The 46,438-nt window shown below is 56.3% G+C and carries 40 protein-coding genes and 2 tRNA genes; 9 read left to right on the forward strand and 33 right to left on the reverse strand.

Annotated elements, in window-relative coordinates; all coding sequences use genetic code 11:
- Positions 1-10 precede the first annotated feature (10 nt).
- From rplU to AAAX59_RS00645, 14 genes are all read right to left on the reverse strand, one after another.
- A complete protein-coding gene (gene rplU, locus AAAX59_RS00580; RefSeq protein WP_035138585.1) occupies positions 11-385 on the reverse strand; it encodes a 50S ribosomal protein L21 in 375 nt (124 codons plus the stop codon).
- A 67-nt stretch (positions 386-452) separates the two neighbouring features.
- The gene (locus tag AAAX59_RS00585) at positions 453-1,265 is read right to left on the reverse strand and encodes a TIGR03936 family radical SAM-associated protein (RefSeq protein ID WP_117745946.1); all 813 of its coding nucleotides are present in this window, start codon (positions 1,263-1,265) and stop codon (positions 453-455) included.
- Positions 1,262-3,139, reverse strand: a complete 1,878-nt coding sequence (locus AAAX59_RS00590; protein WP_349069976.1) for a TIGR03960 family B12-binding radical SAM protein — start codon at positions 3,137-3,139, stop codon at positions 1,262-1,264. The genes AAAX59_RS00585 and AAAX59_RS00590 overlap by 4 nt, the downstream gene beginning before the upstream one ends.
- A gap of 10 nt (positions 3,140-3,149) precedes the next feature.
- A complete protein-coding gene (locus AAAX59_RS00595; RefSeq protein WP_117745944.1) occupies positions 3,150-4,079 on the reverse strand; it encodes a hypothetical protein in 930 nt (309 codons plus the stop codon).
- 18 nt (positions 4,080-4,097) lie between these two features.
- Entirely contained in the window at positions 4,098-5,324 is a 1,227-nt protein-coding gene (locus AAAX59_RS00600) for an FtsW/RodA/SpoVE family cell cycle protein (protein ID WP_022094759.1), read from the reverse strand.
- A 9-nt stretch (positions 5,325-5,333) separates the two neighbouring features.
- Positions 5,334-7,403, reverse strand: coding sequence for a penicillin-binding protein 2 (gene mrdA / locus AAAX59_RS00605; protein ID WP_349069977.1), 2,070 nt, complete (start codon positions 7,401-7,403; stop codon positions 5,334-5,336).
- Between the two features lie 13 nt (positions 7,404-7,416).
- The gene (locus tag AAAX59_RS00610; protein WP_349069979.1) at positions 7,417-7,983 is read right to left on the reverse strand and encodes a hypothetical protein; all 567 of its coding nucleotides are present in this window, start codon (positions 7,981-7,983) and stop codon (positions 7,417-7,419) included.
- Positions 7,984-7,994: 11 nt separating this feature from the next.
- Positions 7,995-8,936 carry a rod shape-determining protein MreC gene (gene mreC, locus AAAX59_RS00615; protein ID WP_117770377.1) on the reverse strand — a complete coding sequence of 314 codons (942 nt, stop codon included), beginning with the start codon at positions 8,934-8,936 and terminating at the stop codon, positions 7,995-7,997.
- Between the two features lie 78 nt (positions 8,937-9,014).
- Entirely contained in the window at positions 9,015-10,046 is a 1,032-nt protein-coding gene (locus AAAX59_RS00620) for a rod shape-determining protein (RefSeq protein ID WP_006236061.1), read from the reverse strand.
- Positions 10,047-10,173: 127 nt separating this feature from the next.
- The gene (locus tag AAAX59_RS00625) at positions 10,174-11,478 is read right to left on the reverse strand and encodes a tetratricopeptide repeat protein (RefSeq protein ID WP_349069982.1); all 1,305 of its coding nucleotides are present in this window, start codon (positions 11,476-11,478) and stop codon (positions 10,174-10,176) included.
- Between the two features lie 11 nt (positions 11,479-11,489).
- Complete coding sequence (locus AAAX59_RS00630) at positions 11,490-12,032, reverse strand: peptidylprolyl isomerase (protein WP_006236059.1); 543 nt, start codon at positions 12,030-12,032, stop codon at positions 11,490-11,492.
- A gap of 107 nt (positions 12,033-12,139) precedes the next feature.
- A complete protein-coding gene (locus tag AAAX59_RS00635) occupies positions 12,140-13,282 on the reverse strand; it encodes a zinc ribbon domain-containing protein (RefSeq protein ID WP_195361296.1) in 1,143 nt (380 codons plus the stop codon).
- Positions 13,283-13,385: 103 nt separating this feature from the next.
- Complete coding sequence (locus AAAX59_RS00640; protein WP_349069984.1) at positions 13,386-16,109, reverse strand: HAD-IC family P-type ATPase; 2,724 nt, start codon at positions 16,107-16,109, stop codon at positions 13,386-13,388.
- A gap of 75 nt (positions 16,110-16,184) precedes the next feature.
- Positions 16,185-16,261 (reverse strand) — tRNA-Arg (locus tag AAAX59_RS00645).
- Positions 16,262-16,464: 203 nt separating this feature from the next.
- Here AAAX59_RS00645 and aroF point away from each other — a divergent pair.
- The 8 genes from aroF (at position 16,465) to aroQ (ending at position 25,020) form a co-directional block, all read left to right on the forward strand.
- Positions 16,465-17,490, forward strand: a complete 1,026-nt coding sequence (gene aroF, locus AAAX59_RS00650; RefSeq protein WP_349069986.1) for a 3-deoxy-7-phosphoheptulonate synthase — start codon at positions 16,465-16,467, stop codon at positions 17,488-17,490.
- A gap of 3 nt (positions 17,491-17,493) precedes the next feature.
- The gene (locus AAAX59_RS00655) at positions 17,494-18,408 is read left to right on the forward strand and encodes a prephenate dehydrogenase/arogenate dehydrogenase family protein (RefSeq protein ID WP_349069988.1); all 915 of its coding nucleotides are present in this window, start codon (positions 17,494-17,496) and stop codon (positions 18,406-18,408) included.
- A gap of 36 nt (positions 18,409-18,444) precedes the next feature.
- On the forward strand, positions 18,445-19,551 hold the full coding sequence (aroB, locus tag AAAX59_RS00660) for a 3-dehydroquinate synthase (protein WP_349069990.1): 1,107 nt from the start codon (positions 18,445-18,447) through the stop codon (positions 19,549-19,551).
- Entirely contained in the window at positions 19,545-20,864 is a 1,320-nt protein-coding gene (aroA, locus tag AAAX59_RS00665) for a 3-phosphoshikimate 1-carboxyvinyltransferase (RefSeq protein WP_349069992.1), read from the forward strand. Before aroB ends, aroA begins: the two co-directional genes overlap by 7 nt.
- Before the next feature lies 1 nt (position 20,865).
- Positions 20,866-21,963 carry a chorismate synthase gene (aroC, locus tag AAAX59_RS00670; RefSeq protein WP_349069995.1) on the forward strand — a complete coding sequence of 366 codons (1,098 nt, stop codon included), beginning with the start codon at positions 20,866-20,868 and terminating at the stop codon, positions 21,961-21,963.
- A gap of 136 nt (positions 21,964-22,099) precedes the next feature.
- A complete protein-coding gene (pheA, locus tag AAAX59_RS00675; protein ID WP_349069996.1) occupies positions 22,100-23,245 on the forward strand; it encodes a prephenate dehydratase in 1,146 nt (381 codons plus the stop codon).
- Entirely contained in the window at positions 23,246-24,496 is a 1,251-nt protein-coding gene (locus AAAX59_RS00680; RefSeq protein WP_349069998.1) for a shikimate kinase, read from the forward strand.
- Between the two features lie 86 nt (positions 24,497-24,582).
- On the forward strand, positions 24,583-25,020 hold the full coding sequence (gene aroQ, locus AAAX59_RS00685; RefSeq protein WP_349070000.1) for a type II 3-dehydroquinate dehydratase: 438 nt from the start codon (positions 24,583-24,585) through the stop codon (positions 25,018-25,020).
- A 104-nt stretch (positions 25,021-25,124) separates the two neighbouring features.
- On the opposite strand, the gene AAAX59_RS00690 is transcribed toward aroQ, so the two are convergent.
- The 3 genes from AAAX59_RS00690 to AAAX59_RS00700 all read right to left on the reverse strand — a co-directional run bounded on the left by AAAX59_RS00690 (position 25,125) and on the right by AAAX59_RS00700 (position 26,880).
- A tRNA-Arg gene (locus AAAX59_RS00690) sits at positions 25,125-25,201 on the reverse strand.
- Positions 25,202-25,255: 54 nt separating this feature from the next.
- The gene (locus AAAX59_RS00695; protein WP_006236046.1) at positions 25,256-26,023 is read right to left on the reverse strand and encodes an ABC transporter ATP-binding protein; all 768 of its coding nucleotides are present in this window, start codon (positions 26,021-26,023) and stop codon (positions 25,256-25,258) included.
- An 11-nt stretch (positions 26,024-26,034) separates the two neighbouring features.
- Positions 26,035-26,880: an ABC transporter permease gene (locus AAAX59_RS00700; protein WP_232219792.1), complete on the reverse strand. Its 846-nt coding sequence runs from the start codon at positions 26,878-26,880 to the stop codon at positions 26,035-26,037.
- Positions 26,881-27,040: 160 nt separating this feature from the next.
- Here AAAX59_RS00700 and AAAX59_RS00705 point away from each other — a divergent pair, with 160 nt between their 5' ends.
- On the forward strand, positions 27,041-28,012 hold the full coding sequence (locus AAAX59_RS00705; RefSeq protein ID WP_271746590.1) for a glycosyltransferase family 2 protein: 972 nt from the start codon (positions 27,041-27,043) through the stop codon (positions 28,010-28,012).
- A 102-nt stretch (positions 28,013-28,114) separates the two neighbouring features.
- Here the strand turns inward: AAAX59_RS00705 and AAAX59_RS00710 are convergent, their stop codons facing one another.
- The 16 genes from AAAX59_RS00710 to AAAX59_RS00785 all read right to left on the reverse strand — a co-directional run bounded on the left by AAAX59_RS00710 (position 28,115) and on the right by AAAX59_RS00785 (position 46,303).
- The gene (locus AAAX59_RS00710) at positions 28,115-29,569 is read right to left on the reverse strand and encodes a sugar nucleotide-binding protein (RefSeq protein ID WP_349070001.1); all 1,455 of its coding nucleotides are present in this window, start codon (positions 29,567-29,569) and stop codon (positions 28,115-28,117) included.
- 121 nt (positions 29,570-29,690) lie between these two features.
- Positions 29,691-30,710: a dTDP-glucose 4,6-dehydratase gene (rfbB, locus tag AAAX59_RS00715; protein ID WP_349070002.1), complete on the reverse strand. Its 1,020-nt coding sequence runs from the start codon at positions 30,708-30,710 to the stop codon at positions 29,691-29,693.
- A gap of 19 nt (positions 30,711-30,729) precedes the next feature.
- Positions 30,730-30,963: a DUF6718 family protein gene (locus AAAX59_RS00720; RefSeq protein WP_156063002.1), complete on the reverse strand. Its 234-nt coding sequence runs from the start codon at positions 30,961-30,963 to the stop codon at positions 30,730-30,732.
- Positions 30,944-31,528 (reverse strand): hypothetical protein, encoded by a 585-nt coding sequence (locus tag AAAX59_RS00725; protein ID WP_199412402.1) that lies wholly within the window; start codon positions 31,526-31,528, stop codon positions 30,944-30,946. The genes AAAX59_RS00720 and AAAX59_RS00725 overlap by 20 nt, the downstream gene beginning before the upstream one ends.
- A gap of 96 nt (positions 31,529-31,624) precedes the next feature.
- Positions 31,625-32,599, reverse strand: coding sequence for a hypothetical protein (locus tag AAAX59_RS00730; protein ID WP_349070004.1), 975 nt, complete (start codon positions 32,597-32,599; stop codon positions 31,625-31,627).
- Between the two features lie 9 nt (positions 32,600-32,608).
- On the reverse strand, positions 32,609-33,046 hold the full coding sequence (locus AAAX59_RS00735; RefSeq protein ID WP_349070006.1) for a DUF4869 domain-containing protein: 438 nt from the start codon (positions 33,044-33,046) through the stop codon (positions 32,609-32,611).
- A gap of 95 nt (positions 33,047-33,141) precedes the next feature.
- Positions 33,142-34,041, reverse strand: a complete 900-nt coding sequence (rfbA, locus tag AAAX59_RS00740; protein WP_349070008.1) for a glucose-1-phosphate thymidylyltransferase RfbA — start codon at positions 34,039-34,041, stop codon at positions 33,142-33,144.
- A 110-nt stretch (positions 34,042-34,151) separates the two neighbouring features.
- Entirely contained in the window at positions 34,152-36,428 is a 2,277-nt protein-coding gene (locus tag AAAX59_RS00745; protein WP_349070011.1) for a glycosyltransferase, read from the reverse strand.
- Between the two features lie 13 nt (positions 36,429-36,441).
- Positions 36,442-37,920 carry a DUF2142 domain-containing protein gene (locus tag AAAX59_RS00750; RefSeq protein ID WP_040360056.1) on the reverse strand — a complete coding sequence of 493 codons (1,479 nt, stop codon included), beginning with the start codon at positions 37,918-37,920 and terminating at the stop codon, positions 36,442-36,444.
- Positions 37,921-37,975: 55 nt separating this feature from the next.
- A complete protein-coding gene (locus AAAX59_RS00755; protein ID WP_349070013.1) occupies positions 37,976-38,770 on the reverse strand; it encodes a glycosyltransferase family A protein in 795 nt (264 codons plus the stop codon).
- A 4-nt stretch (positions 38,771-38,774) separates the two neighbouring features.
- Positions 38,775-39,125, reverse strand: a complete 351-nt coding sequence (locus AAAX59_RS00760; protein ID WP_349070016.1) for a DUF2304 domain-containing protein — start codon at positions 39,123-39,125, stop codon at positions 38,775-38,777.
- An 11-nt stretch (positions 39,126-39,136) separates the two neighbouring features.
- Entirely contained in the window at positions 39,137-39,832 is a 696-nt protein-coding gene (locus AAAX59_RS00765) for a glycosyltransferase family 2 protein (RefSeq protein WP_082222965.1), read from the reverse strand.
- Positions 39,833-39,909: 77 nt separating this feature from the next.
- The gene (locus tag AAAX59_RS00770) at positions 39,910-41,184 is read right to left on the reverse strand and encodes an oligosaccharide flippase family protein (protein WP_138341626.1); all 1,275 of its coding nucleotides are present in this window, start codon (positions 41,182-41,184) and stop codon (positions 39,910-39,912) included.
- 21 nt (positions 41,185-41,205) lie between these two features.
- Positions 41,206-42,132, reverse strand: a complete 927-nt coding sequence (locus tag AAAX59_RS00775) for a glycosyltransferase family 2 protein (protein ID WP_006236225.1) — start codon at positions 42,130-42,132, stop codon at positions 41,206-41,208.
- 4 nt (positions 42,133-42,136) lie between these two features.
- A complete protein-coding gene (locus AAAX59_RS00780; RefSeq protein WP_349070017.1) occupies positions 42,137-43,114 on the reverse strand; it encodes a glycosyltransferase family 8 protein in 978 nt (325 codons plus the stop codon).
- A 216-nt stretch (positions 43,115-43,330) separates the two neighbouring features.
- Complete coding sequence (locus AAAX59_RS00785) at positions 43,331-46,303, reverse strand: hypothetical protein (protein WP_349070019.1); 2,973 nt, start codon at positions 46,301-46,303, stop codon at positions 43,331-43,333.
- Positions 46,304-46,438: the final 135 nt, after the last annotated feature.

The raw sequence follows: 46,438 nt of genomic DNA on the forward strand, positions 1-46,438 counted from the left end.
CGAGTGTAATCTACTCGGCGACGGGAGCCTCGGCAACAGCCTCGGCCTCTGCCTTGACAGCCTTCTTGGCGCGGGACGTAGCCTGGACCTTCACGATCTTCAGCTTGGTGAGCTGCTGACGGTGACCCTTCAGACGACGATAGCGCTTACGCTTGTGGAACTTGAAGACCAGCTGCTTCTCGCCCTTGAACTGCTCAACGATCTGAGCGGTAACCTTGGCCTTGGCCAGCTTGTCGGGATCGGTGACGATCTTCTTACCATCGTTGAGGAAGATAACCGGCAGGGTGACCTTGTCGCCCTCATTGCCCTCGATCTTCTCGACGGTGATGACATCGTCGGTGGCGACCTTGTACTGCTTGCCGCCCGTGTTAACGATTGCGTACATGTTTACTTGCCCTTCATGCATCAGTTAGTGCAACAGCCGAATATAGTAGCAGGCGAAAATACCCCCGTCAACGAGTATGTGGAGCAAATCCACAAGTTCGCACAGGTATGGGGCTGACGAGTCGGCCCTCGTCGTCCTCGCATGCTTGATTCTGACGCTCGACATCGTAGGAGCAGATGGTCACGAGGTCTTGCATACCGGTGGAAACAATAGGTGCATCCACACCCGGGGTCAAGCCCTGCAACAAAACATCAGCAGCAGAAAGCAAAATTTCCGGACGCATAGAGCCCTCGTTGTCGGCATGGGTGTCGAGCATGAGAACCAAATGGTCCGGGCGCTCCCCCGCCGTGAGCTCATAGCCAACGAGCGTGTGATCCAAATCCAAGCGCTTGCTCTTTTTGCCGCGCGCGTAGTCGATGCCATGATCCGCGCGCAGCGTGTCGATCGCACGACGCACCTCGTCGGCGCTTACGGGCGCCTCGGGATCCAGGTGTAAGTCGATGCGATACGACAGGCGCGTGAGCTGCGCCGTCAATGCCGGCGTGCGCACGTCGATGTACGCCGCCTCGATGGGCGCCAGATCGGCCGGAGACGCCGCAGCCAGGCGCTCAAACGCCTCGTCGAGCGCCACGAACTCGGTCATAAACAGGTCATACCACTCGCAGGTCGACGACGTACCAACCGGTAGCGCCGAAGAGAAGCCCACGCGCATGTGCGGAGAGAAGCCCTGCGTGACGGCATAGGGAAGTCCCGCACGGCGCACGATGCGCTCAATGGTATGGATCACTTCGAGATGGCCCAGGTACTTAAGGCGATCGCGCTTGCCATAGCGAACACGAAGTCTAAAGAGCGTGGGGTTGTCGGTCAGGCGCTCACTCATGCGCGATCACCCATCAATACATTCTTGGCGTGGAGCGTGGGGCAGATCCCGCAGCCGGTGCACGACGTACGGGTGCAGTCGGGAGTCGTGACGCCCTCGAGCGAGCGACGGTACTCGCGCTCGAGGAAACCGCGCGTGCAGCCGGGGCTCACATGCTCCCACGGCAGGCGCCAGTCCAACTCGTAGGGCAGGTGCACGAGCTCATTGAGGTCGATGCCGTTTTTGGCAGCAGCCTCCTTCCAGTTATCGAGCGAGAAATGCTCTACCCAGGCGTCAAAGCGAGAGCCCGAGCGCCAAGCATCGATGATGACGGGCGTCATGTCGCGACCGGCGCGGGACAGCGCGGCCTCGATGAGCGAAGTCTCGGCATCGTGGTAATGCACGCGGACGGCACGGTTGCGAACGCTCGTGATAAGCAGCTTCTGGCGACGCTTGACGTCGTCGTAGTCGAGCTGCGGGCACCACTGGAACGGCGTGGCGGCCTTGGGGATAAAGACCGAAACCGAGATGGACACCGAGATCGAGCCGCGACGAGCCTTGGGCACCACGGAACGACCGAGCTCCAGCACGTGATCGGCCAGATTGGCGATGGCCACGATGTCCTCGTCGCGCTCGCCGGGAAGGCCCATCATAAAGTAGAGCTTCATGCGGTTCCAGCCGGCCTCGAAGGCCGCCTTGGCCGCACGGTCCAGGTCCTCCTCGGTCACGTTCTTGTTAATGATGTCGCGCATGCGCTGGCTGCCGGCCTCGGGCGCGAACGTCAGTCCGCCCTTCTTTTCGCCGGCGACCGACTCGGCCATATCCACGCCAAACGAATCCAGGCGCTGCGACGGAATAGACACGCGAATACCCGTATCCTCCAGGCGACGGTTGAGCCTGCCGAGCACGTCGCGAATGCAGGAGTGGTCGGTCGTGGAGAGCGAGGTCAGCGACACCTCGTCATAGCCAGTCTTTTCCAGACCCTGAATCACCGACGAGACAATCTGGTCGGCCGAGCGCTCGCGCACCGGGCGATACGTCATGCCAGCCTGGCAAAAACGACAGCCGCGGGCGCAGCCGCGCAGGATCTCGATAGACAGGCGGTCGTGGACCAGCTGCGCATAGGGCACGCACGACTGCGACAGCGGATTCGTGGCGCCGAAATCCTCGACGACGCGCTTGTAGACCACGGTCGGCGCATCCTTGCCCTCACGCGGCACGGTGTAGCCATGCGGCGAGCAGGGCTCGTCGTGACGAACCTCATAGAGCGACGGCACGTAGTTGCCGGCAATGGATGCAAGCTGCTCGACAATCTGCGCGCGCGGGACCCCTTCGTCACGCAGGCGGCGATGCAGCTGGCAGGTCTCGAGCAGCGATTCCTCGCCCTCACCGATGAGGATGGCATCGAAGAAGGCCGCGTACGGCTCGGGGTTGTACACCGAGGGACCGCCGGCGATGATGATTGGGTCGTCTTCACCTCGGTCGGCCGCTAACAGCGGAATGCCAGCGAGGTCCAAAGCCTCGAGGAAGTTCGTCACCGCCATCTCGTGCGGCACATGCAGACCGACGATATCAAACGAAGCGACCGGCGCTGCACCCTCGAGCGATAGCAGCGGAATACCCGCCTCGCGCATGGCGTCGCCCATATCGGGCCACGGCACATAGCCGCGCTCGCAGGAGATGCCCTCGGCCTGGTTAAGGATGTTGTAGAGGATGGCGATGCCCTGGTTGGGCAGACCGACCTCGTACACATCCGGATAGATCAGGCAGCAACGGTAGTCGGCATCGGCCTTGGAAAGCGTGCCCCACTCGTGATCGATATAGCGGCTCGGCTTCTCGACCTTGGCGAGCAACGGCTCAAATAAATGAAAACAGTCTTGGTATGCAACGCGCAACGGAAAACCCCTAAGCAGCGAGATCGGATGCGTCTTGGTAGGACGCCATAGGACGGGTAGCGCCCGCGACCGTGGTCACCAGATCGCGAACGCGGGAGAACGTGGCAGTGACCACCTCGTTGGCACGGCTGTAGTCGACATCGCGCTCGTAGAGCGAAACAAGCGCACGGCCCATGCCGTAGGTGCCCGCGGCAGCAGTGAGCGCCTTGACGGCAAACCCAATATGCGGCGTCTGTTTGACGAGCGCGCGGGTGACCGCGCGGATCACAAGACCGCCGGCAAGCACGCCCGCGACCTCGTAGCCGCGCTCAGGCTTAATGCCGCGTCCAAAGACGGCAGCGAGCTCAAAGAGCATGCCCACCTGCGCCAGCGCCATAACGGGATAATCGGCGCCTGGCAAAAACACCAGTGCACCGGTCGCCATATTGGTGAGCGCGCACGAGGTGATGATACGATTGGCCGCCGCGATGCGCATGAAGGCAAAGTTCGCCGCAAAAGCCGTTTCCTTGTCGGTGCGGTCGAGAATCCAGCGGGCAAGCGTCTCGAGCAGATACGTCTTATCGATTGCCGCTACCACGCCGAGCATGGGCGTGGACTCCTCGATAAACGGCACCTCCACAGCAGACTCGGCAAGCACGCACACGGGCGCGCCGGCGATCACGAGCTCCTGCACGGCACTCTCCAAGCGGTCGGAACCACACGAGAGCACCAGCACCACATCGGTATCGGTCTTTGGAGCAATTCGCTCCTCCCCCAGACGCTCGACGCGCACAATGCCCGAGGTCGTCTGCGGCACAAAGGCGTCACGCACCGTCTCGGCCAGAAAGCGCGAGGCGGACGAATCCAGATAGACCGAGACGCGCACCGGCGTATCGGAATCCTTCTTAACGGACGCGCCCATCTTAAAAGCGCGGGTCAGCTTATCTACGGGAATTTTCATAGCAAACCCCTCCAGCGGTTACGCGGCGCCCGAACGATGCCGCCATATGGATTGTACGATACCCACCGTCAACAGCTGAATCATCATCGAAGACGAACCGAAGCTAATAAACGGTAGCGGAATACCGGTAATCGGCATCATGCCGATGCACATGCCGATGTTTTCGAAAGTCTGGAACGCCCACATGCCAACGATGCCCACACACGAAAGACGCAAAAACAGCGACTCGCACTTAAAGGCGACGCGAATCGTCGAAAAGATCAGCAGCACGTAGAGGCACAGGAGCAAAAAGGAACCGCAAAAGCCAAAGGTCTCGGACAGGAAGGCGAAGACGAAGTCGGTGTGGAACTCAGGCAGAAAGCCGCCGGCCGACTGCGTCGCATGCCCCAGGCCCTTACCAAAGAAGCCGCCCGAGCCAACGGCGATAAGCGACTGCTGCAGGTTGTAGGCATCGTCCGAATCGGCATTATCGGGGTCGATAAAGACCGTCAGACGGTTCATCTGATACTGCTTGATGAGCACATCGTGGCCGAGCAACGAATCAAAGACCGAATCAAGCGCCAGGACGAGGGCCACCAGGCCCACGAGCAGGGCCAGGGTCGACAGCACCCATTCGCGGCGTGCACCGCTCATGCAGATGACGATGGCGCCCGAAACCAGCACGACCAGGCCCGAGCCCAGGTCACCCATGGCAACGACGGCCAAAAACGGAATGGACAGCATGCCGCAGAGCTTGACGTAGTCGCGAACGGTATCGATGCGACCGTTATACTGCGAGCCAAGCGTAGCAATAAAGAAGATGGTGATGAGCTTGGCAAGCTCAACCGGCTGGAACGTCAAGCCGATACCGGGAATCTTGATCCAGCCCGTCATGCCCAGACCGCCCGTATAGGACAGACCCGGAATCTTGGGCGAGAAGATCACGATCAGGTCGATGACGAGCAACGCCGTCGAGAAATTGGAAATACCGCGCAGGTCGGTTCGCCAGACGAGCACCGCCAGCACCGCTCCGATGCCAATTCCCAGCAAATGGCGCGAGAACGAAGCATCGGCCTTAAACTGCGAAGCCGACCAGATAATGATGGCACCGTAGGCGACGAGCGCCACAGTAGCCACGAGCACACCGATATGCACCTTTTGGCGAAACGTGCCGCGCGAGGCCGAAAGTTGCTTGTTGACGCGGTCCAGGCTGCTGCGAGAGCCGGTCTTGGTTGAACGGAACAGATCCGCCGGAGAAAAATCCATCGCAACCTCCTATCGAACCGAAGAATCGCCCGAGGCCGAAGAGGTATCGGGCTCGTCATAAATCACGCCGAGCACGTCGCGCACGACATGCATCGCGGTATCTGAGCCACCGCCGCCCTGCTCCAGGACGGTAGCGATGACATACTTGGGATCATCGGCCGGTGCATAGGCGCAGAACCACGCGTATTCGTCCTCGCCACTTTTCTCGCCCGTGCCCGACTTGCCGTATACCTGCGGCGTCAGGGTGCCAAAGTGCGCCGCCAGGGACGTCGATGCCGTGTAAATCACGTCGTGCATGCCGTTGCGAACAAGAGCCAAATCCGAATCGCTGTTGATCTTGGCCTCCAGGCGCTTCTTCTTGCCCTTGCCATTGTACTTATAGGCATCGCCGTCGCCATCGCGCGACACGGCAGACAAAAATACGTGAGGCACGTACTGTTTGCCGCCGTTGGCAAGACCCATATAGGCGCACGCCATCTGCAGGGGCGTCACCAGGATGTCGCCCTGGCCGATAGCAATGTTGGTCATATCGCCGGCATTCCACTTGCGGTCCTCGGCAGAGGCGTCGGTGAAGTATGACTCTTTCCACTCGGCATCGGGAATACGACCCGCGCCCTCACTCGGCAGATCGATACCGCAGGTCTTGCCTAGGCCCCAGCGACGAAAGACCTCCTGCAGGCCCTCGGGATGTTGCTCGTCATAAAAGAACGCCTTACCCATGTCGTAGAAGACGGGGTCGCACGAGTTGGCGATACCCGACTGCAGCGTCATGGTGCCGTGGCCAGACGTCAGCCAGCAGCGCTTGCCCCAAGCCTTGCCCAGACCCGTCCAATAACCCGTGCAGTTGGTTGTCTGCGTTGAAGTGTAGGTTCCAAACTCAAGACCGGCCAGTGCCGAGAGCGGCTTGATGGTCGAGGCCGACATGTACTGTCCGCTAATGGCGCGGTTGAGCAGCGGGTGCGAACCCTTGTCATCATTGAGCTCGGTCCACACGTCATTTGAGACGCCGCCGATAAAGACGGACGGATCGAACTTGGGCTGGCTCGCCATGCCCAGGATCTCGCCATTGTTGGGATCGAGACACACCACAGCGCCGTTGCCGGCATTGCTGTAGCCAGTGGTCTTGGCAAGCTCGATAGCGCTCGCCAGCGCCGTCTCACAGGCCTGTTGGATCTTAAGGTCGAGCGTGAGCTTAATGTCGGAGCCGGCCTTCGCGGGCACGGCGCCGGCCTGACCGGTCACATTGCCCGAGGCATCGACCTTGACGGTCTGCTCGCCACGAATACCCTGCAGCAGGTTTTCGTAGTAGCTCTCAACGCCCGCCTGGCCCACGATATCGCCCGACTGGTACGTAATCTTGCCAGCAGAAGCATCATCATCGCCAGAGGTTTTCTTATTCTGGGCCTCGAGCTGCTCGGAGGTAATGGTGCCGGTATAGCCCAAGATATGGCATGCCGTCTCACCGTATGGATACTGGCGCTCGGTACGCTCGGCAATCTTGACGCCCGGGAACTCGCCGGCGTGTTCCTTGATATAGGCAACCGTGGAGCGACGGACGTCCGTCGCGATGGTATGCAGGCTCTGGGCGCCCTCTGTATTGTCCTGAATATTGCGAAGGACCGCCACATAAGGCATTCCAAGCACGTTGGCAAGATGGCGAACCAGAACCTCATCCTCGGCAAGGTCGCGGTAGGCCACGACAGCAAGTGAGGGACGGTTCTGGACAAGCGCCACGCCATTGCGGTCGAGGATGCGGCCGCGCACAGCGGGTGTGGTAACGGTGCGAGTCTGATTACTATTGGCCTGCTTCTCGTAATAGTCCGACGAGACCATCTGCATGCCCCACAGCTTGACGGCAAGTGCCGCAAACATCGCGCCCACACCCGTGGTGAGGATGGAAAAGCGGCCCTTAAAGTCGGTCGCCGCGGTATTGCCCTCGCCCTCGGTGGCGCGCGGGGCCGTTCCATGCTGTGTATCGTAGGTAAAACGGGAATCGCCTCGACGCATGATGACCAGCGCGACCACGATGGCCACAACCAGCACGATACCGGCGATAATAACCGTCATCTGGGAAGACATCTACGGGCCTCCCCTATTTGAGCTTGCGGGTCTTGGGCTTAAAGCGCATACCCGTCTGGCGTCCGCCACGTGCGGAGAATCCATAGCCGGACTGCGGCACGACGCCGGACATCAAAAACGGAATGGCAACCAGACCCGTCAGGATCGAGGACGGCAGCGCATGGCCGAAGATCGCCACGACAAAGCTCGTCTCCAAACCCATAAACAGCAAGACGATGCTGTAGATCACATTAATGACGAGCGCGAAGGCGCCCACCGTGACGCCGCGCGCACTCGGGGTACCGCCCGTCTGACCGACGGCGCTGTGCACCAGGGCAAAAGAACCCACGGTCAGCAGGAGCGACATAACGCCCACCGGCACGGCAGCGGACAGGTCATAGAACAAGCCGCTGCAAAAACCGTACACGACGGCACGGGTCGGGTCGCCCGAGAACACGCTTAGGCACACCAGGATAATCATGAAGTTGACGCGACCGCCCGCAATGGAGATCTGCGGTGCCAGGCCTGCCTGCAGCAGCACGCACACGATGGCGGCGATTACAAACGTACGGGAGCTCATCCCCTGCTCGTGTAGATCCATGGACATGCCCCCTATTCGCTCGAGCCGGAATCGGTCGTCTCGGACGCGTCGGAACTGTCATCCGAACTCTCGTCCTTCGTCTTGGTCGCAGCGTCGCGCGACGTTCCCTGCGGCGTGCTATTAGCGGTGCTCACGTCCTCATCCGAAGCCGACTGTTCGTCGGTCAGCGAGGTGATGACCAGCACTTCCTCGTTGTTCTCGGCCGTGGTCTGAGCGCGCACCACAATGGTGTAGTACACGTCGTTTGCCGACTTCTCAACCGACGAGACGGTGCCGAGCGGTAGACCCTTGGGGAATACACCGCCAATGCCCGAGGTCACGATGATGTCGCCAACCTTAACATCGGAGTCGACGCTCACGTACTCAAGACGCAGCGTGCCGTCAGCCTGACCCTGCAGCATGCCCTGGGCGCGCGTGTCCTGTACCATGGCGGACACACCCGAGTTCTCGTCGCCAATCAGGCGCACGGTAGAGGTCTTGGCCGATACCTCGATAATCTGACCGATAACACCGGCAGAACTCGTCACGGGCATGTTGATGGTAAGGCCGTCGGCAGAGCCCTTGTCGATGGTTACGGTCGAGGTCCAGGCATCGCCCGAGGCACCAACGATACGAGCAGCGGTCGATTTGAGGTTATAGGTCGACTGCAGGCCGACCAGCCCCTCCAGACGCTCGGCGGTCTTTTGAGCCTCGGAGAGCTCAGCAACCTTAGAGGTCAGCTCCTCGTTTTGCTTCTTAAGCTCGTCAAGCGTGTCCTGCGACGCCGTAAGGTTAGAGAACACGTTGCCGATCGCATTGAAGGGGGCCGCCACAGCCGAGCCCACAAAGCGCACCGGCGAGGTAATCGTCGTCACGCCCGAACGCACGGCATGAATCGGTCCTGCCTCGCCCTCGCGGATGTAAAACGTGAGCAGCAACACCGAAATCAGGCTGAAAACAATCAACGGGCGCATACCCGTTGATTGTCGCTTGGTATTCAGATTTGTGGAGAAACCCGAAGATCGTGCCAAATGGAATCCACCTTTTGGAAATTAAGCATTGGTCTGGACGAAGCCGCCATCAAACGCATTGGCCTCGAGCACGCGGGCACAGCCGTTAACGACGTTATCGAGCGCCGTGGGGCTGACGTTGACCGAAACACCGGTCTCATCGCGCAGGCGCACGTCGAGACCGCGCAGCAGCGCGCCGCCACCAGTCAGCAAAATACCGTAGTACATAAGGTCCGAGGCAAGATCGGGAGGCGTAGCGTCGAGTGCGTCCTTGACGGCCTTGGCCATCTCGTCGAGCGGCTTGTTGAGCGCGCGACGAATCTCCTCGCTCTCGATGCGCACGGTCTTGGGCAGACCGGTGATCACGTCGCGGCCGTTGACCTCGACGTCGAGCTCGTCCTTGAGCGGCACGGCGGAGCCGACCTTGATCTTGATGTCCTCTGCCGTACGCTCGCCGATGGCCAAGTTGTAGGCATCACGAACGTGCGTGAGGATGGCCTGATCGAACTCGTCGCCGGCAATACGGATGGACTGCGAGACGACGATGCCACCCATAGCGATAACGGCAACCTCGGTGGTACCGCCACCGATGTCGATGACCATGGAGCCGGTGGGTTCCTCGACGGGCAGATCGGCGCCGATAGCGGCAGCCATGGGCTCCTCGATCAGGTAGGCCTGGCGAGCGCCAGCCTGGATCGTGGCCTCAAAGACAGCACGCTTCTCGACCGACGTGACGCCGGAGGGAACGCAGACGACAACGCGCGGACGCGGGGTCCACGGATAGCGCTTCTCGGACGCCTTGTCGATAAAATAGCGAAGCATAGCCTCGGTAACATCGAAGTCGGCGATGACGCCGTCCTTCAGGGGACGAACGGCCACGATGTTGCCGGGCGTACGGCCGAGCATGCGCTTTGCCTCGATACCGACCGCCAGGATGCGCTCGTCGTTCTTATCGATGGCGACGACAGAGGGCTCGCGAATGACGATGCCCTTGCCGCGCACGGAGACAAGCGTATTTGCGGTGCCGAGGTCGATGGCAAGATCGCCCGCATAGCTACCGAAGAACATATCCATCAAAGAAAACAACGCAACTCCTGATGTGTTGGATGATTGCTGGAAAACTACTAGCTCATGATAGTAGCGCAAGCCCGGCACCTCACTTGCGGTGAAGCGCCGGGCAAAGCTAAATCCCATAAGGTCACTACTGGTTGTCAGCAGCCGAGAAATCCATATTGAGCGAGGAAACGGCCCAGCCGATATGATTGTCGGAGCGCACGAATTTGACGGTGTACTCCTGCTCGCCGCCCTTGGACAGCGAAGCCTTGACCTTGGCGGTCGTCTCGGTCATGGACTGATCCATGCCCTCGACGGACACGGTGGCGCCCTGCGGAATCGAGGAGATGATCATCGACTTGGCGTCCTCGGACAGGCTCGAGGCCAGGCAAGACTCGGCCTTTGCGGTGTCACCGTCGCCGGCAGCCTGGAACAGATCGGTGATAACCGACTCCTGCGAGGGGAAGCCAAAGCCGCGCGTGTAGGCAAAGCCCAGACCGCCCGCAGCAATCAAAATGAGCAGAAGCAGCACGATGAAGACTTTGAGACCCGTGTGGCGATGGCGACGACGGACCTTGGCCTGCTTACGATCCTGACGGTCCTGCTGGACCATCTCGGACTCGGACAGCGTAAAGAAGCCGGTGTCCGAGGGATCGGGCATAAACTGACCGGTCGCGCCCGTAGGATCGAGCGGATCGACGGCAGGAGCGTCCATCGCGGGCGCCGGAGCCGTGGCCATAGCCGTCTGGGCAGACAGCGCGGCAAGCGAATCATGCACGCGGGCAAGCTCATCGGCCTGCTCGGAAGTGAGCTGGTAGATGCCATCGGCAGTAGCGGCGTTAAAGGCGTCGAGTGCGTCGGAGGGACGGCCGGCGGCAGAAAGCGCCTGACCCATGCCGGCGTTGAGCGCACGCGTGTCGTCGCGGGGGCCGGCAAAGTCGATAGCCGTGCGGTAGGTCTCCACGGCATCCGCCGGACGGCCGAGCTTAATGAAGCAACGACCAAGCTCGCCCAGTGCGGCGGCAGGAGCCGGATTGGCGCCGTCGATGGCAGCCTGACGGAAGGCAGTACCCGCGTTGGCATAGTCGCCCGACTGGAACAGCGCGTTACCCAGGCCCAGATAGGCCTTGAACGGCGTGGCATAGGAAGCATCCTGCGTAGCAGCAGAGAACGCCTGGGCGGCCGTCGTGTAGTCGCCCACGGCGGCGAGTGCCTTGCCGCGGTTGGTGAGCAGCGCGCCGCGCTTACCGTAGGTGCCGTCATTGAGGGCAGCGGCGTAGGCCTCGGCGGCCTCGGCATACATGCCCAAGTGCATCAAGGCGTTGCCACGAAGGTGATCGGCCTCGCCCATAATCTCATCGGGAGTTTTTGCCGCCCCAAGCATCTGGGCTGCAGCGGAAAAATCACCCGCGCGGTAAGCGGCGCGGCCCTGTTGGATCAGCTGGCTATTCAAGGAAGTCCCCTTTACTCGTGAACGATCTCGACATGGACGATCTCGTCGCCGGCACGCAGCTGCGAAATCACATCGAGACCCTCGACCGTGGTACCAAAGACGGTGTAACCGGAATCGAGGTTATGCTGGGCACCCAGGCAGAAGTAGAACTGCGAACCCGCGGAATCGGGGTCCATGGAGCGTGCCATGGCAAGGGCACCATCGACATGGCTGTTGCGCGGATTGGTGGCAAACTCGCCCTTGATGCAGTAGCCGGGACCACCGGTACCGGGCATGCCGTCAGGGCCCTCAAGACCGGCAGCGACGTCGGCGCCGGACATATCGCGGGTATTGGGGTCGCCGCCCTGAATGACAAAGCCGGGCACATAGCGATGGAACTTAAGGCCATCATAGAAACCCATCGTGGAAAGCTCGCAGAAGTTCGCGACATGAATGGGAGCGCCCTCACCGTCAAACTTGACCTTGATGGTACCCTTCGACGTCTCGATAACGGCGCACTCGTCGCCGGCAAGCTGATACTCGGGCGTGTAGAGCTCTTTCTTAAAACCAAACATGTGGTTCCTTCCTCGTGCGTTTAAAGCATATTTGTACGAATTGTAGCAATAAGCATGCGCTTACATCAATTGCGCACGTAGGTTATGCCGACTATGGCGAACTAATTTTAGGAACGCTGCTGTGGCTTCCAGGAGCCCACATTGGCGTCGTACTGGTTCAGCGCGCTGTTGCCGCTCTGCGCGATGGGCGCCAGGATCTCGCTTTGGTGGGAACTCATCGACTCACCATCAGGAATGGCCAGCGAGATATCCCAGCTCTGGCAGATCACGTCGACACGCTCGTACATCCACTCGGCAAGCTGCTTTAAGTGGGCGATGTCGTCCGCATAGACCGTATCGTCCTGATACTTAAGGTTGTTGAGCTCATCTTGCGTCTTTTTGATCTGGTCGCGCAGGGCGTAGGCACTCTGCGACAGCTCCTGACGGGTGGACAGCGGCGTTCGGAGATAACCGTTGTTAAAGGAATCGATGACCTCGCCGATCTGGTCCTCGTCACCGTAGGACACGATGGTCTGATACAGACCGTCGAGCCTGGTATAGAGCCGATCATCGGTCAGCACGGTTTCTTCCTGGACCACCTCGGCAGAATCGTCTTGCTTGGTATCGTCCTCAGTCGCCTCGCCCTTTTGGCGCGTGGGGAAGGTCGTCTGCGCAGCCTGGCCAAACTGGTCGTAGAAGGCAGGCATGACACCCATGGGATCGGCCGTCACGAACCAATAGGCACCGCCGCAAACGACGGCAAGGACCGCGATGACGATGAGCGGCTTGGGGATATGACGCTTGTGCTTGTGATAGGCGTCCTCGTCGGGATGCACCTTGCGCTTGGGTTTTTGAGCATCGTCATGCAGGGAAACGGGCGTGGGAATATCGACCTTGGGGATACCGAAATCCTTATCGAAAGCCGGCAGCACGCAGGTCTCGTTAGGATCGGCGGCGTCCGAAAGAACCGCGGCAGCCGAGGCGGGCGCATGAGGCACCTCGGTATCGATCTGCTCTTGCGTTAGGCGCGGAAAGCCCGCTGTGCGGCCCGCTGCCAGGTCGGATGCGGCCGCGTCCTCGGAGAGGATACCCGGAGCAGGGCGTCCGCATTTTGGGCACGTGCGATCATGCGGAGAAAGACGGGCACCGCAGCCCTCACAGAACACGAACTCGGTGTGCTCGGGACCATCGCCCGGACCCACATAGGCGTTGCAGTAGGGGCAGAACGAGGCGCCGTCCTCGATAGTCTTAAGGCAATGCGGGCAGATCACGGCATCCTCTTTTCGAAGCAATTCAAACAATCGAGGTTAGAGCATAACATCGCCACGGCCCCACAGGAGCAAGGCACCAATTCAACATCGCCAGGGCACGTAGTTACTTCTTCTTTTTGCTTGGCATCGAGACCTTGATGCCTTGGGCGGACTTGGTCACGCGAGAGCGCTTGGCTCCGGCACTCTTCTTTTTCTTGGGCTGGGCCTGGGCCACGCCCTCGAGCGCGCGGGCCTCGGCCTCGCGAACGGTGCGATCTTCGCGGCGCTGCGCCATGTCGGCGGCGAAGCGCTTGGCAAAACGCTCGGCCGTCGAGCCCGTCGAGCTCACCTTGCCGCCACCGCGACCCAGACGGACGCGAACGCCACGGCCAAAGCCAGTGGCAGCATGGCGACGGCGCGGCTTAAGCGAATCCATCATCGTGGCGAGCTTAAAGAACACCGTGCAGGTAAAGACGACGATCGCCAGCAAGATAACGGCCTCGCCCGTCGAAAGATTAGCGATGGACAGCAGCTCCGGGAATCCGATAACACCCGCCAAGATGCCGACGACGACAAATACAAAGAGCACCACGCGCAAGGGAGTGAGCGGCTGTGAGATGCGCCAGATCAGGCTCACGCTCGCCGCGCACGACGTAAGCAGGCACATGGTCGAAAGCGTGAGCTGGTTAAAGCCGAACACGCGCGCCACAAAGATATCGAGCGCCGCAGCCATAATGACCGCCAGCGACGCCGGCAGCGCACGCTTGAGCGTGTTGGTCAAGAATGACCCCTTCACGCGGGCATTATTGGGCTCCAAACCCAACACAAAGCCCGGTGCGCCGATGCAGAAGAAGTTGATGAGTGTCATCTGAATCGGCTCGAAGGGATACGGCGGAAACGCGATACACAGCGCCGCCAAGCCCATCGAAAACAGCGTCTTGGTCAGGAACAGCGCCGCAGAGCGCTGCAAGTTGTTGATGGAACGACGGCCCTCGGCCACCACGGCGGGCATCGAGGCAAAATCGTTGTCGACCAGCACGATTTCGGCCACGTTGCGCGCGGCATCGGAACCGGCGGCCATGGCCACGGAGCAGTCGGCCTCCTTGAGCGCCAGCACATCGTTGACGCCGTCGCCCGTCATGGCAACGGTGTGGTCGCGACGCTTGAGCGCCTGCACGAGCTCGCGCTTCTGTTGCGGGGTCACGCGACCAAAGACGTGATAGCGGTCCACCGCTGCATCGAGCTTGGACGGCGTATCGAGTGTCGTGGCGTCGACGTAGGCGTCGGCCCCCGGAACGCCCACCACGCGCGCGATCGACGACACCGTGCGCGGGTCGTCGCCGCTGATCACGTTGAGGGTCACGCCCTGCTCGTTAAAGTAGCCGATGGTCTCGGCGGCCGAGGAGCGGATCTCGTCGCGAATGGTCACAAAGCCCACGGGCTCGGCCTCGCCCACCATATCGCCATCGGGCGTAAAGCCGTCCACACGGGCCACCACAAGCACGCGGCAGGTGTCGGCAAGCTCGGCCACACGGTTCTCGACCTGCGCAAAGGCGCGCTCCGAAAGCACAAATTGCGCTGCGCCCATCACATAGGAGCCCTGCGCAAACGAGGCACCGCTCCATTTTTTGGACGACGAGAACGGAATGACCGACAGCGGCTCGGACACCTCGACCGGGCGGTCGGCGTAGTAGTTGAGCAGCGCCTGACAGGTCTCATTGGCGTCTGCCGAGGTGGCACGCGCCACGTTGGCGAGCGCAAAATCGAGCACCGTTGTCTCGACAGGAACAGACGACTCGCTCTCCCCCGCGCCCGCGCCGGCGCCCTCAACAGGCAACGGATAGGTACCCTCGACCTCCATACGACCCGACGTAATGGTGCCCGTCTTGTCCAGGCACAGCACGTCGACGCGCGCGAGCGTCTCGATGCAGTAGAGCTGCTGCGCGAGCACCTTGCGGCGCGCCAGGCGCACCGTGGCGATGGCAAGCACCGACGAGGTCAGCAGCACCAGGCCCTGCGGAATCATGCCCAAAAGAGCGCCCACCGTGGACAGCAGCGCCGACGAGGGCACGCGACCGGCAAGCAGCTCGGAAAAGCACCACGAAAGCGCGCTATCGCCCGGCGTACCGGCGGCATCCCACAGCTCGCTCACACTCGAGGCAAAGAGCGCCAGGCCGAGCGGAATCATAATGAGGCTCGCAAAGCGCACGATGGCGTTGAGCGCGTTCATGATCTCGGAATTGACCTTTTTGACGTACTTGGCCTCGTTGTTGATCTTGGCCACGTAGTTGTCGGCGCCAACATGGATCACGCGGGCGCGCAGCAGGCCCGAGTCGATAAAGCTGCCGCTCATGAGCTCGGAGCCGGGCTGCTTTTTGATGAGATCGCTCTCGCCCGTCAGCAGGCTCTCGTTCACGAGTGCCTCACCCGACACCACCACGGCGTCGGCGGGAATCTGGTCGCCGCGCCCCAGGCGAATGATATCGTCGAGCACGATCTGGTCCAGGTCGAGCTCTACCTCGGCGCCGTCGCGCACCGCGATGGCCTTCTTAGAGGTGAGCAGCGTAAGCTTATCGACCATCCGCTTGGAGCGCATGGACTGAATGACGCCGATGGCGGTATTCAAAAACACCACGAACAGGAACGTGAGGTTCTTGAACGATCCGGTCAGCAACACCAAAATCGCCAAGACCGCGTTGATAAGGTTAAACAGCGTACAGAGGTTCTCGATGATGAGCTCTTTGACCGATTTGGTCTTAAGCTCCATGTTGCGGTTGATCTTACCGGCGGCGATGCGTTCCTCGACCTCGGCGGTCGAAAGTCCACGCTCGATATCCATTACTGCCATACCACGTCCCATCACGTCGCGTCGGTATAAGAAAACCGCCCAGACCATGTGAGGTTCGGACGGTCTTACGTTCGATGGTGCCCCATGTTGGATTCGAACCAACGGCCTTCTGCTCCGGAGGCAGACGCTCTAATCCCCTGAGCTAATAGGGCGAACGTTTGGCATTATACCCAAGTGCGCCACGGGCTAACAAAAGAATAGAAAAAGCTTTGCAATTACGTGGGAGACACGGCGCAGAGGCTCACTTTAGAACGCAAAAGTGAAACAATTAGTATAAACTCTCATGCACCATATAATACGGCTCGCGATGCGGGCCGTTTTTGCAAGGGCTATCCATCGAGGTGAGAGGCACACCATGATTGCGATTTTAAAGCAGAGCGCCAGCGACGAGGCCGTCAGCCACATCGTCAGCTGGATCGAGAAAAAGGGACTCAAGACCGATGTCTCGCGCGGCGAGAACGAGACCATCATCGGCCTGGTGGGCGACACGACCAAGATCGATCCGTTCCTGCTCGAATCCATGGACGTCGTCGAGCGCGTACAGCGCGTCTCCGAGCCTTTCAAACGTGCCAACCGCAAGTTCCACCCCGAGGACTCCGTCATCGACTGCGGCCACGGCGTCAAGATCGGCGGCGACCAGTTCCAAGTCATCGCCGGCCCCTGCTCCGTCGAGGGCGAGAACCTCATCCGCATCGCCCGCCGCGTGAAGGCCGCCGGCGCCACGATGCTGCGCGGCGGCGCCTACAAGCCCCGCACCTCCCCGTACGCCTACCAGGGCATGGGTCCCGCCGGCCTGGACCTGCTGTGCGAGGCATCCGCCGAGCTCGACATGCCGATCGTCACCGAGATCATGGACCCGCGCGACGTGCAGGTCTTCCTCGACAAGAAAATCGAAGTGATGCAGATTGGCGCCCGCAACGCCCAGAACTTCCCCCTGCTCAAGGAGGTCGGCAAGACGCAGACTCCGATCTTGCTTAAGCGCGGCATGTCCGGCACGATCGACGAGCTGCTTATGGCAGCCGAGTACATCATGAGCGAGGGCAACGACAACGTCATCCTGTGCGAGCGCGGCATTCGCACCTTCGAGACCCGCACTCGCAACACCTTCGACCTCAACGCCGTGCCGGTGCTGCACCACCTGTCGCACCTGCCCGTCGTCGCCGACCCCAGCCACGCCACCGGTTACACCCGCTATGTCGAGCCCATGGCGCTCGCCGCGACTGCCTGCGGCGCCAACGGCCTGGAGATCGAGGTCCACGACGACCCGAGCCACGCTTGGTCCGACGGCGCTCAGGCCCTCACCCCCGACCAGTTCGACGACACCATGCGCCGCATCCGCGCCATCCGCGAGGTCGTCTGCCAAGAGACCGTTCAGGAGTAGTCCATGGGTACGGTGAGAAACGCACGCGTTAACCAGGGTAGCCCCAAGTGCGCCGGCATCGTGGGTCTGGGCCTCATCGGCGGCAGCTTTGCCCGCGGCTATGCGCAGGCGGGCGTCCGCGTGCTGGCCTGGGACCCCGACGATGACGTGATGACGGCCGCCAGCATGGGCACTGTCGCCGGCGAGCTCAACGACGAGACGCTCGGCGAATGCGACATCATCGTCCTGGCATGCTACCCCGAGGCCTGCATCGAGTGGCTCGAGACGCACGCCCAGGCACTCGCCGACGCCACCGACACCGAGGCCATCATGGGCCCCGTGGTGATCGACACCGTGGGCGTCAAGGGCATCGTGTGCGAGCGCGCCTTTGACCTTGCCCGCGAACACGGTTTTTACTTTGTGGGCGCGCATCCCATGGCGGGCACGCAGTTCTCGGGCTACGCGCATTCCCGCGCCAACCTGTTCCAGGGCGCCCCGCTCGTGCTTGTACCGCCCGCAGTAGACGACGCACTTAAGCTTGAGCTTTTGGGCCAGGTGCGCGAGATGGTACGGCCCTTAGGCTTTAGCAAGTTCAGCGTAACGAGCGCCGCAGAGCACGACCGCGTGATCGCCTTTACGAGCCAGCTCGCGCACGTCGTCTCCAACGCCTATGTTAAGAGCCCGACCGCTCAGGTCCACCACGGCTTTTCGGCCGGCAGCTACCGCGACCTCACCCGCGTGGCGCACCTCAATCCGCAGATGTGGTCCGAGCTCATGATCGACGACGCCGATGCGCTCGCCTTCGAGATCGACCATCTGATCGAATCGCTCGGCGCCTACAGCCGCGCGCTCAAGGACCGCGACCAGCGCTATCTGGAGAACCTCCTTGCCGAGGGCGACCGCATCAAGCGCGCGCTCGACGACGAGGCCTCCCACTAGACCACCCATCACGCCAGGTCGAAAGGACCGAAGCTTATGGCGATTACCATCGATATCGACACCGCACGCCCCTACCAGGTACACGTGGGCACCTTTTTGCTGGAACAGGCAGGGCCGCTCGTTCGAGCCACCGCCGGCGGCTCGCGCGCTGTCATCGTGACGGACACCAACGTAGGCCCCCTCTACCAGATGCCCGTTAAGCAGAGCCTCGAATCCGCAGGCTACGAGGTGAGCATCTGCACCTTCGAGGCCGGCGAGGCCCATAAGAGCGCCGAGACCTACGTTGCCATCTTGGAGTTTGTGGCCGAGCACGAGCTTTCGCGCTCCGACGTGATCGTGGCGCTCGGCGGCGGCGTCGTGGGCGACGTGGCGGGCTTTGTGGCCGCCACCTACATGCGCGGCTGCAAGTTTGTGCAGATTCCCACAAGCCTGCTCGCCATGGTGGATTCGTCGGTCGGCGGCAAGACGGCCATCGACCTGGCAGCTGGCAAGAACCTAGCCGGCGCCTTTTGGCAGCCGAGCGTGGTCATCGCCGACGTGGGGTGCCTGGCAACCCTTACGCCCGAACAGTTCGCCGACGGCTGCGGCGAGGTCGTCAAGCACGCCGTGATCGCCGACCCCGAGCTCTTCGCCGAGCTGGAGAAGACCCCGCTCACGCTTGAGCTGCTGAACCGCGACGTGGCCCGTGTGGCAATCATCATCGCCCGTAATATCGACATCAAGCGCGCCGTGGTCGTTGCCGACGAGCGCGAAACCAATCAGCGCAAGCTCCTAAACTTTGGACACAGCGCGGGGCACGCCGTCGAAGCCTGCGAGCACTTTGAGCTCGGCCACGGCAACTGCGTGTCGATTGGCATGGGCATCATCACGCGCGCCGCGGCCCTGCATGGCGTATGCGACGCCGAGCTGCCCGGCCGTATTGAGGAGCTCTGCGCCCGCCACGGCCTCAAGACCCGCTGCGACCTAGATGCCGATGCCGTCTTTGCCGAGGCGCTCCATGACAAAAAGCGCGCGGGCGACACCATCGACCTGGTAATTCCGCACGAAATCGGCCGTTGCAGCATCGACCGCACGCCGCTTTCCACCTTCCACGATTTGATTGCCGAGGGCCTCGGCCAGAAGGGAGACGCATCCGTATGCTAGCCCGCATCACCCCCTCCCCGCTCAAGGGCACCGTTCCCGCCATCGCGTCCAAGTCGATGGCGCACCGCCTCATCATCTGTGCCGCACTCGCCAACGGCGAGACGCACGTCACTTGCAACACCACCTGCGCCGATATCGAAGCCACGGTGCGCTGCCTCACGGCCCTGGGTGCCCGCATCGAGACCGTCGAGGACGGGTTCCAAGTCCATCCCACCATGAAGAGTATTGAGTTTGGCCTGCTCAAGGCACTTGCGGGCGGCACGCTCGACTGCGGCGAGAGCGGCTCCACGCTCCGCTTTATGCTGCCCGTCGCCTGCGCGCTGGGGGCAGAGGCCACCTTTGTGGGCCAGGGCCGCCTGGGCGCACGCCCCCTCTCCCCGCTCTCCGACGAGATCATTGCCGCCGGCTGCGACCTGCAGGGTCTGGGCGGCTTCGCGCTCAAGACAAGCGGCCGCATGCGCCCGGGCACCTTTATCCTGCCGGGCAATGTGAGCTCGCAGTACATCTCCGGCTTGCTGCTGGCAGCCCCGCTTTTGGCCCAGCCCTCCTGCGTGCAGGTAACCGGCCTTATCGAGAGCCGCCCCTATATCAACCTGACCATCCAGGCCATGAAGGCCTTCGGCGTCGAGGTCAACGTCGAGCGTATCCCCGCCAAGGACGGCCAGCCCGAGATCACGAACTTCCGCGTGGACAGCGGCTCGTACCGCACTCCAGGCAACGTTGCTGTCGAGGGCGACTGGTCCAACGCCGCCTTTTGGCTGTGTGCCGGCGCCATCGGTACCGACCCCATCACCGTCGAGGGCGTGTCGCTCAGCTCTGCGCAAGGCGACCGCAACGTGCTTGCCGCGCTCTCGCGCTTTGGCGCCCGCATCGTGCGCTCCACCAACGCCGCCACCGTGCAGTCCGACAAGCTCGCCGGCTTTGAGATGAGCGCGCACGACATCCCCGACTTGGTGCCCGTTATCTCTGCCGTGGCATCGCTGGCGCAAGGCCGCACGTTCATCCGCGATTGCGCCCGCCTGCGCATCAAGGAATCCGACCGTCTGGCCACCACCACCCGCGAGCTCACCGCACTGGGCGCACAGGTGCGCATTGCCGGCGACGACCTCATCATCAAGGGTGTCGACGCCTTTACCGGCGGCGAGGTCGATTCGCACAACGACCACCGCATCGCCATGATGGCCGCCATCGCTGCGAGCCGCGCCACTGGCGAAGTCGTGATCCACGGCGCCGAGGCCGTCAACAAGTCCTATCCCGATTTCTTTGACCACTACCGCCTGCTGGGCGGCAAGGTCACGCTCGAGGAGGAATAGCATGTCCTCGACCTTTGGCAACGTTTTGCATCTGAGCATCTTTGGCCAGTCGCACTCCCCTGCTATCGGCTGCTCACTCGACGGCATTCCTGCTGGTATCGCCGTTGACCAGGAGCAGCTGCAGGCCTTTTTGGACCGTCGCGCCCCCGGTCGCGACGAGACCGCAACCAAGCGCCGTGAGGCCGACGCCGCGCATATCATTGCCGGTGTGGTCGATGGGCACACCACCGGCGCACCCATCGCAGCGATCATCGAGAACACCAACACGCGCTCCAAGGACTATTCCGAGCTGCGCCGCAAGCCCCGCCCCGGGCACGCAGACTTTCCGGCGCGCGTGAAGTACCACAACATGCACGACGTCGCCGGCGGTGGGCATTTCTCCGGACGCCTGACGGCCCCCCTATGCATCGCCGGCGGCATCGCGCTGCAGGCGCTCGAGGCCCGTGGCATCAAGGTCATGGCGCACGTTGCGCAGATCGGCGGCATCTCCGACCTGCCGATGGACGATATGGTCTATCGCGAGGCCGACCGCAAGGCGATCCTTACGAACGACCTGCCCTGCATCGACGCCGCCGCTGCCGGTCGCATGCGCGAGGAAATTCTGGCCGCGCGCGACGAGCTCGATAGCATCGGCGGCATCGTGGAGTGCGGCATCTACGGGCTTCCCGCGGGTATCGGCGACCCCATGTTCGACGGCATCGAGAACCGCATCGCGCAAATTGCGTTTGGCATTCCCGCCGTGAAGGGCGTGGAGTTTGGCATGGGCTTTGCCGTAGCCGCCATGCGCGGCAGCGAGAATAACGATCCGTACCGCGTTGATGCCGAGACCGGCGAGATTGCGGTCGAATCCAACAACGCCGGCGGCATCCTGGGCGGCATCTCCACCGGTGCACCAGTCATGTGGCGTATGGCCGTGAAGCCTACGCCCTCCATCGGTCGCGAGCAGCAGACCGTGGACATGGACGCCATGGAAAACGCCGAGCTCTCGGTCCACGGCCGCCACGATCCATGCATCGTCCCGCGCGCCGTCCCCGTAGCCGAGGCGGCCGCCGCCCTCGCGATTTGGGACGCCCTCCTCGAGGACGCAGGCCAGCGCTAAAAATCTCCGGGGGCCAACTCCGGCCCCCACGCCCACCCAGTGATTTTTCTGGGACGGGGATTAAAAAATCATTGTGTACCTAATGATTTTTTAATCCCCGTCCCAGAAAAATCACCGACACATGAAAGGGGCCTCCATGGACCTTGCCGATATTCGCCAGGCCATCGATGGCATCGACACCACGCTCCTCAACAGCTTTGTCGAGCGTATGGACATTGCCACCGAAGTCGCCAAATCCAAGATCGAGATGGGCAAGGCCGTCTTTGACCCCGCCCGCGAACGCTCCAAGCTCAACAATCTCGCCAGCCGCGCACCCGAGCGCTATGAGGCCCAGACCATCACTCTGTTCCGCCTCCTCATGAGCATGAGCAAGGCCGAGCAGCAGCGCTACATCAACGAGCTCAGGGGCATCACGGTGTCGCAAAAGGCCCATGCCACGGCCACAGCCTTTGACACGCCCTTCCCTCAGACGGCCACCGTCGCCTGCCAGGGCGTCGAAGGCGCCTACAGCCAGATCGCCGCGTGCAAACTCTTCAACGTGCCCGATATCGCGTTCTTTGAGACCTTTGAGGGCGTCATGCGCGCCGTACGCGACGGCTTTTGCGAGTTTGGCGTGCTGCCCATCGAAAACTCAACCGCCGGTTCAGTCAACGCCGTCTACGACCTGCTCGCACAGTTCGACTTTCATATCGTGCGCTCGCTGCGCCTCAAGATCGATCACAACCTGCTCGTCAAACCCGGCACCAAGCTCGCCGACGTGCGCGAGGTCTACAGCCATGGCCAAGCCATTGCCCAGTGCGCCGGCTTTATCGAGGGCCACGGCCTGCATGCCACCAAGTACCCCAACACCGCCATGTCGGCCGAGATGGTCGCCAACTCCGAGCGCACCGACGTCGCCGCTATCGCCTCGCGCAGCTGTGCGGCACTCTACGGCTTGGAGGTGCTGGAGCCCAACATCCAGGACTCGGACAACAACTACACGCGCTTTGTCGTCATCAGCCGCGAGCCGCGCGTCTATCCCGGTGCCAACCGTACCTCGCTTATGATCACCACGGCCAACGAGCCGGGCGCGCTCTATCGCGTACTCGAGCGCTTCTACGCACTCAACATTAACCTCATCAAGCTCGAGAGCCGCCCCATCCCCGGGCACGACTTTGAGTTTATGTTCTACTTTGACCTGGACTGCCCCTTTGGCAGCAAGGCCCTCGACGACTTGCTCGACTCAATCGACGACGTGTGCGAGAGCTTCACCTACTTTGGCAGCTACACGGAGGTGCTCTAGATGGCCGATGTCACTGCAACCCGCCCCTACGGCGTGCTGGGCCGCGTGCTGGGCCACAGCTACACCCCGACCATCTACAAGGAGCTCGCAGGGCTGGAGTATGTGCGTTTTGAGCGCGAGCCCGAGGACCTCCAGACCTTTATGACCGGCGACGAATGGGAAGGCACCAACGTGACCATCCCCTACAAGCGCGCCGTCATGGAATACCTGGACGAGTTGAGTCCCCTGGCCGAGCGCATGGGCAACGTCAACACCATCACACGCCTGCCCGACGGCCGCTTGCGCGGCGACAACACTGACTATTTCGGTTTTCAGTGCCTTGTCGAGGAGCTGGGCGTTGAGGTTGCCGGCAAAAAAGCCCTCGTGCTCGGTGCCACCGGTGGCGCTGGCACTACGGCCAGCATGGTGCTCGGCGATCTGGGAGCCATCGTCGTACCCGTGGGTCGCACGAGCGAGGTCAATTACGACAACATCGCGCAGCAATCCGATGCCGCGCTGCTCGTCAACTGCACGCCCGCCGGTATGTTCCCCCACTGCCCCGACGCTCCCTGCACGCTCGAGGGACTCGATGCGCTCGAGGGCGTCATCGACATTGTCTACAACCCCGCCCGTACGGGTCTGATGCTCGAGGCCGAGCGCCACGGCATCCCCTGCATCGGCGGCTTGCTCATGCTTGTGGCACAAGCAGCACAAGCTGTCGAGCGCTACACCGGTCAGATTACACCGCGCGAGCGCATCCTGGATGTGGCGGAGCGGCTGTCCCACCGCGAGCAGAATATCGCGCTGATTGGCATGCCGGGTTCGGGCAAGACCCGTGTAGGCGAGCAGATCGCCCAGCTCACGGGCCACGAGCACATCGACCTCGATCGCGCCCTCGAGGAGCGCCTGGGGATGCCTTGCGCCGACTTTATCGTCGAGCGCGGCGAGGCGGCCTTCCGCGAGCAGGAGACGGCGGAGCTGGCCGACATCTCCAAGCGCAGCGGCCTGGTGCTCTCCACGGGCGGCGGCGTGGTCACGCGAGACGAGAACTACCCGCTGCTGCACCAGAACAGCCAGATCGTGATGCTCAACCGCAAGCTCGACGAACTCGCCCATAAGGGACGCCCTATCACCGCCCGCGATGGCATCGATAAGCTCGCCGAGCAGCGCATGCCGCGCTACCGCGCCTGGGCCGACTACATCATCGACTCACGCGACTGCGCCGCCAACACCGCCCGCGCCGTCCTCGACACCCTCCCACCCGCTCTCTAACAAAAACCACCACAAAGGGGACAGGCACCTTTGTGGTGGTTTTTCATTCCTCCTCTCCAAGTCGACCAACTCCAAAGGAAGCAACCATGAAAGCACTCGTCATCAACGGCCCCAACCTCAACATGCTCGGCATTCGCGAGCCGGGCATCTATGGCAGCGACAACTACGACCGCTTAGTGCAGATCTGCCAGGAAGTGGGCGCCGCACAGGGCTTTGACGAGGTCGATGTCTTCCAGTCCAACCACGAGGGCAGCATCGTCGACAAGATCCAGGAGGCCTACGGCAAGGTCGACGGCATCGTCATCAACCCGGCAGCCTACACGCACACCAGCGTGGCAATCCTTGACGCCCTCAAGGCCGTCGCCATCCCTGCCGTCGAGGTGCACATCAGCGCCGTAGAGACGCGCGAGGACTTCCGCCAGGTGAGCTATGCACGCCTAGCCTGCTTCGCCACCATCACCGGCGAAGGCCTCCAGGGCTACGCCCACGCGCTGGAGCTGCTGAAAGAGCATCTGGAAAAGTAAAATGCCAACCCCAACAAACAGCAGCGGCTTGTTCGCGCTCGGCTTCAGCAGCATACAAGATGAAAAAAGCCCAGACCACCAAGCGGTCCGGGCTTAATAAACGATGGTGCTCCATGGCGGATTCGAACCGTCGACCTTGGGATTAGAAGTCCCCTGCTCTATCCAACTGAGCTAATGGAGCAAATAACCACACGCCCAAGCAAGCGCAAGCCTGTCGGGCGCAAGTAATTATAACCTAGTTGAACTGCTCGCGATACGCCTTGCAGACCTCATCGACCGGGCCGTCCATGCGAAGGTCACCCTTCTCAATCCAAACGGCACGCTGGCAGATGCGCTCAACCTGCTCCATGGAGTGCGAAACGAACAGAACCGTCACGTCACCGCTCTGGATAAAGTGCTGAATGCGAGCCTCACACTTCTGCTGGAAGAACACATCACCGACGGACAGCGTCTCGTCAACGATAAGAATATCGGGCTCGGTAATCGTCGCGATTGCAAAGGCGATACGCGCCACCATGCCCGAGGAGAAGTTCTTAAGCGGCATATCGACAAAGTTCTGAAGCTCAGCGAACTCAATAATGCCGTCAAAGTTGGCGTCGATGAACTCCTTGGTATAGCCGAGCAGGGCGCCGTTCAGATAGATGTTCTCGCGGGCGGTCAACTCGGGGTCAAAACCGGCACCAAGCTCAATCAGCGGCGCAATGTTACCGTGCACCTTAACGCTGCCCTCGCTAGGCTCAAGCACACCGGCGATAATCTTGAGCATCGTAGACTTACCGGAACCATTGGTGCCAACCAGACCGACAACTTCGCCGCGATGAATATCGAACGAGATGTGCTTAAGCGCTCTAAACTCCTCAAAGAACAGCTCGTGCTTGGCAAGCTTGATGAAGTACTCCTTGAGGTTGGTCAGCGACTCGGACGCCATGTTAAAGATCATGGTGACGTCGTCGACCTCGACAGCCAGAGGCTGCTCGCTGTAATCAACAACAGATTCAGTCATCACAGCACTCCTTAGATGTAGAGGATGAACTTGCGCTCGGATTTATGGAACACGGTGTAGCCAATAACAAGCGCAAGAACCGCCCAAGCGACGCACATACCAAACGTCATAAGCGAGGGCGTAGTCTGGAACAGGAAGATATCGCGCATAAACTGCAGGTAGTTATACATGGGGTTCGCATAGACCAGAATGCGCACGAGATGCGGCATTTGCGCAACGAAGTCGGTCGTCCAGAAAATAGGCGTGATGTAAGTCCACGCCGTAATGACGACGCTCCACAGATGCATGACATCGCGGAAGAAGACCGTGAGGGCGGAGAGCATCATGCCCAGGCCCATGCAGAAGCACATAAGCAGCAGTAGGCAGACCGGCAACAGAATCAGGTGCCAAGAAGGCATAACGTGGAACCACAGCATAACGATGGCAACGGCGACCAGCGAGAAGGCAAAGTTAACCAGCGAGAAGAGCACCTTCTGTACTGGGAAGACCCAGCGGTGCACCTTAACCTTCTTGAGCAGCGGGGCAGCACCCACGATCGACGTCAGGGCCTGGTTCGTGGACTCGGACATGACGGCAAAGGTGACGTTACCCACGATCAAGTACAGCGGGTACATCTCGGGCGTAATTGAGCCATTGCGGCCCTGGGCGAAAATCGTCGAGAACACGATGGCCATGACGATCATCATCAGCAGCGGGTTGAGCACCGACCATGCGACGCCCAGAACGCTACGGCGATACTTGATCTTAAAATCCTTGGTAACCAGCTGACGAAGGATAAACGCGTCCTTCTCAAATTCGTTCTTAGCAAACGTCGCAGGCAGACTGCGAGTTTCTTGTTGCTTTGTCTGATCCGACACGGATGCAACTCCTTTACTCGTAATCGTTGACAAACGAACAGTATAGACCCGACGGCCATGCAAACGATTCGCGCAACAAAACTGGAGAACTAACCCACATCTTAGGATGCCAAGCCCAAACGGCTATACTTTCAAGGATTGAATGTATAAGGAGCATTGAGTGAATTCTGATTCCATCGCCGTCATCATCCCCTGCTACAACGAAGCGCTCACGATCGGCAAAGTCATCGACGACTTTCACCGCGAGCTTCCGCAGGCGACGGTCTATGTCTATGACAACAACTCGTCGGACGATACCTCACGCATCGCCACCGAGCACGGCGCCACGGTCCGCTTTGAGCCCCGTCAGGGAAAGGGCAACGTGTGCCGCCAGATGTTTCGCGATATCGACGCCGATTGCTACCTGATGGTCGACGGAGACGACACCTACCCCGCCGAGGCGGCCAAAGCCCTCTGCGAGCCTATCCTCAGCGGCACGGCCGACATGACCGTAGGCGATCGCCTTTCCAACGGCACCTACGCCGAGGAAAACAAGCGTGCCTTCCACGGCTTTGGCAACAATCTGGTCCGCGCCATGATCAAGTGGATCTATGGTTACAGCTTCGATGACGTCATGACCGGCTACCGCGCCATGAGCCGCCCGTTCGTTAAAACCTTCCCCGTGCTTTCCGAGGGCTTTCAGATCGAAACCGAGCTCTCGATTCACGCCGTCGACCACCGCTGGCGCATCAAAGATGTACCCATCGAGTACCGCGACCGTCCGGAAGGCTCCGAGTCCAAGCTCAATACCGTGAGCGACGGCATTAAAGTCGTTACGATGATCGGCACGCTGTTCAAGGACTACCGCCCGCTGAAGTTCTTCAGTCTGGTTGCGCTTTTATTCGCGATTATCGGCCTGGCTTTGGGCATTCCTATCTTTGTTGAGTACTTTCAGACCGGCCTGGTCCCGCGCTTCCCCACCGCCATGCTCGCCGCCTCGTTTATGTTCCTGTGCGGACTGAGCCTTGCGACCGGATTCATCCTGGATTCTGTGGCAAAGGTTGAGAAAAAGCAGTGGGAGGTCAACGTGTACAGCAAATACGCCTACGATGACCAGCCCGGCCACCCTACTTCCAAGCCAAGCGAGAGGTAGATCTTCCGCAAAATACTATTGGCACCACTGCGCAGATAGCCACCAACAAGAAAAGCCGCCGTTAAAGAACGGCGGCTTTTACTCTCGAAAAGTTAATAGCGGCTAGAGCGTCTTGAGGTACTCCCCCAGCTCTTCCTCCCAGTCGGGCATGTGGAAGCCGACCGACTCGAGCCTGGACAGGTCGAGAGCGGAGTGGACCGGGCGCGGGGCGATGGGGCCCGCGGCGTTCGCGTAGTAGTCGGCGGTCGAAACCGGCAAGACCTTCTCGCCGTTGCCGTTGGCCGCCTCGAAGACGGCGCGGGCGATGTCGGCCCAGGACTTGACGGCGCCGGAGCCCGTGCAGTCGTAGGTGCCGTAGGGGGCGTGCGTCCCCAGCACGTGGAAGATGGCCTCGGCCATGTCGCGCGTGAAGGTCAGGCGTCCCAGCTGGTCGTCCACGACGGTGACCTGCGTGAGCCCGTCCTCGGGGTCGGCCACGCGGTCGGAGAGCCCCTTCATGGTCTTCACGAAGTTGTGGCCCTCGCCGATGACCCAGCTGGAGCGCATGATGTAGTGGCGGGGGCACCCGGCCACGGCGATGTCGCCCGCGGCCTTGGTCTGGCCGTAGACGGAAAGCGGGCTGAGGGGCTCGTCCTCGTCATGGACCTCGGCGGTGCCGTCAAAGACGTAGTCGGAGGAGACGTGCACGAGCGTGATGCCGTGCTCGGCGCAGGTGCGGGCGAGGAGCGCCGGGCCGGTCGCGTTGGCCTTCCAGGCGATGACACGGCCCTCGGGGGTCTCCGCTTTATCCACGGCCGTGTAGGCACCGCAGTTGATCACGGTGCCGTAGAGCGACCAGTCGTACTGTGTGTAGGCGTCCGGGTCGGACATGTCGAAGGTGTCGATGTCGCAGAAGTCGAAGTCCTTGGCGACGCCGCGCTCCTCCGCCAGCGCGCGGACCGCGTGGCCCAGCTGGCCGTTGCAGCCGGTGACGAGGGTGCGCCTGGGAGCCATGGGGACGACGTCCTTCAGCATCGGGTGGTTGAGGTCGGCCTCGGAGACGGTGGCCTCGGCCAGCGGGATCGGCCACTCGATGGCGAGCTCGGGGTCGGCGAGGTTCACGAAGGTGTAGGTCCTCTTGAGCTCCAGCGACCAGTGGGCGTCCACCAGGTAGGTGTAGGCGGTGCCGTCTTCGAGCGCCTGGAAGGAGTTACCCACGCCGCGCGGGACGTAGATGGACTTGGACGGGTCGAGCGTGCAGGTGTAGACCTTGCCGAAGGTCTCGCTGCCCTCGCGCAGGTCCACCCAGGCGCCGAAGACCGAGCCGCGGGCCACGGAGATGAACTTGTCCCAGGGCTCCGCGTGGATGCCGCGGGTGACGCCGCGGCTGTCGTTATAGGAGATGTTGTTCTGGACGACCCTGAGATCGGGGATGCCCAGGGCGGTCATCTTGGCGCGCTGCCAGTTCTCCTTGAACCAGCCGCGCGAGTCGCCGTGGACGGCGAGGTCGACTACCTTGAGGCCCTCGATGCCGGTCTCGGCGACGGAGAGGTCCTTCTCGAATGCGATGTCAGCCATGTGGGAAAAGCTCCTATCGAAGAGGTTGGGAAACCGGGGCGCCCGCGCGGGGACGCAGGATCATCCCCATGCCCTGCGGCCCCGCGCGGGCGCCCCGCGGTGCGGTTCGCCGGGGTGCGGCCTACTGGCCCTGCGCCTTATACCTGGCCTCGGTGGCCTCCTTGGCCGGGCGCCACCAGGACTCGTTGGCGACGTACCAGTCGATGGTGGCCTTGAGGCCCCCGGCGAAGTCGGTGTGCGCCGGCCTCCAGCCCAGCTCGCGCTGGAGCTTCGTGCTGTCGATGGCGTAGCGGCGGTCGTGGCCGGGGCGGTCGGCGACCCAGTCGAAGTCCTCGGGGTCGCGGCCCATGGCCTCCAGGATCATGCGCAGCACGGTGATGTTGTTCTTCTCCCCGTCGGCGCCGATGAGGTAGGTCTCCCCCATGCGGCCCTTCGTGAGGATGTCCCAGACGGCAGAGGAGTGGTCCTCGGTGTGGATCCAGTCGCGGACGTTCTCGCCCTTCCCGTAGAGCTTGGGGCGGACGCCGTCGATGATGTTCGTTATCTGCCTGGGGATGAACTTCTCCACGTGCTGGTAGGGGCCGTAGTTGTTGGAGCAGTTGGAGATCGTGGTGCGCAGGCCGTAGGTGCGGGTCCAGGCGCGGACCAGCATGTCAGAGGACGCCTTGGTGCTCGAGTACGGGCTGCTCGGGTGATACGGCGTCTCCTCGGTGAACTTCGCCGGGTCGTCGAGCGCCAGGTCGCCGTAGACCTCGTCGGTGGAGACGTGGTGGTAGCGGATGCCGTACTTGCGGACGGCCTCCAGCAGGCGGAAAGTGCCCTCCACGTTGGTGCGCAGGAACGGCTCGGGGTCGGCGATGGAGTTGTCGTTGTGGCTCTCTGCGGCGTAGTGCACGATGGCGTCGTGGCCCGGGACGATCCTGTCCAGCAGCTCCGCGTCGCAGATGTCGCCCACGACGAGCTCCACGCGGTCCGAGGGCAGCCCGGCGATGTTCTCGGGGTTGCCGGCGTAGGTCAGCTTGTCCAGGACGGTGACGTGGACGTCCGGATGGTTGTTCACGACGTAGTGCACGAAGTTGCTGCCGATGAAGCCGCAGCCGCCCGTGACGATGATGTTCTTAGGTTCAAAAATCTCAGACATGAAACTCCTCATTACATGTTTACGCAGCAGCTTGCTTTTCCAGCTTATCGATTAATTCATTTTCCGAGTCAACAAACTCATAAGGCTCATATTCGCCATATGCAGAGGGACGACTAATTGTAACTAACTGGAGATCGGTGGAACCGAACCGTGCCTCAACTTTATCAATGAAGTCAATCAGATCCTGTCCTGGCTTTGCACTCAGCGCAAGCGAGCCCTCTTTCGAAAACCACTTAGCAACCAGATAACACATCGTCTAACCTCCTAACAAAATCATCCTCACTATGGATATAGCCTCTTTCGTATGCCAAACGAAGCTCGAATCCAATATCGGGATTATCGAAACGTTTATAGACATGTTTATGAAGCCAGTTATTGATCTGCCTATCGTAATACGTATTGTACTGAATCTCCACTGGGTAGTACCCAGGCTTGCGGGTGAAATACACGTGAACGCCCCTGTAGCCGTCGTCGACAGACTTGCCACAAGACAAATCAACGACCTTCAGACATGCCTCCTCAGCACCGAGAATGTCATCGTAGGAATCGACCATCGAACGAAAGCCAAGCAAGTCATTAAAGACTTTTCGAACTTGGTGATCGGGATAATAGCGATCATATTTGAATGAAATCGACTGAGCACTTTTAATTCGATAGTCGACGGGCAGGTCAGCAAGAACGCCCAGGGATGTATACCATTTACGGACACGATTCAATTCATCCAGCAGCTCATCACGATTGAAATAGTGAAGATTCTTCTTAAGCGAAATGCCCAGCTCACTTTTATAGGATAGTGAGGAAAGGAGCTCGAGAGACAAACCGTCTCGCCTTAATATAGCTTCCATTATCACCTACCAATACGCGACCAGAGCCGTGGATCTCCTCGGGTATGGAGCGGCACTATTCAACAAAAACTATCGGACATTTCGGCATGCAATAAGAGCCATGACCTTCGCAGAATTACTTCCCGTACAAAACGCCTCCGGAATGCAGTCTTTATCGTACTGAAAAACCGAACCCCCAGTTGTTTCGCGCAAATACTTATAGAAGAAGTCCTCCCAGCTTTTAAACTTCTCACTGTCTGCAAACGCTTCCGGGGCTTCCAGCACCGACTTAGCATCAAGCCCAGAAATTACGCCAGAGCTCAGCAGAAGCCACTCGAACGACTCGGGAAGACAAACCGTTACTGCATCGCGGCGAATGTCCTGGAGTTTAAGGGCACGGTCCGCATAGCACCCAAATGCTGCTCCATCCGCGACAACAAACACGCGATCGTTGAGATGCTGATCCAACCACCCCAAAATCGCGCTGTTCGTCATAGCCGAAGCACAGGTAAGCTCACTGTCAGCGAAATGCCGTTCAAAGAACTGAAAACCAGACTTACTGTCCTCGCATAGAAGAATAGAAAAGTCCTGTTTTGGCGCCGACCGGGAAAGAGCATATCGGTGATTCCCTCGATCTTGATAAATGGGTACGAAGGAGTGGTATTTTCCACTCGTTTTAATCTTGTAAATCTCATCCACGCTATACGGAAGATTGGGAAAGTCAGCCCTTGAGATCAGCACGAAGTAGTTCGAGGAATACAACACATAATGAGCGAATTCATCGGAATGGATCTCCTTTAATCCCTCATCGACGAATACGATCGAATCATGGACAGACGAAAGCTGGTTTCTCCAGTCATAATCGGTCAGGGCAACACAGGGACAATCGCATTGCAAGGAAACGCCAGACTGCTCGCCCATGCGCATGTAGTCAGCGACCATATCGAACAGCGTCGTCTTCCCCGTGCCGCTATCGCCACGTACGATAGTGATATTCCGCTTAATGGTGAAGGTATATTTTGTTCCCCTGCGGCGGGAAATCTTAACGAGATGCGAACCGTTCATAAGCAGCACCTACAGATACGGAATCGACTCATGAATCAGCTCGGCCATGTTATGGGCAATGCGTCCGCTGTTCACGACTTTGATTTTAAAATCCTCGCGACCAAAGTCCATCACGTGATAGAGGTTGATAACGAGCTTGCGGTCCTTCGCCATGTCGAGAATCCACTTAGCGCAGTTATCGCCACAGGTCGAAGCATTATAAATATGCTTTCGATCGAACCTCATGAGCAGCAACGTTTTCACGCCACCAGAAAGTTGAAGTGGAGAGATAGACCCAAGCACGGGGCTTTCAATGACATTTTCGGAGACAACATCCGATCGATCGACATCTTTAATGATCGAAACCGCATAAGGGTCCGTGATCCAAGAAGACCGATAAGAGTTTTTGAAATATGTCGCTGTGTTGTAAATCGCTTCTGGCATATCGCCAAAGTAGACGCTTAACACATCCACTCCCAATCATATTATCTTTGCGGTCAACATAATCATAACGAAAGGGGCCACCAGATAAACGGTGACCCCCAAAAGAAAGCAAGACGGTGCTAGTACTCGCGCGGGCTGTTGACGATCTCGCCGGCGGCGACCTTCTTGAGGTGCTGCCCGTAGACCGACTTGCCGTAGGCCTTCGCGGCCTCCTCGAGCTCGGCGGTGTCGATCCAGCCGTTCTCCCAGGCGATCTCCTCGGGCACGGACACGGGAAGGTCCTGGGAGTGCTCCACGGCGCGGACGAACTCCGCGGCCTCGTGCAGGCTCTCCATGGTGCCGGTGTCCAGCCACGCGTAGCCGCGGCCCAGGGTGACGACGGAGAGCGTCCCCTCCTCCAGGTACATCTGGTTGAGCGTGGTGATCTCCAGCTCGCCGCGCGCGGAGGGCACGACCTTATGGGCCTTGGCGGCAACGTCGCCCGGGTAGAAGTACAGTCCGGTCACGGCGTAGGAGCTCTTGGGCTCGGCGGGCTTCTCCTCGATGGAGACGGCCCTCCCCCCGCGGTCGAACTCCACGACGCCGAAGCGCTCGGGGTCGTCCACGTGGTAGCCGAAGACCGTGGCCCGGCCCGACTCGGCGTTCTGGACGGCGCGCGTCAGGTGGCGCGACAGGCCGTTGCCGTAGAAGATGTTGTCGCCCAGCACGAGGGCGCACGGCTCGCCGGCGATGAACTTCTCGCCGATGGTGAAGGCCTGCGCCAGGCCGTCCGGCGAGGGCTGCTCGGCGTAGGAGAGGTTCACGCCGTAGCGCGAGCCGTCCCCGAGCAGGCGCTCGAAGTTGGGCAGGTCCGTCGGCGTGGAGATGACCAGGATGTCCCGGATGCCCGCCAGCATGAGGGTGGACAGCGGGTAGTAGATCATGGGCTTGTCGTAGACCGGCAGCAGCTGCTTGGAGGTCACGAGCGTGAGCGGGTACAGGCGCGTGCCGGACCCGCCGGCGAGGATGATGCCTTTCATAACATAACTCCTTAAAAAATAAAGCAGCCAGACATTGCATGCTTGCGGCAACGTCAACTTAAAGGTCTACGTTGCCGCAAGTATGCATCCATCACATTAAAACTATAGTATCAGTCATATAGGCGAACGACTCTATCCGTCAGTTTTGACCAGTCCCTCTCCTCCGCAGTCTTCAATCCCCCGTCATACAGCGTCTTACGAAGACCGTGATCATTAACGATGCGATTAATGCAGCTCACCGCAGCATCAATATCTCCCCGGTCATAAAGCAAGCAATTCAATCCGTCGCGAAGGAACTCTGCATTACCTCCATTGGGAACAGCAACAACAAAGCCGCCGGTCGCCATCATCTCCAGCGGGGGATATGAAAAACTTTCGAGAATGCTTGTCTTCAATAAAATATGACACTGGTTATAGATGTCTGATATTTGATCATGCGGTACTCTACCGAGGAAATTATCAATACGGTACCAAGGCTTCTTTTTACCAGTGTAGTTCATGTACCAAATCTCATATCTTTCAGAGTCAAGCCTTTCCACTACCCTGAAAGCTTCATCAACATTTTTATAATCAGAACCGCAATCCCCCTCAATTAGAATCCTAATTTTGGGCAAAGAAAAATCGCGCACAGAATGAGGGAACGCAGCAAGGTCAAGTCCGTTTGGCACAGACTTACAATCCTGACCGAACCTGTCCTGAAGCCATTCCTCACACCAAGGCGAAATTGTCAAATAGTCAATATCATTATTCAAATACGTGGCATTTGCTTGAAGGCGCAGTCTATCTCCTGGAAGATAAAAATCGGTCTCCAGATTCTGGACCAAGTACTTTTTCTTACCAATACGTGGATAGCGCCTAACAAAATCAAGAGTGTCCCAAAGGGTTGCAACTGCGGTATCAATTGCACCCGACAAAGGACATTTATCGAGCTTACCGCTAGGAACGACACGATTAAGAACAGGAATACGATGTCCGGAAACTTCAAGCCACTTTGTTGAATCATCAGTATTAAGCAACAATACATCAACGCCAGCGTCTTGAAGAATGCACAGATGCCTAAGGGCGACTAAGACACCACCGCTAGTATTCACGCTCGGCATGACCATTGCGAGATTGGGAGATTGTTCTTTTACAATAATATCTCGGATTGCTTTAGCAGCCGAAACAGTAGTGCAGTGCTCATGGCAGTATAAATATGCAGATTCGCCGACGCTCTTCCTAAGATCAGAATCTAATATCAGACGATTGAGGGCAGCACACCAGTCCTCAACACAATCGCAGAGAAATCCAGTAACGCCATCCTGAATCATCTTCTTAAAGGCGCCAACATTGCTAGCAACCGTAGGAACCTTAACAAGCGATGATTCAATCCATTTATTCTCGGATTTAGCTCGATTGAATAGAGTATTCTCCAAAGGAGCGATATTGATATCACAGGAAGCTATATAATTTGGAAGCCGACGCCAATCGCAAAATGGGAACGTGACAATACGTTCAGAAAATGGCATCAAGTCATCAGGAACATCGAGTTCCCCGCCCACCATCAGGGTGACGTTGTGATGAGTCTCCATTACCTTAGATAATGCTGGGAGCACTGAATTGAAATCTGCATTATGGGTAATGCTTCCGCTAAAATAGCCGATTCTGATTTCCTGAGTTTTCTGTTTTTCATCCCTTCGCTCAACCGCTCGCTTATAGGGAACCCTATCCTCGGGCAAGACGCTTGAGCTTTGCAAGCTGGGGAGTACATCTCGACGATAGATAGCAATATTCGAATAATCAATCATCGATTCAGATGCTACATTTCTATTTATATAGACCCTGGGAACATATTTTTTTAGTTCTTCCGCCATACCCTCAGTAGTAGTGATAGCGCAATCGCAAAGCTTCAGTGTTTCACCCATTCGCCTGACTCCATCGTCATAGCAAGACTTATCATGAGCAGTCATTGCATTAACGAACGGAATAGAATCGGTATAAGCAGTGTCGATAACCAAATCATCAATGTCATAAATAACACGCTTATTGAGTTTTTTTGCCTGCCTAATTAAAGATTCAACTTCATCACTTAGGGGACAACGGAAAATAATAAAAGTACGCGCATGCCTAAGAATATCCTTTTCCATCTCCCAGGCATTAACCTTTTGGACCGTTAAGCCGGCAGCCTCAAGTTCCTCAATCTGATGATCGACACGGTACCTAATAGGATGCGGAACGGAATAATCACATCCATTAATAAAAATAACATCAAAAAAAGAATTGTCTTGGCGAGAGCCAAAATCAAATCGAGGCCTATGCATTGAGAGTACATGGGAGACCTTCTTGGGGACGTTATAAAAGCCCTCTTCTTTAACGGTGTAACCAATGCCCTCAAGAAGGTTCAACATGAAACACTAACTCCTAAAACGCAGAAAGAATTGAAATAAAGTCAACAAATAGAATAGTACTCATTATCAATGAAGAACCAAGCAAGACATGTCCTTCAGAACTTGATTTTATCGGTCGCAAGATATTCAACAGAACCGGAAGGACCAGTGGGAATAAATATCGTCCTTGGACCCCCATGATAATATCTTCACGCTTATCAACAGTAAGAGTCCAGTTCCTCATCGTCATAACAATCAGGAAGAAATTGACGAATACAACAGCAATCATTACAAAGCGATCCGTACTGCAGAATAATTTTTTATTATTCTCATCGTTATAAAACAGAACAACGGACTGAAGAATGATGTAAAGCCAAAAACAAAATGGCCAAACATTAATCGAAAGAGCGCCAAGATTGTAACCTGCATAGGATTGAAACCAGAATGGCCCCATCTCCCAAATAGACTTAATAAAGACCTTTGCGCAATGCAGCGGCGCTCGCATCAAATCAAAAGAATCTGGCATGAAACTACCATGATAAAGAGACACGAACGCACAGCTCGCAACAAAAGCTATCGCAAAGAAGGAAAAGATGAACTTTATATAGCTGTCTGTTCCTTTAAGTTTTTTCCAGTGAATAAGATTCAAGAGTACCAACGGGAAAAACATTATCTTTGAAAGAAGCAGTAAAACGGATAGCAGTATTAACGCCAGCAGAGATCGATATGAGTACAACGAGTCCGCATAAATCTTAACAACTACAGCAACGTACAAAATGGCAACAATGTTTGCGACAGAATCAGCCGAAACAGACGCTTCCTGCTGCAATAAAATGGGATTTAGTAAAAAAATCAAAACAGCATTTTTACCAACTGGCATCAGTTTGATTATCCAATAAGCCGCGAAGCAATATATTAATCCAGCGCACACGCGCGAAACTGAAAGGGCCACAAAGGCATTGAAACCCGTTTGCTGCGCAAATCCTAGAATTACTCCCGGAATTAAATAAAGATGAGGGTAATAGCTCCCCAAATACGTATGGCACACAAAGACGCTAGACCAATCGGTAGGCTGAGTCATTGCATTAAAATAATCTGCGTACGATGAAGGAAACTGACCCAATTGGAAGCAAGAGACAACATCAAAGCCATTGCCGTTACGAGACAATAAGGCGGCCGCCTGCCAAATATGAGAAGCCTCGTCTGGAACATTAGCGGGCAGCATGAAAAGGCCAAAAGCAGTTACAGCGGGCACACCAATCACCACAAAGCAAATTGCGGGATTGTGCTGCTCTTTAATTAATAATAGGACACCAACGAACAAGCAGGCGATTAAGGGCAGAGCCGAGAGCCATAGCCCAGGCAATCCGATAGCGCTGGCTTTAAAGGCGCAATAGTAGAAAAATCCCAAGCAAAGAGAGAGTGCAGCTATAAGTGGATAAACGATAAACGTCAGAGCTTTTCGATAACTATCAGATAGTTTCAGATGACCAGTAAAGGTATCTAGATTCATAACTCTACAACTCCGTCTCGATAAATGTTCAACTTACGCCGGCATTGTTGCAGCGTCATAAAGAATTGCTTCTCATGCTAAGCGAATACAGGCTACAGACTATTGGAGCAAACCACTTGGGCCAGAATTTTTGAAGCATAGTTTCATCCTCCGACCTCCTTGTATCATCTTTAATCAACGCCGTGGTCTCAGAGCCTTCATGAATTCGATGAAACATTAAAACCTCGGGAGAATAAACGAAAGATCCGTCGATTTTCGAGAATCTTTCCCATGCCTCCCAGTCCAAGTCACATTTCATGTCTGTCATAAATAACGGTGTCTGTAAGATGCTTAGATTAAATGTCACAGAAGGACAGCAGATGGCGGAACCGAACCTCAGGATATCCCTTTTATCCTTAACCGATGAAAGAGCGCCGTGGCGAGCAAACTTACGAAGTAAAATTCTCTTAATTTTCAGAATAAGGAGGTTTTCTTCATATACGCCATTTCTTATCTCACCATAATTAGAAAAGAAGATTAAAGGTCGATCCGCTTCTTTCATAGTCCGCAGCATAGTTTCCGTATAACTAGAGCTATAGATATCATCCTGATGAGCTATAGTCACAAGCTTTGTATTTGAATTCGCAATAGCACAATTCCAGTCATGAGATATGCTAGGCGACCCCTCGTTAACAATTACCGGAATCGAATAATTAGACGCTATACGATCAATATAGGAATTAGGAGTTGACGTCGATATAAGGATATTACTTCGGGTGCTTTGGTTCACTAAAGAATCTAAACAGTCAGACAAGTACGGAGACTCGCCGTATGCGCACAATACAAATGTATGATCTTTTGCCAAGCACATGGCATTACTCCCTATTTTTTGATTCAAGCTCTTTTTCAAGCAATGCAATTCGTTGAGTTAAGTTAGCAATTGCAGAAGATTGTTTACTTGACAGACATGCCATAGAAAGAACAATGCATATCAAAAATAAAAACCCTAAGACAAAAACAAAATTGGCTGGAGTCTGAAAACCAAATAAACTTGAAATGAAGTAAAGAGGTTGCGGAAAGAGGCCGCATACCAACAAAACCAATGCAAGAACAATCCAAAGAAGTGAATACTTGAGCTGAAGGCTATCCTTTAATACAAGACGCAGCACAAAACAAAGCAAAACTAAACAAGCAGTAATGACACCAAAGTGTAAGGAAATATGCATAACAACCCGTCCTAATTCGAGAATGAAGAGATGATAATCGCCAAAGTAACCTTTATCATGTAATAAATGCTACTAAAACCAGAAATTGACGACTTTCCCCCCTGTCGTTCTTTCATTACGACAGGCACTTCTGTAACGCGAAGGCCCTTAACCATAGCCGCAACAGCAGAATCCGGCTCCGGATAGTCTACGGGATATTTTTTACAGAACAGATCTATGGCCTTAGATCCACATGCGCGAAAACCAGAAGTGGGGTCGCTAACACGAACGTGAGTTGTAAGATGAATTACCGCAGAGAGCCATCTAATTCCAAGACGCCTCAAGAAGGTTGACTTGAAGCCTTCAGATTCCTCAAGAAATCGCGATCCGATAACTAAATCAGACCCATTATTTATTTCATCAAGCAAGCGCGATATGTAATGGGCGTCATGCTGCCCATCACCATCAACTTGGATGTCTACATCATAGCCAAAGCGTTTGGCATATTTATGTCCGGCTTGAACCGCGCCTCCAATGCCAAGATTCTGCGGTAAATCCAGGACATTAACCCCCGCATCGCGACAAACACGCAAAGTGTCATCAGTGGAGCCATCGTTAATAACTACATAATCGTATCCAGCTTCCTCCACAGAAGAAACCGTATCTAAAATGTTCGCCTCTTCATTAAAAGCTGGGATGATAACCAGCGCTCTTAATTCATGCATCATCTGAATCCTCAGTACAGAATATCAATCAAACAGCCCAAGTCGAACTGAAAAACCCTATCGAAACAAGGAGAGCGAATTTACAGTTCGGATGTGACAGATTGCTTCGCCTTCCGATTTAATAGGTTAATTATACAAAGGAAGGAAAATAATAATCCAAAACCGTATGCCACCAAGATAATGATATTGATGACATTTGCATCAGAAGCAAATACCGGATTCACAAAACAATAACGAGAAAGAAACACGGCCAACGCTAACGAAGCGGCACCAGAAATCGTGCCAATAATCGGTTTCCCAAATGCAATAAAGACATCAATAGTGAAAAAGTTCAAACCAGTGAATGCGGTAGCAACGAGTGCCAACGGAAGATAATCTGAGTGAAGGCCAACTTCTTTGCCATAAATAGCAGTAAGCACAGGTTCGCCTATGAAAGCACTAGCCATGGCACACATCGCCGTCAAAACGAATACGGAAACGAGCATCTTAATAAATACTAAGCGTAATCGGTGAGTTTCGTTTTCTCGCCACATTGCCGAAATAGGTCCAAGCAGGGGGGCATATAGATAAGATACGAGAGCCTGAATTACGGCAGTCGGAGTGGCAACGGCGGCATAAAAACCCAACGCCTCATTTCCATAGGAAAGGCCATAGAACTGTCTTGTTACGCTAACAACAGCCGTGCACGCAAGAGATGCAACAAAACCGGGAAAGCAGATACGCGACAATTTGATAAGGGAAGTAAAATCAAAATCAGGTATAACGGCACAAAACCGTTTTGTCATTCTAAAATCATATGTAAGCACAACAGCTATGGTAACAAAAGCCATTGAAGCAACGGCTATTACCAAGTTATCAAATAGCAACAAGCACAACGAAAAGGAGACTAGAACTCCTACGCCACGAACTATTTGAGAGATAGCCGCAATGTCCAATCTGTTGTTTACCTGATCCACACCGTGAAGAACATCGACAAATGAATCACCAGCTTTAAATAGGCAATAAACAGCAACAACTGCCCAATCGTTGAATGCAACAGAGACTAAACAATAGAAGAAGCAAATTACACAGGCAAGTATTGTTGCAACGATTCTATGAGCGATAAAATTCCCAGTCGTAAAATCAGAATAGCTCTCAGAAACCTGAACGGGGCGCGCTCTAAGCAAAACAATGGTCGCAAAAATATTACCAACAGACATAGCCACAGCAAGGCTACCAGACATGCTAATGTCGGAACCAAGTGTCACCACAAGAACAGTAATCAGCCAGTTGCAAATCAAATACGCCATCGAGCCGACGCTGTTCCAAACAAGACTCTGCTCAACAGAGAGTTCTTTCGTTTTTCTATTAGACACAATCACTCCAGCAGTGGATCATCAGGCCTTGTTGAATAAAAACAAAACGCGAAGAAGTAAATCAGAAATCAAAGTAGGTCGCAGACGCTTTGGGAAAAATGCTTTCCTAAGTCTTGAAATAATCCCATCATCATTGGTGAAAATATCAAGCTCATGTTTCTGCTCAAAACTAAGCTCATCATAAAACACCGCAGAAAAATGGCTTAACTTTTTACTCTCATCTTTCGATCTATCACCAAATAGCTCGTCCTTAAAATAGGTCTTTAAAAGATCAAAATAACGATTATCTCCAGACGTGACCGCAGAGGAATGACGAACATGTGAAGCCGTACAGACGGAATCAAACAATACCTTTCCAAATGCCGAAGCACACCGAATCAGCCAGCGATCATGCATTTCATTCCCTGGATCTACCTCAAGAATAAAGGCCCTGCAGGCAAGGCGATTAAATACTATCGTGAAGCCTAGTCCGGGAGTATAAAACAAGGTGTTATGAAAAGAGAGGTACTTGTCCTGCGGAGCCGACTCGCGTATCGTCTCGCCATCTTCGTTTACATATGAAAAGGAAGAAAAGTAGACAGTCGGCACCTTGTCTCCACTATTTTCAATTGCCCTGACTGCCCGTTCAATTTTATCGGTCTTCCAAATATCATCCTGATCGGCAAATGCATAGTAGTCATATTCGGGAACCCGTTTGATAATTTCATAAAAACTATTTGGGCACCCAAGATTACCGATTGAATCTTGAATTAAATGAATGCTGGAGTTTGACCGACAGTACCATTGTGCAATTTCAACAGTTTCATCCGTTGAACCATCATCACGAATATAGACGGAGCAATTAGGCCAAGTTTGCTCCAAGATACTATCAAGCTGTTTGGCCAAATACTTTCCGCCGTTATATGTGGGTAAAACAATGCAAACAGACTTGTCTTTGATTTTATCCATAATCCTATTTATTTCTTTGCGAGGCACGATATTTAAGAAATGCGGGAATCAACCCGCTGATCACTTTATAACGAAGCTGAGGAAAAGGCCTGGTTAGGAAATTAAAAGTCCGCCAAGCAAGAAAATAAGCGCCCCAACCATCTTCATCTTTCGCGTCCTTCCAGAACGTTTCTGATAAATAAAAGTGATACTCATTATTGAAGCGATGAGTATTCCCCCGCCGCCATGGCCTCTCTTCGCCGAGATAATGGACAACAATGGGCTTCGATCTTGCGGTATTAAAACTGTTTTCATCCGAAAAGCCCGACATTAACGAGTTTAAGAATATAAACGGATAGTAGTCAAAGATATTGGAATAATTGAACGCAGGGGATAAACTGCAAATCTTATCTTTAAGTACTGCATTTAGAGCATCTTGATCATTCGCAAACAAGCGTCCTGAGCGGCGCTCGCAATAATCCAATAATTGATCTTCGCAACAAGTTGATCTCCATTGCTTTAAATCAACGAGCAACACGCCAGCATTGTGGTACAGACAGCCATTTAAGTCTAAATCATTAAGTCGAGATGGGCCGACCGTTGGCTCGGGAACCATTCCAACCACGCAACCCTTAAGATCTTGATTCCAAAGAAGAGCAATATCCCCAAGAACAATCGTATCGCCATCGAGGTAAATAACTCTTTCGATCTCATTAGGTAGAAAATGTGCCATCAAAAGCCTAGCAAGAACTATTTCATTCCATCCCGATGTATCAAAATCAAACCCGAGAGCATCTTTGAAGTTCGAAATATCATAAAATACAAGGTTTTGGTTGTATTCGGTCACCATCTCCTGGAGCAAACGCTGGTTATCCTCTGTAATGCCATTAGAGAAGACATGAAAAGTAATGTCTTGAATACCGGAATGATTTGAAACAACCGAGCAAATATTGGCGGCCAACTGTGGGACAAAATTGTTATCAACCGTATAAAGCAAATTCATGATTACCAAACTTCACCTTAATTCACCCAATAGAAATTAATGATGACGACTTAATGAAAGAGGCCGAAACGAAATCCTTACACTAAGGATAAAGTCTAGCACGGTTTGTCTCTTTCAAATAACTTGCAACTAAGGAGGGTGAATTGAGGGGACTACAACCCCATCAATTCACCCCCACTTCATTAGCGTTGGTATATAGGCAAATTGGATCTATATTTAGCTTTTCTCAACCAGCCTAACCTCAAGCGCTTCTAGATGCAGAGCCTCACCAGTTGTACCGGCACACTCGCCCGATTTAACCCAGTCTAGCCAACCTTTGCTTTGAACGTGTGCCCTATAGACAACGTCATAATGCTTGGCAAGATCTCCCGTCAGTTTTATTTCAACAGCCTCAACAGCAAGAGACTTCCCCGTAGTACCGGCAACCTTTCCATTTTTGACCCACTTTTGCCAGCCGATATTTTGAACGTGAGCTCGATACTCGATGCCGCCGGAATACCCTAGGTCAGGCTTGCTAATCGTCAACGCCTCAACAGCAAGATTTCGGCCAGTTGTGCCAACGGTCATGCCTTCGTAAACAGGCGACTGCCAACCAAGGTTTGAAACATGTGCCTTGATTGAAAACGCTCTCTGAATAGAGGGCTGACTCGTATCCCCAGGAGCGGGCGAACCCTTTTCGACCAAAACGACCTGAAATGCCTCTAGCCTCAAAACGAAACCGGTCGTTCCGGCAACTTGATCATTGCAGGCCCAACCGAGCCATCCCTTATCCTGAACGTGAGCTCGATAATAAACGTCATAGTGATTGGCCATCTCACCAGTCAGGCGAATCTGAATAGCCTGGACAAACTTGCCCTGGCCCGTAGTACCAGAAACTTTCCCCTCCTTCACATAGCCCTGCCAGCCATAATCGGAAACATGCGTCCTGTACTCCAATGCACCATCATAGGGAGCATTCTGCAGATTGAGAGTAATAGCCTCGACGGCTTTTGACTGCCCAACGGTACCGGAAGCATTTCCACCCTTAGAGGCCGATTGCCAGCCGTCATTTGAAACATGCGAAGTTGCCAAGACGTCAAGAGGGCCTCGTGACACCTTAACAACATCATAGCCCGACTCGCCCTTCTTGAAATAAGTCAGAGCACCGCTATTGTGCGAATAGATAGCAAAGTCGTAATTTGCCGAAGCAAGTATGGAATCCGAAAACTCTACGAGATAGCAAGAGTCTCCCTGTTTGCAAAGGGATCTGATAGCAGCATCCGTGTCTTCGGTAATCGGAGAAGCAAACCAATCCATAATGGAATAATCGATGACGGCACCCGGCTTCAAGGCCTCGGCCTTTGTGGAATTCCAAAGTCCACCAGCAGCATCGGCACTGGCCGAGTTATACGTACTAGACCCATAACCAGACAGACCGATCTCCGGATTAAAGAAGAGGATCAGCTCTGCAGCGACGGAAGAATCGACATCGGTAATGCCAAGACGGTCAAGCTGTTCCTGCTTTTGGGGATACATACCCGTCGGTGTGTTTGGATGCCCCTTGTAATAATACAAATAGTCATCGCCATAGATAACTTCGGTCAAGTTGGCATAGTCGTCAAAATTCTGCTCGTAAGAAACGTACGTTCCAAGCAGCATCATTACCTTTTTGCCCTGCTGAGTCGCCGTATCAAAATAGCCATCGTTAAAGTTGTACAGCGCCTTAAACGCTTGGACTGTATCCTCTCCCCTATTCTGCAGGCTCGTAAGCATGCCCGAAACATTCACCTTCTTAACGCCGGGATCGGACGCGATCTTATTCGCAAAGGCATTATCGTCACCACTCGTAAACAGATTCGTTCGAGTCATCCACCACTTAGTGCCAGGCTCAATACTCAGCACGGCATACATAGAATCCCAGTGATCGTGATAATCGCTATACGACTTTGAGACCTCACCGGTTTCGTATTCCTTATTCTTGGCGGCGTTCCATAAAGTAATCAGCTCCGCTTGCTTAGAATCTGGATCCTTAACGTCAAAGGCTTCGTTGGTAAAGACATACGTGGCGGATCCATCGGACAACAGCCGAATGGAGTATTGGCCTGCGGGAATCTTGTTGGCGTAAATCATCCTATGGATCAACGAACAGGTGATGTCATTGATATACAGATTGAACTTTGCCTTGGGATTGATCTTGTAGAGAGCAGCGACATAATCCGCGAACGCCTGGTAGCTCGAACTAGAAGCATTCTCCTCATGAGTCAGATACGGAAGACCGTACATCCCGGATGGAAGCGAGTTCCAGTTATAGGCACTTGGACGATCGAGCATTACAATTGACGGAACGGTCGTTCCAGCAGAAGAGGTACTGATATCCCAAAAAGATAGCGAATAGAGAACAACGGGGAAAGAAGCACTCAAAGGGGCAAGGTTGTACTCACTCGCAGAAATGCCAATTGACTGATGGTCCTCTTGAACGATGTTTCCGTTCTTCAAATACTGCAACGTAACGTCAAACGGACCATAATCGCTAAATTCAATTTCACTGGAGCTAGAGCCCAGATCTCCGAGTGCAATCGTGCTTGAGACGGAACGGGTGACCCTCCCTCCATACGACATGGAGCCTGCCACCTTTATCGAATCAGCGATCCCGAGTCGTTTTATATCCTCGATCTGCGGAATATTCAGGGTTACTTTAGTCGTCTCCCCAACCTGAGAAAGAGAGCAATTAAAGACATATGGGACATAGGCACCAGCAGTATCGCCGGGCGCCGCGTCACCCTTTTTTACAATGACGATCTGTATTGCTTCAACGGCATAAGACCAACCGGTGGTTCCCGCAGTCGACCCATTTGAAGTCCATCCAAGCCAGCCGAAATTAGAAGCATGAACGCGATAATACAGGTCATAAGAAGCCGCCCTGTTGCCCGTCAGCTTGAGCTCGACGGCTTCAATCTGAAGGCCCTTTCCCGTTGTGCCGGAGACGGCTCCATTAGAAACCCAATCCTGCCAGCCTTCATTTTGAACATGAGAGCGGTATTCGATACCAAGGTCTTCTGAATTAGGGAGGGAAACCCTGAGTGCTTCAAGCCTACGGGACTGGCCTGTTGTGCCAGAGGTCGAGCCATTCGATGTAAACGTCGGCTCCCAACCAATGCCTGAAATGTGAGATTTATAGCTGACGTCCGGGGCCGCCTCTTTGGGCTCCACGGTAGCATTGTTAGCGCCGGGCGATTTTAGCCGCTAATAGTCAAACTATTTTGACCAATCCCGGTCACCGAATAATGGCCACCGTGCCTCCCCGCCGCCACTACGCTGGTGGTGCCAACACGCCGGCGTTAGGAG

Source organism: Collinsella sp. CLA-ER-H2, assembly GCF_040092405.1.
Lineage (GTDB): Bacteria > Actinomycetota > Coriobacteriia > Coriobacteriales > Coriobacteriaceae > Collinsella.

Excerpts from the sequence above, each read along its gene's own strand:
- rplU (WP_035138585.1), bottom strand. The coding sequence starts at position 385 with ATGTACGCAATCGTTAACACGGGCGGCAAGCAGTACAAGGTCGCCACC.
- AAAX59_RS00585 (WP_117745946.1), bottom strand. The coding sequence starts at position 1,265 with ATGAGTGAGCGCCTGACCGACAACCCCACGCTCTTTAGACTTCGTGTT.
- AAAX59_RS00595 (WP_117745944.1), bottom strand. The coding sequence starts at position 4,079 with ATGAAAATTCCCGTAGATAAGCTGACCCGCGCTTTTAAGATGGGCGCG.
- AAAX59_RS00600 (WP_022094759.1), bottom strand. The coding sequence starts at position 5,324 with ATGGATTTTTCTCCGGCGGATCTGTTCCGTTCAACCAAGACCGGCTCT.
- mrdA (WP_349069977.1), bottom strand. The coding sequence starts at position 7,403 with ATGTCTTCCCAGATGACGGTTATTATCGCCGGTATCGTGCTGGTTGTG.
- AAAX59_RS00610 (WP_349069979.1), bottom strand. The coding sequence starts at position 7,983 with ATGGATCTACACGAGCAGGGGATGAGCTCCCGTACGTTTGTAATCGCC.
- mreC (WP_117770377.1), bottom strand. The coding sequence starts at position 8,936 with ATGCGCCCGTTGATTGTTTTCAGCCTGATTTCGGTGTTGCTGCTCACG.
- AAAX59_RS00620 (WP_006236061.1), bottom strand. The coding sequence starts at position 10,046 with ATGGATATGTTCTTCGGTAGCTATGCGGGCGATCTTGCCATCGACCTC.
- AAAX59_RS00630 (WP_006236059.1), bottom strand. The coding sequence starts at position 12,032 with ATGTTTGGTTTTAAGAAAGAGCTCTACACGCCCGAGTATCAGCTTGCC.
- AAAX59_RS00640 (WP_349069984.1), bottom strand. The coding sequence starts at position 16,109 with ATGGCAGTAATGGATATCGAGCGTGGACTTTCGACCGCCGAGGTCGAG.
- aroF (WP_349069986.1), top strand. The coding sequence starts at position 16,465 with ATGATTGCGATTTTAAAGCAGAGCGCCAGCGACGAGGCCGTCAGCCAC.
- AAAX59_RS00655 (WP_349069988.1), top strand. The coding sequence starts at position 17,494 with ATGGGTACGGTGAGAAACGCACGCGTTAACCAGGGTAGCCCCAAGTGC.
- aroB (WP_349069990.1), top strand. The coding sequence starts at position 18,445 with ATGGCGATTACCATCGATATCGACACCGCACGCCCCTACCAGGTACAC.
- aroA (WP_349069992.1), top strand. The coding sequence starts at position 19,545 with ATGCTAGCCCGCATCACCCCCTCCCCGCTCAAGGGCACCGTTCCCGCC.
- aroC (WP_349069995.1), top strand. The coding sequence starts at position 20,866 with ATGTCCTCGACCTTTGGCAACGTTTTGCATCTGAGCATCTTTGGCCAG.
- pheA (WP_349069996.1), top strand. The coding sequence starts at position 22,100 with ATGGACCTTGCCGATATTCGCCAGGCCATCGATGGCATCGACACCACG.
- AAAX59_RS00680 (WP_349069998.1), top strand. The coding sequence starts at position 23,246 with ATGGCCGATGTCACTGCAACCCGCCCCTACGGCGTGCTGGGCCGCGTG.
- aroQ (WP_349070000.1), top strand. The coding sequence starts at position 24,583 with ATGAAAGCACTCGTCATCAACGGCCCCAACCTCAACATGCTCGGCATT.
- AAAX59_RS00695 (WP_006236046.1), bottom strand. The coding sequence starts at position 26,023 with ATGACTGAATCTGTTGTTGATTACAGCGAGCAGCCTCTGGCTGTCGAG.
- AAAX59_RS00710 (WP_349070001.1), bottom strand. The coding sequence starts at position 29,569 with ATGGCTGACATCGCATTCGAGAAGGACCTCTCCGTCGCCGAGACCGGC.
- rfbB (WP_349070002.1), bottom strand. The coding sequence starts at position 30,710 with ATGTCTGAGATTTTTGAACCTAAGAACATCATCGTCACGGGCGGCTGC.
- AAAX59_RS00720 (WP_156063002.1), bottom strand. The coding sequence starts at position 30,963 with ATGTGTTATCTGGTTGCTAAGTGGTTTTCGAAAGAGGGCTCGCTTGCG.
- AAAX59_RS00730 (WP_349070004.1), bottom strand. The coding sequence starts at position 32,599 with ATGAACGGTTCGCATCTCGTTAAGATTTCCCGCCGCAGGGGAACAAAA.
- rfbA (WP_349070008.1), bottom strand. The coding sequence starts at position 34,041 with ATGAAAGGCATCATCCTCGCCGGCGGGTCCGGCACGCGCCTGTACCCG.
- AAAX59_RS00745 (WP_349070011.1), bottom strand. The coding sequence starts at position 36,428 with ATGTTGAACCTTCTTGAGGGCATTGGTTACACCGTTAAAGAAGAGGGC.
- AAAX59_RS00750 (WP_040360056.1), bottom strand. The coding sequence starts at position 37,920 with ATGAATCTAGATACCTTTACTGGTCATCTGAAACTATCTGATAGTTAT.
- AAAX59_RS00755 (WP_349070013.1), bottom strand. The coding sequence starts at position 38,770 with ATGTGCTTGGCAAAAGATCATACATTTGTATTGTGCGCATACGGCGAG.
- AAAX59_RS00760 (WP_349070016.1), bottom strand. The coding sequence starts at position 39,125 with ATGCATATTTCCTTACACTTTGGTGTCATTACTGCTTGTTTAGTTTTG.
- AAAX59_RS00765 (WP_082222965.1), bottom strand. The coding sequence starts at position 39,832 with ATGATGCATGAATTAAGAGCGCTGGTTATCATCCCAGCTTTTAATGAA.
- AAAX59_RS00775 (WP_006236225.1), bottom strand. The coding sequence starts at position 42,132 with ATGGATAAAATCAAAGACAAGTCTGTTTGCATTGTTTTACCCACATAT.
- AAAX59_RS00780 (WP_349070017.1), bottom strand. The coding sequence starts at position 43,114 with ATGAATTTGCTTTATACGGTTGATAACAATTTTGTCCCACAGTTGGCC.